A 57,671-nucleotide genomic window follows, 5' to 3' on the forward strand; every position below is an offset into this window, starting at 1 on the left:
AGTTCGCCAGGCGGGCGCTTGCCCAGGGGCTTGTCCTCAGCTAAATTCAACTCAGCCTGGAGCTTCGTTGAATTGGATCTTCAGCCTTAACCCCTCGGGCGTCGCCGCCTTATGTCCTTCAATAAGAAAGCTGGGGATTTTAATATGTGGTAAAACTAAAAGTGACCCACGTTTCAAAATGTCTGGTAAAATTATTGTTCGTCTTTGACAAACTTGTTTTTAGTTTTGTCACGGCCTCTTTTAATTACCGTAAAGATAGAGTTGAAATAAAAGGCATGATAAAATAAGATTAATAAAAAGGTGTACAAGGAGGCTATGGACGATGATTTTAAGCGGCAAAACAATTTCAGAAAAACTCTCCAATGAAGAAATGGTCATCAAACCAATGACCTCTGAACAAATCCAGCCAGCCTCAGTCGATTTGCGGCTCGGACATCATTTTCTCGTGATTGACGATCATTTAAGCACTAAACTGTCTTTAACTGCTGAAGCGGCCTACCGCGAAATTGATGTGGGCGACCGGGGATCCATTGTTATTCCTCCGCAGTCATTTCTGCTGGCCACAACGAAAGAGTACATAGAAATCCCTTCATCTTTAACAGCGTTTGTCGAAGGGAGAAGCTCAATTGGCCGGCTCGGGTTGTTTATCCAGAATGCAGGCTGGGTTGATCCGGGTTTTCGCGGCCATATTACACTGGAACTGTTTAATGCGAACCGCCTGCCGATTGAACTGGATGTTAACCGGCGTATCTGCCAGCTCGTTCTGGCTGAAGTGGATCAGGAAGCGAAACCGTATGAAGGTAAATACCTTGACCAGAAACACGCTACTGCGAGCCGGGTTCAGCTCGACTATGAAAACAGAAACAGGCTGGATTAGAAAAAAGCTGTGAGACGACGGTCGTCTCGCAGCTTTTTTTGTTGGACCTGAAAGTGAGAAAGCCTTACCTCCACTCTCAAACTGTATTCTGCCAGGAAGTTAAAAGTCCCGGATTTGTCCCCCTTTTAGATGACCCTTCCTGTTTTTTTCGTGTCTCCTGTTTTTCCTGTCATTATAGGGTTCCATCATTTAATCTCGAAAATTTAAGAGGTGAAAAAGCCTTATTTTGTGCCGGCAGGTCCCACAACGTTATATCAAATTATCGTCCGTTCTTTGTACCCGCTTTTTCGACAGGCTCAATAGTTTTTAATGACCTTTTAGACTGCTTATCTTTTTAGTACCTATATACACTTAATTAAAATCTGGAGAGGAAGGTATTATGGATTAGGTCTTTACTCCTTCAAGCAAGTAAGAAAAAGTTAGTTGATTCGTCAATTATTTTAACGTGATATGCTAAATATTTTAATAATTAGTCTAATGGTATTATCGTAAATTTTTTATAGAAAATATTTCCAAACTAAAAGACTATAGTTTTGTTTTTTCAGAAAACTTAAGTCTTATTTCTTATTAAAAGTAGTGATTTTATGTCAATTGAACTATACACTTTTCATTAGCAGCAAGACTTCACTCAATAGAACAAATATTGAAGAAAGGAGGGCAGTAAAAATAGTCAGGAGGCTGCTTCCGATCCAAGAGAAAGCCTCACTCTGAAACCAGTGATCCTGCAACACGATTGGGAAGCTGACCCAAAGGCTCAGCAGCTTTCCGCCCCCTCAAACATAATTAGATGTTTTTAACTTCCTTCACCTCAAGAATTCTACTTAAAAGCGCAGTGACTTACCTTAAATTCTTCACCTGCACCCCAGATTTACTTCTCTCTGAATAAAAAACAACAGAATTTTATAAAGCTTCTATAACTTTTTCAGGTGCCGTACGGCCGGGAAGCAGCTGGAATTCCTAATTATTCAGCCGCGTCCAAACGATTTTAAGCAGGGGCAATAAAAGTGCCAAGGCTGCTGTGTTTACGTGGCATTTTTACCCTGGATAATTACAAGGTTTATAGTGCGGTGAGACCCTGGCGGGATGCTGCAAGGTCAGGTGGATGAATGGACTGCTGAAATCTTCACCCTTATTTTTAAACAAAAAAAGGAGTGGTTAGTTTGCCGGAAAAGCGAAAAATGCGCAAATGGATTGTGTGGCTGATGGTGATTGCGCTGATGGTGCCGTTGTTGCTGCCTTACCCTGCTGGTGCCCAGTCTTCCTCTGCTTCGACGTCCTATTTGAAGGACACGGAAAAGGATGCAGCTGTGGATGTAAGCGGGCGGTTAATGAAAGAGTTTGAGGAAGATGAGTATGTGACGTTTCTTATAAAAATGAAGGATCAGGTAGATACAGAGCAAGTGGCGGAGGATGTGGCGGCTAATAAAATTCAGGTCAATCATACTTCTGATTTAACGCTTGCTAAGCGGACTGCGATCGTTTCTGAATTGCGTTCAACTGCGATGGCTTCGCAAGTTGAGCTGAAAGAGTTTCTGTCCAGAGAGAAGGAAGCAGGAAATGTAAAGGAAGTTAAACCTTTTTACATTGTAAATGCTCTGGCGGTCACTGCTAAAAAAGAGACGGTAGAGTCTTTAAAGAAGTTTACTGAGATTGATAAAATTCTGCCGAATGAGACGAGGCAGCTGCATGAAACAAGCCGGACAAATGTAGAAGATGAAAACGCACCGGCGGATTTGCCTGAGACGGCGGATTCTGAAGTTGAGTGGAATATTGAAAGGGTTCAGGCCCCTCAGGTATGGGATTTGGGAATTGATGGATCAGGAATCGTAGTCGCATCCATTGATACCGGGGTAGAATGGGATCATCCGGCTTTAAAGCATCAGTATCGGGGCTACCATTCTGATACCGGTGAAGTCACCCATGAATTTAACTGGTTTGATGCGACTTCAGATGCGGACACACCTTACGATGATCTTGATCACGGAACCCACGTGACGGGGACGATGGTTGGTGTGGAGCAAGACGGCTCAAATAAAATCGGTGTCGCACCGGGAGCCCAGTGGATTGGAGTCAAGGCGTTTACGGCAGCTGGCGGGACAGATGTCGATCTTCTTGCTGCAGGTGAATGGATTATTGCTCCAACAGATGACGAGGGAAACCCTCATCCTGAGAAGGCCCCTGATGTGGTGAACAACTCATGGGGCGGCGGACCAGGAATGGATGAGTGGTACCGTCCAATGGTTCAAAACTGGCGGGCTGCCGGGATTTTCCCTGAGTTTTCTGCCGGTAATACGACGATGGCCAATCCGGGCGGGCCGGGGTCAGTAGCCACTCCGGCAAACTATCCTGAATCGTTTGCTACTGGTGCTACAAATGCAAATGATGAGCTTGCGAGCTTTTCATTGCAAGGACCTTCTCCATATGATGAAATTAAGCCGGAAGTGAGCGCACCGGGTGTTAATATCCGTTCTGCAGTTTCTGGCGGCGAATATGAAGGCGGATGGAACGGAACGTCTATGGCTGGTCCCCATGCATCTGCTCTTGCTGCTTTACTTCTTCAAGCGGATTCCTCACTGTCTGTAGACATGCTTGAAGAAATTATTATGAATACAGCAGAACCGCAGACAGACAGCCAGTTCTCTGAGTCGCCTAACAATGGATACGGGCACGGGATTATTAATGCCTATGATGCGGTCATGAGTGTGATGGATGGCATTGGCTCGATTTCAGGAAGTGTGCTTCAGGAAGGCGAGGACGATGAACCGCCAACTTATGAACATACGGCGCCTGATGAAACATATGAAGGTCTTAACCTTCCGCTGGAAGTTTACGCTTCAGACAATGTGAGTGTGACATCTGTGGAACTTTCCTACGAGCTTGATGGGGAGTGGGTAAAAGTTGACGGAGAGCGCAGCAGCGGAAATTACAGGGAGGGTACTTATACAGCATCCATTCCTGGAAATAACATCGATGCTCCGGCTGTCCGGTATTTCTGGACGATCGATGATTTTGGCGGTAACACGGTGGAGACAGAGGTGTATGAAGTGGCGGTAAAAGAAGCTGTTTCTTCTGGTTATCATGAGGATTTTGAAAATTACCCAGTCGGCTGGATGAGCTTCGGTGACGAAGACAGCTGGGAGTGGGGTGAACCAACTTCAGGGCCTGGATCAGCCTATGCAGGAGACAATGTGTACGCTACAAACCTTGCAGGTGATTATCCGAATAATATGAATGCGACGCTTGTTATGCCTCCGGTCCAAGTGCCGGATGACGGGGATTTCTACCTTGAGTATAAAGAATGGTTTAATTTCGAACAGAATTACGATTATGGTTATCTAGTTGTCTCGACAGATGGTATGGATTCCTGGGAAACCCTTCACACGGTCAATGGGCTGTCTGAGGAGTGGGTTGAAACGCAAGTTGATTTAAGCGAATATGCAGGCGAACGGATCGTAGTCGGTTTCAATGCGTATTCTGATTTTATTATTTCCCGCACTGGCTGGTATATTGACGATGTATCTTTAACTGATGAGGGAGCGGATACTGAAGGAACGAATATGCAGCTGGGAGTCATTGGCACTGGTACAAGTGCTGATGCGGAAGAAACCTCTCGCCCAGGCAGATCGGGAGCTGCAGCACAGAATAGGGGAAGGACAGATCCGGAAGAACATTCTTCGCCAAGCGGTAAAGGGGCATCATTTATGCCGCCTGGACATGGAGGAGATAACCCTGGTAAAGGCCGTGGCAGAGACCGTGGCGGCCAGGAAAAAGAGCCTGAAACTGACGGCGGTGGAGGACTTCCTCTATCAGCAACTGTATCTGTACTTGAATCTGAGCGGTCTGTGCAGACTAATCCGGCAGATGGAAGCTTCAGCATGATGCATCCTGCTGGTGATTTTACAGTTCGTGCCGAATCTTACGGTTTCCATGCTGCTGAAGAGACAGTCTCTCTTGGTGCTGATGAGGCGGCAGAAGTTCACTTTATACTGGAAGAACTTGATTCCGGAACCGTTAGCGGTACCGTTTGGAATGAAGCGACAGAAGAGCCGATTGAAGGTGCTGCATTACTGTTAAAAGAGGATCCGCGTGTAGCTCCGGTTTACACAGACGAGGATGGAACATTTACCCTTGAAGCTTATGAAGGCACTTATACGCTTCAAGCTTTCGCTCCTTCTTTTTACAGCAGTGAAACAGAAGTGACGATTACTGGAGACGAAGTGACGTCTGCAGACTTTACGTTAACTCCGTTCATCGGCTTCCCGGGTGAAATCGCCTATGATGACGGCACAGCTGAAAACGCGCGGGCGTTCTTCGATGCCGGAAATGGCTGGGCTGTAAGAATGTCACTTGAAGAAGGTCAGGAACGGGCCCTCGTTACCGGCGGTTTATTCCGCTTCTGGGATACAGAGTGGCCAGACCCGGGTGGAACTGACTTCCAGGTAGCCGTATATGACGCGTCTGGTTCGGACGGAGCCCCTGGAAATATGATTGCCGGCCCGTTTGACGGGGAAGCCATGCGTGACGGTTCGTGGACCCATGTAGATTTAGAAGCAGAGGGGATTATTGTAGAAGGAGACTTCTATTTAATGTATATCCAGACAGAGCCAAACCCTTATGCGCCGGGTCTGGGAACAGACGAAGACGGTCCATATTCCGGACGTAACTGGCAGTATGTTGGAGGGGCGTTCTCCAAAACCCCTGAAGATGAAGGGAACTACATGATCAGGGCCTTAGTCAATTATGAAGTGTCAGTCCCTGTGATTACTTCTCCTGAAGAGAATGAGTATACAAACGAAGAGGTTATTTTGGTTGAAGGCAAGGCTTCTCCGGAAGTCAACGTGCACCTTTCCAATAACGGGGAGGAAAGAGCTGAGACCACTGCGGACGAGAACGGCCAGTTTGCAGTTGAATTGCCGCTCGAAGAAGGCGAAAATGTATTGACAGCTTCCGCCAGTACTGACGCTGGCCGGACAGGCGAATCTGAGCCTGTGACAGTGATCCTGGACCAGGATGCTCCAGAGCTGGTCATTACAAGCCCTGCGGACGGTGATCAAATTAACCGTGAAGCTATACGTGTAGAAGGCACGGCAACTGACGAAAGTCTCCGCCGGGTAAACGTAAACGGTGAGCGTGCAGACCTGGATGAAGATGGAAACTTCTCACACCGTATTCTTCTTGATGAAGGAGAAAATACGATCCGCGTCGCTGCAGTAGACCGGGCAGGCAACCGCACAGTAGAGAGGCTGACTGTGTACGCCAATTTCGGAGACTACGAGCTTACAAATGTGACGCCTGAAGAAGACACTGAGCTTACAGCAGGCGAAACCGTTCTCGTAAGCTTCCATGCAGAAGAAGGACTGGATGCTTCATTTGTTATCAGAATGCCTCTTACGAACCTGCCTTCCGGAGGGCGTCAGCAAAACGTTAATGAACTTCCGATGCAGGAACAGGAGCCAGGCTACTATGTCGGCTATTACACAGCCACCTCAAATGTAGTCGCACCGGGAGCTGAAGTGGAAGTCATCGCACGCGACAGCTTCGGGAATGAATCAAGAGCTCTTGCGGAAGGAAAGTTATTTATTAATGCAGATTAAAACGTGAGATCTTAAAAAGTAAGTTAAAAGAGCAGGGGCTGTCTCAAAAGTGAATCTTTTGAGTGCGGCCCCTTCTTTGTCTGGAAAGCTGGTCTGTCGGAAAATTGTGAGCGGCAGGAGCATTCGGGGGGAGAGAGGGTAAGCGGGGTGACTCTTTTTTTTGATGAAAGTTAGTTAGTCAGGATGGATGGGAACAAGGTAAAATTATAGAATTAAAAGTAAGGTTTAATTTGAAGGGCTGGCCGGCAAATAAGGTTACTGCGGGAACGGCTATAATGGTCCTTGGCGCCGAACCTTTGAAATCGGCTTTCTGGTACAGAAAAAGAAGGAGGGGCTCATGTGAAAGATGAGATAAAACGGATAGGGATAGATATTGGCGGCACGTCGATTAAAGCGGGGCTGATTAATGACCGTGGGGACGTGGTTGACCACCGGGAAATAGAGACGCCAAACACGCCGGAAGAAGGCATTAATACAATCAGTGAAATGACAGCTGATTGGCAAGAGGAGGCTGAAGAAGCAGTCGGAGTAGCGGCTCCGGGACCGATGGATTTAGCCCGCGGGCTGTTTTTGGATCCGCCTAACTTGCCGGGCTGGCACGACTTTCCGTTTGTGGATGCTTTCGAAAAAAAGACAGAGATGAAATGCCTTTTTGAAAATGACGCCAATGCTGCAGCAGTCGGGGAGTATATTGCAGGAGCAGGCCGTGATGCCAAAAGTCTTGTCTACATAACGATCAGTACAGGAATCGGAGCTGGTATTGTGCTAAACGGACAGCTCCTTTCAGGTGCCCAGTTCAGTGCGGGTGAGGTGGGCAACATGATTATTTCCGAGGAAGGAGCCGCCCAGGCAGGACTGAATCAGGGAGCCTGGGAGTCGCTTGCTTCCGGTACGGCGGTGAAGAAAAAAGTGAAAGAAGTGTTTGGACTGGAGGAAGGCGCAAAAGATCTGTTACAGCTCGTTGAAAAGAAAGATGCCGAGGCTCTAAGGATTTTTGACAGGTGGATCGGGCATTTAGCTTCGGGGATCGCAAATATTGTCCATGTTATCAATCCTGAAATGATCGTACTGGGCGGAGGTGTCATGCAAGGAAAAGAAATTATCCTGCCGCACCTGAAGCCGGCGGTAAAAAGAAAAGTGTACGCCAGTTTAGAAAACTCCGTCATGATTGAGCCTGCCCGCTTAGGGACGAAAACAGGCGTCATCGGCGCCTCATTCCTCCCGCTCATCCAGCGATTGTAAATAAATGGGGGTCTGACCCCAAATGTGTGTGCCTGTAAAATACTGGGGGGTCTGACCCCGAATGTTAAAAAGTCCTATGAAATTTTGCATGATTTATGGATGTTTACTGGCTTTTTCCTGTCTAAAATAATACTTTGGATGTATTATTTTGGAATTAAAAGGCGGGGTGGAATGATTGTTTAGGAACATGAAAATACTTACAAAGTTTCAATTGCTTATGTTTGGAACAGTTATAGGGTTGTCGGCCATATTGATTGCGGTGACCTTTTCTGAAGTAAGGAGCGGAATAGAAAGTTTTGCTGCTGAAAAAGCGGGGTCTGATCTGAATCTTGCGTATCATTATTTAGATGAAAGGTTTGACGGCCAATGGCAGATTCAAAATGGCGAGCTGTATAAAGGGGACCACAGGATTAACGAAGATTACGAACTGGCTGATGAAATAGCTGATATGACAGGCGGCCTGGTGACCATTTTTCAAGGCCGGCAGCCGGTCACAACAAATTTAATTATTAATGACGAACGGGCGGTGACGGTTGAAGCAGAAGGGGAAGTGACAGAGCTCGTTCTTGGTGAAGGGGAAATGTATTACGGTGACGCAGATATTCTCGGCACCGAGCTTCAAACTGCCTACCGGCCGGTTTTTTCGGCCGACGGGGAGATCGTCGGGATGCTCTTCACAGCCGCTTCCCAGGAAGTCATTAATTCGATCATGTCTGAAATTATTACTATGATTACTATTATCCTTGCGGTCATACTTGGATTGATTGCTGTTCTGCTGATCTTTTTCACTAGAAAAATCAAGTCGCGGATTCAGATGCTTCAGGACAGCCTCCACCGTGCAGGTCAGGGAGATTTCCGTGCTGACAGCCGTGAGGAAACCCGAAATGACGAAATAGGGCAGATCTCAGCCAGTTTTTCAAAGATGAAAGATAATTTAAGCGGGCTGCTGCAAAATGTCACCTCTGCTTCTGAACAGTTAGCATCTTCTTCAGAGGAACTGACCGCGACGAGCGACCAGTCTGCGAAAGCTGCCGAGGAAGTAGCGCAAACAATTGAAGATATTTCTAAAGGCGCTTCTGACCAGGCGGCTGATACGGAAAAAGGGGCTGAGGAAGTGAATGATCTCGGCGCCATTATCGAACAGGATCAGGCGTATGTTGAAAGTTTAAACGGCATTGCTGCTGAGATGGCGGCGTTAAAAGATAAAGGGATGGCTCTGGCTGCGGAGCTGGTGGAAAAAACAACAGCCAATAACAACGTGACAGAAGATGTACATCGCATCATTTCCGAAACAAACGAAAATACAGAGAAAATCGACAGCGCAAGTGGCATGATCAAGAGCATTTCTGAACAGACTAACCTGCTCGCACTGAATGCGTCTATTGAAGCCGCAAGAGCGGGCGAAGCTGGAAAGGGTTTCTCTGTAGTGGCTGAAGAAATCAGGAAGCTGGCGGAGCAGTCAAATAAATTTTCCGAAGAGATTTCCGGGATCATTCATACACTCGGGGAAAAAACAGATAAAGCCGCGGATAAAATGGAAGAGTCGAAAGAAATGGCACGCATCCAGTCAGAAAGTGTGAGTCACACAACGAGCACTTTTGAAGGCGTCGCGGAAGCGATCGAGCGGATGAGAGCCACTTTAAAGCAACTAAGCGATTCGGGAGTTCATTTAAATGGTAAAAAAGAAGAGATCATCCGTGTCATGGAAAATCTCTCTGCCATATCAGAAGAAAACGCCGCAAGTACACAAGAAATCTCTGCGGCAGTCGAAGAGCAGACAGCCTCAATGGAAGAAATCGCAAGTTCAAGCGAAACCCTGGCTAAGCTCGCAGAAGACCTCCAGGAAAACGCCGGCAAATTTCAGTATTAAAAAAGGAAATAAATGGGGGGGCTGACCCCTTTGTGAAATTAAAACCGCAGTCCCTGTCGTCACAGGGGCTGCGGTTTTGCATTTTCAAATTTAGTTGTCGGCGACTCCTAAAGCGATTTTCGCATAACGTGACATCATTTTTTTGTCCCAAGGCGGGCTCCATACAATTTCAACGTCCACTTCGCCAATTTCGCCAATTTCCTGAAGTTCTTTTAACGCGTTTTTAATTTCACTTACAATCGTTCCGGCAAGCGGGCATCCCATTGACGTCAAGGTCATTTCGATAAAAACGTTTTGGTCGTCGTCCAAATCGACTTTATACACGAGTCCCAGGTTAACAATGTCCACTCCAAGTTCCGGGTCAATCACCTTTTCCAGTTCTGCATAGACGCGATCGACCATTTCCTGTTTCTCATCGGACATGTTTATCGCCTCCTTTACCCTTAGTGTACCCATAGCCCCAATAAAATGAAAATAAACTGCATACTGGGAATAGCTGGGGGGTCTGTCCCCCCTTATTTTTCCATCCACTCGGTTAGTGTGCTGACTTGATGGAAGTTATCATGGGACATCGAAAGGGGATGCTCGGAAATGTAGACTGCTTTCATACCGAGCAGCAGCGCTGGAGCAATTTCATTTAAAAAATTGTCGCCTACGGAAACTATGCGGTGAAGAGGTATATTGTACATTTTATGCAATTCCATAAAGATATCTTTCGTGAAAGATGGTTTTTGTGCCGAGGAAATGATATGGCTGAACACCCCTGCTAAATCCAGTTCCTTTAAAAGGCGCTGGACATCTTCTTTGTCACTGTTAGTCATAAGGACGATTTGGTTTTCTTTTTTCAATTGCAATAAAAATTCGCGCAGATGAGGGATCTTTTCTAATGTGAATGCTTCACTGACCATATACTCTTTCGTTTGCAAGTACCTGGGGTAGCAGTCTTTCACTCCATAATGTTTTGCACAGGCAAACGGGAGCCACCACCCGTCCCCTATCGCAACCAGGTTCTCGAAATCAAATTCGACTGGCTCATTGCCGTAAATGGATTCAAGGTTTTCCACCAGCGTGCCGTCCCACCTGTGTGCTTCTGCAGCTTTAAGGGTCATCGGGTCCACAGTCACGGCAAGATCGTGACGGACATCGTAAGCTTTTCCAATTTTCACTGGATGCTCGCCGTTTTTCATTTTCTCATAGTCTTTCTGAAACTGAGCCCGCATCGAATCATCGACATCCTTCATAAGGAGCGATGCATAGTAATCAAAATGATCTGTCCCCTCATACAACGTCCCGTCTAAATCAAATATGTATAACTGGTCCATGTGATCCTCCTTTCCTTTAAACCGTCTTTTAAAAAATCAACCCTGGCCGAAGCAGGTTTAATTATACTTTTTAGTATGAGTAAAATTTTACGGTCTCATTAATGAAAAGGGCAATTTAAGAAATATAGGGTTACTTTAAAAACGCCAATCTTACCATTCCATCATTTTAAAGGAGTCCTCTGTTCAGCCTCTCCATCAGCCTCAGCATCTTATTTTCCGCAGCTTAAGCAATATCCATTAATGACCGGCTCCCAAACCATATTTTTTCATATAAGCAGCCTCATTACACTAATTTCTTTCTAATTTTTCCGCTGAAAAGGTCGATAATGCTTACAAATACTACGACAACAATTAAAATCATCCCGACGTCTTCCCAGGCACGCTGGTATGTTGCTAAGATGAGCGGTGCGCCGATACCGCCGGCGCCAACAATTCCTAACACTGTGGAGGCCCGGACGTCAATTTCAAATCTGTAAATAGAGTAGGAGGAAAACTCAGGCAAAACCTGCGGCAGTACGCCATACCACATGGCCTGAATACGGTTGCCTCCGCTTGCTTTAATCGCGTCAACGTTACTTGAATCAATCGACTCAATGACTTCAGCATAGAGTTTTCCAAGCATGCCTATTGAATTGATGCTGATGGCTAACACGCCGGCATATGGACCGATACCTACAGCTGCAACAAAGATGATAGCAAAAATTAATTCAGGGATCGCTCTGATCGCGTTAAGAATAGATTTGCCAACGTAGGAAAAACGTTTTGCTGTATTACGGGCCGCCAGAAAAGCTACGGGAACGGCAAGAATAGTAGCTACCGCCACGCCCGCATAAGCTATGGCAATGGTCTCCAGCATGTAGCCGATATATTCAGGGAACTGAACGATGTAGTCCATATTTGTTATTGGAACGATAAAAATTCGCCTCAAGGTGTCAAGCGGAGAGGCAGCTGAACCGGAAACTGAGAAAGGTGTCGTAGCGAATGCTGTCATATACAGGATACTCAGGATCAGCAGAACCACATAAAACGTATATTTACCCTTTTTGGTCATCCCTTTCCTCAGGGATATTTTTTCATTACTGTTCATTATTCTAATCGCTCCCTTACGCGATTACTGACTAAATCGATGATTGTAATCGTTAAGAATGTCATAAAAATAATTGTGGCCACGTTATCATAGTTAAACATGTTTAACTGCTGGCGGAGTATAATCCCGATTCCGCCTGCGCCTACGAACCCAAGCACGACCGAAGCTTTTACATTAATCTCCAGCACATACAGGGTATAAGAGGCAAACTGCGGCAGGATTTGCGGCATCACTCCATAAGTAATTACCTGAAACACGTTTCCTCCGGAAGCCCTCACTGCTTCCAGGGGCCCGGGATCAATTGCCTCGATTGTCTCGCTGATAAGCTTGGCTAAAATCCCGAGTGAAAACACCGTTAAGGCAAGAATTCCGGAGACGGCGCCAATACCGACTAACGCGACAAATACTACGGCCAGAATAATTTCAGGAATAGTCCTGAGCAGGTTGAAAGCATTTCGGACTGCCTGGTAAAAAAGCGGATTTTTATTAATATTACTTGCAGCGAGGAAGCTTAAAGGCAATGCGGCGACAGCAGCCAGCGTGGTGCTGAATAACGCCATATTCCACGTTTCCAGAAGGCTCATAGCAACGCGGGGAAGATACCCCCAGTTTGGCGGCCATAAATCTTCGACGACGAAGTAAAACATAATGGGCAACCCTTCAATTACACGGTCAGGAAACGCTTGAGTCTGGTAGGCTGACAACACATACAACCCTAAAACCGCCAGTAAAACTGAACCTATGTACCACTTAAACCCTTTTGGAGTGAGCGGGTAGCGTGTTGGGGCGGAATCATGATTTTTCTCCAAATTCGGCATCAGCTCTCATCTCCTCCAAGAAGATCGTCTTCCTTAATAGGACGTCCGTAAATTTCCTCGAATGTCTTCTCAGACACCTGGTCGATCGGTCCGTCAAATACCACTTCACCGTCACGCAAGCCGATAATCCGGTCGGCGTATTCCTGTGCCATATCAATAAAGTGCAAATTAACAAGAGTCGTTAAATTATCTTCTTTACTTACTCGCCTTAAGTCTTTCATAACTTTATGGGAAGTAGGGGGATCAAGGCTGGCCACCGGTTCATCGGCTAAAATGACTTTAGGCTGCTGTGTTAAAACCCGGGCAATGCTCACACGCTGCTGCTGTCCACCGCTTAACTGGTCGGCACGCACATAGGCTTTTTCCTGGATTCCCACACGATTAAGGTTGCCCATAGCCATCTGCAAGTCTTCCTGAGGAAATAAGCCGAGCATGCTTCTAAGAGTGCCGGTATGCCCAAGACGCCCTGCCATCACATTCCGGAGCACTGACATGCGTTTTACGAGATTATAATTCTGAAAAATCATTCCTACTTCTGTCCGCAGTTTTCTAAGGTGTTTTTCCTTATAGGAAAGAATATTCTCATTATCTATCAGCAGTTCACCTTCAGTCGGAGTGACCATCCGGTTAATGCTTCGAATTAATGTCGATTTGCCTGCTCCCGACATTCCGACTACCACCACAAATTCCCCATCATTAATCTTAAGGTTGATATTTTTTAACCCCTGGTGGCCGTTAGGGTAAACTAACGACACATTTTTAAACTCTATCACTCTAGTCACCATCCCAATCCATCACTTTTACTATTAAACAGAAAAAAAGAAGGGGACTGCCGGCAGCTGTGAAAAGCACTCCCAGTGACGACAGACACCTTCTCCATAAACCGTTAAAGGCTTAAACTAGTTTGCTAGATCGTCTTCGAACTCTGCAAATACATCACGGACAATGTCATAATCTGAAGACTCGGCGATTGCTACACCGTCCCAAGTATAGATTTCATGCATCACTTCAAGCATTTCCTCGTTGTCATTTAAGCTCATGAAAGCGTCTTGAATCTGTTCTTTAAGGTTATCTGACAGTTCACTTCTCACAGAGATAGTGTCATTAGGAATTTCATCTGTGTAACCGATCACGCGGAGGTCCTCATGGATGTCAGGGAACTCATCAGCCAGTGTATCCCTTGCGTCATCGAAAGTAGTTGCAAAGTCAGCCTGCTCGTCAATTAACTGCATAATCGCATTATCATGTCCGCCAACGCTTAAACGCTGGAATTGGTTATCGAGGTTTTCAACACCCATATCCATCAGCTGTTTGGCAGGGAATAAAAACCCGGATGTTGACAAGTCATCTGGATAAGCCCATACAAGCCCTTCTTCTTCAAGCAAGTCATCAAGGTCCTCAATATGGGAATCAGCCGGCACTGTGTATTGTGCTACGTAGGAATCGCTGCCGTGACGAATGGATTTCAGAATCACTTCAACACCTGCACGGTCTTCAGCTTGTACAAAACCGAATGGGTTCAGGAAGCCGATATCAACTTGCTGGGTTCTCATCGCTTCAATAAGGCCGCTGTAATCGACCATTACTTCCGCCCGAACGTCGATGCCAAGCTCTTCTGATAAAAATTCTTCTAATGGCTCAGCAGTCGTGGCGATTTCAGCAGCATCCTGGGAAGGAATAAAGCCCATCACGAGTTCGTCTACGTCTTCTTCAACTGCCTCGTTCGAATTGTTATCTGTATTGCTATTATTATTGTTTTCGTTGTTTGCATTATTTTCATTGTTTGAATTGTTATTTTCCTCCACATTATTATCAGCGCCATTATTAGTATTTCCGTTGTTGTCCATACTCGCCTCGTTATTCTCACCACAGCCTGCTAATACTGTCATGACCCCGCCTAATGCTAAAACGTACCCTAATCGTTTAATCACTCGTAAACCCTCCACTTTGATATGTATTTTTTGTTAGGCCTGTTTTTATTTAACTTCGGCCTCACAAGGCAAATTATTGTCTAACTGAAATAGCAAGTCAACGAGATTTACCAAAACTTTACACCATATTTACAAGACTATTATCCTGATTAATAATATTCATAAAATTTTAACCTGGGAATAAATGGGGGGTCTGACCCCTATGTGTGGAAATAACTGGGGGGTCAGACCCCATAAGGAGACGTCTTGACATTTACGTTAACGTCAATGGTAAATTGGTAGAGTGAGAATTTTCCAAAAATTAAAAAGGGCAGGGACTTAGGATGAGTATGACAATCAGGGAAGTGGCTCAGAAATTTGAAGTGAGCCCGCGGACCCTCCGCTATTACGAGGAGATCGGTATACTGTCTCCGGAGCGGACGGACAACCTTCAACGGCATTACTATAAGAAAGATATCGCAAGGCTCCGGTTAATCTTACGGGGGAAGAAGTTCGGTTTCACACTTGATGAAATTAAAGAAATGGTGACGCTCTTTGACAGCGACAGAACGGGCGAGAAGCAGCTCGAACGGACGATTGCTTACGGCGAAGCTAAAATTAAGGAGGTTGATGACCAGATTGATGAACTGAAAGCGCTGAAAGCCGATATGGAAATGTTCAAGTCACTGTTTGAAGATGAACTGAAGAAAATCAGGCATAGCAGGTGACTCTTAAAGGGGCGCCTCTAACCGCAAACAAAAATGATAATGAGGAGGGGTTTTATGAATCTATCAGAACTTCTAGCCAGAAATGGACGCAAATACTCAGGGAAAACAGCCGTTCAGGAAAAGAATAAAGACATGTCATACGGCGAGCTCGACCGGCAGGTGACGAAGTTTGCGAATGCGCTAACAAGCCTGGGGGTGTCTCAAGGTGACAAAGTCATGCTCTTTATGCCGAATACCTCTTCTTTTCTAATTACTTATTTTGCAACTCTGAGGCTTGGCGGGATCATTGTCCCTGTAAGCGCAAGGTTAACGGGGGAAGAATTGGCCTATATGCTCAGGCACAGCGAGGCTAAAGTGATGGTCATCGACCATATGCTTTACAACTCCTGCGCTTCACTGCCGGTCAAGTTTGAAAATGTGGTATTCGTCAAAACAGGTGAAAAAGTGGAAGGGTGGGGTTCATTTGAATCACTTCTTAATGAAGGCGGTAACACGCCGATCGAATGCGGGACAAAAGAAGATGATCTTGCGACAATGCTTTATACGTCAGGAACGACAGGTAAGCCAAAAGGGGTTCTTTTTTCAAACAGAAACATTCTGAGTGTGGCAGCGATGATGGCTGTTGAAATGGAAATGAAGCCGGAGAGCAAAATGCTTCATATAATGCCGCTCAGCCATTCAGCGCCGTTACATTTATTTTTGGCAGCCGGGACATACGTCGGCGCCACGCATTGCCTGTCGCCAACATTTACACCGGAACTGCTGCTCGAGTCTGTAGAAAAGTGGCGGACAACCCACTTTTTTGGTGCGCCTGTTGCCTACCTTCTTTCAGCGAAAGACCCGTCTATAAACGAGAGGGATCTTTCATCCATGACCCACTGGGTGTATGGCGGAGCACCTTTAGGAAAAAAAGAAGTGACCTTCATGCAGCAAGCCTTTAAATCAGACCGTTTTTATTGTGTTTACGGACTTACCGAAGCGGGTCCAAACGGCACGCTGCTCCTGCCTGAGGAACATGAGGAGAAAGCCGGCAGCATCGGCAGGCGGGCTGCCCTGAATGCTGAAATAAAACTCGTGAACGAACAGGGAGAGGAAGTAAATACGGGTGAACCGGGAGAAATTGTTCTCCGCGGTGAAGGTAATATGGTGAGGTATGATAAAGAGCCTGAAAAAACAGCTGAAACTCTAAAAGATGGCTGGCTCTTTACCGGAGATATGGCTAAAAGAGACGAGGACGGTTATTACTGGGTCATTGACCGTAAGAAAGACATGATCATTTCAGGCGGGGTCAATATTTTTCCAAAAGAAATTGAAGAAGTGTTAAGCACCCATCCGGCTGTGGCTGAATGTGCTGTAATCGGTGCCCCACACGAGGACTGGGGAGAAACAGTTACGGCTTATATTGCTGTAAAAGACGGAGAGTCTGCCGATGAAAGTGAGTGGAAATCATTCCTGCAGGAAAAAGTGGCCGACTATAAAATCCCTAAACACTTTCATGTGATTGACCAGCTGCCGCGGAACCCGACTGGAAAAATATTAAAACACCATTTAAGAAAAAATCATTTATAAGAGGTGACGGAAAATGAATTTTTACACAAATGATTCATTGCTTAAAGAGATCTTAAAAGAAAAGCTGGACGATGAATTTTTCCACTGGGCAGAAAGGCAACTGGAGCGGTTCGGGCACCGCTGCGCCACTGAGATTGATGAGCGGGCGAGACATACAGACAGAGAAGGGCAGCCGCAGCTGATTAAATACGATAAATACGGGAAGGACCAGTCAAAAGTATGGGTGAATGAAGGGTACCGGCAAACCGTTGAAGAAACGTACGGTGAAGGAATAGTCGCCCATGTCCACCGGGAAATACCGGCTCTGAACAGAAAAGGCAATTATTTGTACTCGTTCGCGCAAGGCTACCTTTTGTCCCAGTCAGAGCCAGGCTTTTACTGCCCGGTCACGTTAACGATGGCTACAGCTTATTTGCTTGACCGTTACGGCGATGACGAATTGAAACAGAGGTTTTTGCCGCATGTGCTGTCCACCGGTGAGACGGAATTATACGAAGGAGCCACGTTTCTCACTGAGCGCCAGGGAGGATCAGACGTAGGCGCCAACGAGACGGAAGCTCTGTATGTGAACGAAGACGGGGGCGGGCACTACAGGCTTTACGGCGAAAAATATTTTGCCAGTAATGCGGGGATGTGCGGGGTGGCGATGGTGCTAGCCCGAATTGCGGATGCCCAGGAAGGAACGAAGGGGCTGTCCCTGTTTCTGGTGCCGTGGCGCACGGAAAACGGAGAACTGAACAGACTTTCCATCAGACGTTTAAAAGACAAGTTAGGGGTAAAAGCAGTCCCGTCCGGTGAAGTGGAATTTGATGGAGCGAAAGCGTACCTCGTCGGGGACCCGGCAAGAGGCTTTTACTATATGATGGAGGCGCTCAACTTATCGCGAATCTGCAATGCCGTGGCATCGGTGGGGATTATGAGGAGAGCCTATACAGAGGCGAAGACGTACGCGGAAGAGCGCTCTGCGTTTGGCCGGGCGTTAACCGATTACCCGATGGTCCAGGATTCGCTTGTGAGGCTCAAAGTAAAGCTCGATGCGGAACTGATCACAACGTTTGAACTCATCGGCTCTTATGACCAGTGGTACAACGGTAATTCCACACCTGAAAAGGATGGGCTTCTGCGTCTGTTGATCGCCCTTATAAAAGCTGAAACGGCAGACCAGGCCATTCATTTTTCCCATGAAACGATTGAAATGTTAGGCGGGAACGGGTATATTGAGGATTTTGTGACGCCAAGGCTGCTGCGTGATGCTCAGGTTCTGACCGTCTGGGAAGGTACCCGTAATATACTCGGGCTTGAAGTCCTCCGTCTCATGGATAAATTTCAAGTCCACACGGTTTTTACTGCCTATCTGAAAGAACAGACGGCAGATCTGGTCAAACTGGAAAATGAGACTGCTGTGAAGGACGTGAAAGACGCAATCAGCTCCCTTGAAGAGGAGATGGCGGAGCTTGCAGGGCTGGATGCTATGGAAAAAACACGGTATATCAAACCTCTGTCGAAAAAAATGGTAACTGTGCTTGAGTCAGTCATGCTTCTAAAGAGGGCATCAGCTAAGCCGGAAGACGATACAGCTTTATTAACGGCACACGTGTACGTGCAAGATCAGCTGCTCCCGTTATTTAATAAAAAAAGCAGCGGCTGGACGCAGGAAGAAGGAAAACAAGTTCTGACCGGCACCAGCATGGAAGTCAGTAAAAGGTAAAAACTGGGGGATCTGTCCCCCCAGTTTTTGTTATTTCACAAAGGGGTCAGACCCCCCAGTTTTTGTCATTTATATTCAGGAAGCCAGCTGCCGTGAGCCTCAATTAAGTCATCGCATAAGGCAATGATGTGATCCATGGACAGTTCTGCACTTGTATGCGGGTCCAGGAGTGCAGCCTGGTAGATGTGTTCTTTTTTCTTCGTAATAGCAGCTTCCACAGTTAACAGCTGGGTATTGATATTCGTTCGGTTTAGAGCAGCCAGCTGTTCCGGCAAGTGGCCAATTCGGCAAGGGAGAATTCCATTTCTGTCAACTACACAAGGAACCTCCACCACGGCTTTTTCAGGCAGGTTGGAAATAAGTCCGCCCGTATTTAAAACATTTCCTCCAAATTTAAACGGCACATTCGTTTCCATTGCTTCGATAATTCGTGATCCGTACTCGTTTGAGCGCTCATGAGAGAGCTTGCTGTTGCCTACTATTTCTTCTCTCATTTCCTCCCACTCATTAATCTGGTTTACACAGCGACGCGGGTATTCATCAAGTGGAATATTAAACCGTTCAATCAGCTCAGGGTATTGGTTCTTTATAAAATAAGGATGGTACTCAGCATTATGTTCTGATGACTCAGTAATGTAATAGCCGAATTTGTCCATCAGTTCAAACCGGACCATGTCATCGTGCTTTTCGGCCTGCTTCTCCCTGGCGCGCTTTTTAATCTCAGGGTATAAGTCTTTTCCGTCTCTTTTAATCTCCAGCAGCCAGGCCATATGGTTAATTCCTGCAATCCGCTCTTCGACACCCTCATGTTCCATCCCCAGGGCTTCAAACAATTCTTTCGTACATACTTGAACACTGTGGCAAAGGCCTATTGTTTTAACATTTGTATAATGAAGCATCGCTCCAGTCAAAGCCGCCATTGGATTCGTGTAATTTAACAGCCAGGCGTCCGGGCAGACATCTTCTATATCCCGCGCAATGTCAAGCATGACAGGAATCGTGCGTAAAGAACGGAACAGGCCGCCGATCCCGATCGTATCTCCAATCGTTTGCCTTAACCCGTGCTTTTTCGGAATCTCAAAATCAATCACTGTGGAAGGTTCATATCCCCCAACTTGAATCGCATTGATGACATACTTTGCACCTGTTAACGCCTCTTTCCTGTCGAGATAAGAAACGATCTTAATCGTTTGGTTATATCTTTCCGAAAGATTTTTCAGCATTTGTTCTGATTCTTTTAAACGTTTTTCGTCGATATCATACAAGGCAAATTCGAACTCGTTCAGTGCGGGGACAAACATGCAGTCTCCGAGAATATTTTTTGCAAAAATAGTGCTTCCTGCTCCGATAAAAGTTATTTTTGACATATACTTTTTCCTCCTCTTTATTTTATGGCTGAGTCCACTTGTTTAAGTGTAAACTGGCTTTTACAGGTGTAACTCAGACAGACATAGGATCACTTGGAGATTTAACACTTGTACATGATTCCCGTATTTGGATATGGCAAGGGTGGATCACTTTTGCAGGAACCTGTCTTCCTTCAAATCTCTCTATTAAAAGTTTAACCGCCGTTTTTCCCATTTCTTCAGCATACACTTTAGCGGTAGTAAGCGGTGGATTCATGTATTTAGCAATTTCGATATCATTAAAACTCACTATGGATAAATCTTCTGGAACCCTTAGCCCTGCTTCGTGCAGTGCGCGGATTGCCCCTATGGCAAGAGGATCACTGGCAATCATAAAGGCAGACGGGAGAGTCTTTTTTTCAATAGCTTGTTTCATTATGTTATAGCCTGCTTCGGTTGACCATTCACCGAGGTATATATGATCTTCATTAAAGCTGCCATGCCTGTTTATAAAATTTTTATAAGGAAGGAATCTTAATTTTTCTATATTATCGATTTCCTGTAAATCCGGGTCGGCTGAAGGCGTATGGATAATTTCGTGCCCTCCTATATATCCGATCTGCTTATGGCCGTGTGAGAATAAGTGTTCCATTAACTGATTAGTAGCCTTAAAGAAATTAGAAGTCACACTATCAAATTTTTCAGTTTCAGGAGATTCATCTATAAAAATTACCCGGTCGTTTTTTGCATAAAGCTCACTGACTAAATCCGGGGAGATGTTACCTACTACGAATAATCCGTCAAAGCTGTTTAAATTTGCATTTTCTATTAAATCTTCACCTTGGCGGACGATTGCTGAGATGGTCATATTGAATTGATTGCAGGCCGTCTCGATCCCTCGGCGAATACTCATAAAATACTCGTCTTCATATTCCTGGTCCTTCGAACAGAACATAATCAGCCCCAGCTCTTGTTTTGGCTGCCCGGGGTTATTTTTCTTACGTTTCTTTGCAGCCGGCAAGTAATTTAACTTTTTAGCTGCCTGGATCACTCTCTCTTTTGTAGACGTAGCGGCGGATAAGGTAAGATCATTATTCAAAACCCTTGAAGCTGTAGCGATTGAAACTTCAGCCTCCCGTGCAACATCTTTAAGACTGGCCATGACGCACCTTCTTTCTTTAACTAAAATTTTACTTAAAATAAACTTACCATAACTTTAACAGGCCTTCAATGTAGATTAGTGATAAAAATACAAATGCTGGTATTTTAAAGGGTGGTAGAGCTTAAGGGTCAAGTAAACCGACTAAAAAAAGATTATGGAAAGTTTTAAAAAATCATTGAAAGCGATTACTTATCATGTTATATTTTCAGTAACAAAGTTAAAATTTTAGTAAAAAGAGAAGGCGGTGTTTACCGGCATCTTATAATTGAAGCTAATATTTGGCAAGGGAGTCAATCAGAAAAATGCTCATTTATTTTTTTACTAAAACAAGGAGGTAGACGATGACTAATTCATTTATTAAAACAATCGCTGGTGTGGGGGTTGTATCTCTGCTTGCGGCATGTGGTGGAAATGATGGAGGTAACAATGGTGGGGATGGCAATGAGCAGGCGGCTGCGGATGCTGATGTCAATCTCGTTTTATATTCTTCTATGAGTTCTGAAGGGGAGAGAAATGCATTTGAAGGGCTGATAGATGATTTCCATGAGGAAAACCCTGACATTCATATTGAAGCGAATTTTCCAGGCGGAAGTTACGAAGATCAGCTAAGAGTTATGATGGCAGCTAATGACTTGCCGGATTTGTTTGATACCCACGGATGGTCGCAGCTCCGATACGGAGAGTACGTGCATGATTTGAGAGATATGGACTGGGTGGATGACCTTGACCCGGCAATGGATGAAATCATTAAAGATGAAGACGGCAAGGTATATACGTATCCAATGAATCAGGCGCAAGATGGAGTTATTTATAATGTGGATGTTTTAGAAGAGCACGGAATTGAACCGCCGACTACGTGGGATGATTTTGTTGCAGCCCTTGAAACAATAAGGGATGAGACCGGCGGACAAGTGGCGCCGCTTTGGATACCTGGAGGGGATGACTGGACGCTGGCTCAAATGGTCGACCAGCTGTTAACTCCTCTGTTTGTAACAGATGAAAACAATGATTACACAGAAGAGTTTGAAGACGGCACGTTTGACTGGACGAACTATGAGTGGCTGGCAGAACAGATGCTTATGCTTAAAGAAAATGACCTTCTTAACCAGGATGTTTTAACTGCCCAATTTGCCCAGGCTCCTGAAATAATGGCAGCTGACCAGGCGGCGTTTATGTTCCTGGTAGGTTCTATCGGTCCGGATGCGACTGAAATGAATCCTGATACTGAAGTCGGCCTTCTTCCGACGCCGGCGATTCATGAGGGGGACGATCCGTCATGGATTGGGGGCGAACGTTTTACTCTTTCAGTTTCAGAAAACTCCGAGCATAAAGAAGAAGCAAAACGTTTTATCGAATTTATGACTGAAGAAGAGAATGCCCAGCTAATGGCAGAAGCAACCAACCTGTCATCAGCATTGGAACACGTGGAAGCCGACACGTATTTCTCCGAGTACTATGAAGAGTATTCTCACCTTGAAATTCAGCCTTACTTTGACCGTGTGTACCTGCCGAGCGGCATGTGGGACGTGATGGCAACGACAACTGCTGAATTGTTAGCAGACGGAAACGTGGATAATGCCGTGAACACGATGGAAAGCGAGTTTAACAGATTGCAAGATGAAGATGATGAACTGGAAGAAATTGATGAAGAGGACATTGAGGACTTAGATAACAATTAATGCACTTAAAAAAGGATAGTGAAGGGCCATTAAATAGTGATGGATGGCTCATCTACACTTACCTTTAACAGAGCCAAACAAAAAAAGAGGGGCAGTAAAAGCTGTCCCCTTTTTATCTTAATCATCACGGCGCAAACGTAAGGAGCTGGAAGTAATAATGGCAGAATTGACAGAAAAAGGCCAAGTTGCCTCAACAAAAAAGCCTAAGAATTATACAGTGACGAAAGAAAAATCACTTTGGTGGATGTACCTGCCCGCAATTGCACTTGTTACTCTTTTTATCGTTTACCCTTTCTTTAACGGGTTAAGAATTTCATTTACGGACTGGGACGGTTTCTCCCAGACAAGCAACTTTGTAGGACTCGACCAGTATACGAGAATGTTTTCAGACCCGACGACCTGGACCGTTGTCCGTAACACCTTGCTTTACGGTATAGGCAGTACGATATTGCAAAACGTGATAGGTCTTGGATATGCCTTGCTGTTAAACAGCAAGATTAAAATGCGGACACTCACCCGGACAGTCATCTATTTGCCGGTGATTATAAGTCCTTTAATTATGGGTTATATCTTCTATTTGATTTTTGCCTTTCAAAATGGTGCGTTGAATGATGCCATCACTTTTTTCGGCTTCAATCCAGTCAATGCATTAGGGAATCCGAGTGTAAACCCGTATATCATTGTTCTCGTTAATACGTACCAGTTTGTCGGTATTGCAATGATTATCTATTTGGCCGGACTCCAAAGTATTTCGAGGGATTTCTATGAAGCAGCAGATATCGATGGGGCATCTCCTTGGCAGCAGTTTAAATCAATTACACTGCCGTTGCTCGCGCCATCCATTACGATTAACGTCGTTCTGAATATTATAGGCGGACTTAAGCTTTTTGATGTCATTATTGCTCTCACAGGCGGAGGACCGGGAAATGCTTCACAATCGAGTTCCACTTTTATGTATTCACTCTACTTTAGCAGGCAGGACGCTGGTTATGCCGCTACACAAGGTGTCTTAGTCGCCTTTATAATTTTGATCATCAGCCTGCTCGCTCTATGGTATTTCAAACGGAAGGAGATTGAAGCGTAATGAGAAACAAGACTGCAAAGTACCTGTTAACCGCCTTGGCTGTATTTATTACTCTTATACACGCGATCCCTTTTTATATTCTTATAACCACCTCATTAAAGGTGCGTGGAGATTTCAGTTCCAGGTGGGCCCTTCCGGATTACTTCACCTTGGAAAACTTCGCTATCGCCTGGGAAAGTGCCAACTTAGATAGGGCTCTAATGAATTCAACACTTATTACTGGAGGAGCAGCTGTCATATTAATTATACTCGGCTCAATGGCTGCCTACCCGCTCGCAAGGCGCAATACGAAACTGAATAAAGGTGTCTTAATTTTATTTGTGGCCATTATGGTTGTCCCGCCACTTACTGCACTTGTTCCTCTTTACCAGATGGTAGTTGGATTGGGGCTTATGAATACACGAACGATTGCCATTCTTGTTAATGCCGCGGCATTTATGCCATTGACAATTTTTCTTTATTCCGGTTTCATCCGGTCAACTATCCCGAAAGAGCTGGAGGAGGCGGCAAAGATTGACGGCTGCAGCACAATGGGAATATTCTTTAGAATCGTATTCCCGCTTCTTAAGCCGGTTACCGCGTCAGTATTAATTATTGCCTGTGTGTTTATCTGGAATGACTACCAGTTTGCGATCTTTTTCCTTCAAAGCAGTGATGTTCATACATTAACTGTCACAATGGACAGCTATTTCACTGAAAACCAAAATAACCTCGGACTTGTCGCTTCCGCGGCGTTTATGGCTATGATTCCTATGGCGATCTTATTCCTGTTCCTGCAAAAATACTTTATTGCCGGATTATCTTCAGGAGCTGTGAAAGGGTAATTAGTAGGTTGTATGAGAATTTGTTGTAACGGAGGATTTAAACATGCCAATTCATTTTAATGAAGAAACGAAAGAGTTCCATCTGCAAAATAATGGACTCAGCTATATTTTTACCGTGATGAAAAATAACCAGTTGGGACATTTATATTATGGAAAAAGGATCCGCCATCGTGATTCCTTTCAGCATTTACTGAGGACACAGCCTAGAGCGGCCATGTCTTGTGTATATGAGGGAGACTTGACGTTTTCTCTCGATATTATAAAACAGGAATACCCGTCTTATGGCACAACCGATTACCGTGAACCTGCCTTCCAGATCACCCAGCAGAACGGGAGCCGGATCACACATTTTGAGTACGTATCCCATGAGATTTACAGCGGTAAGCCAAAGCTTGATGGCCTGCCTGCCACGTATACGGAAGAAGAGTCTGAAGCTTCAACCATTGAAGTGGTGCTGGAGGACAAACTGATTGAAACGGCTGTTAAACTTTATTATACGGTGTACGAGAACCGAAACGTTATAACCCGGTCGGCCAGATTTATTAATAAGGGCAGCCAGAAGCTTGAACTGAACCGTGCACTCAGTTCGAGTGTGGATCTGTTCGATGCCGATTTTGAAATGGTCCAGCTTTCAGGATCGTGGTCAAGGGAACGCCATGTGAAAACGAGAGCACTGGCACCAGGCATCCAGAGTATCTCAAGTACGAGAGGGACGAGCAGTTCCCAGCAGAATCCGTTTATTGCTTTGAAACGTCCCGGAACTGATGAACATCAGGGTGAAGTGTACGGATTTAATTTTGTCTACAGCGGTAACTTTCTTGCTCAGGTTGAAGTCGACCACTATGATGTAGCGAGAGTCACTATGGGGATCAATCCGTTTGATTTCCGCTGGCTTTTGGAGCCGGGAGAAGACTTTCAGACTCCTGAAGTCGTGATGGTTTACTCTGAAGATGGCCTGAACGGGATGAGCCAGACGTATCATGATCTTTACAGTCAGCGCCTTGTGCGCGGCAAATGGAAAAACAGCGAGCGGCCTGTCCTGATTAATAACTGGGAAGCCACTTACTTCAATTTTAACGAAGAAAAACTGTTATCTATTGCAAAAGAATCCAAGGATCTGGGCATTGAACTGTTTGTACTGGATGACGGCTGGTTCGGTAAACGGGATGACGATACGTCTTCTCTCGGAGACTGGTTTACCGATAAAGAAAAACTGCCGAACGGGATTGAAGGAATTGCTGAAAAAGTGACAGATTTAGGTTTGTCGTTCGGTCTATGGTTCGAGCCTGAAATGGTCAATAAAAACAGTGAACTGTATAAAGCGCATCCTGAATGGATCATCCAGGTAGATGGAAGAAAAGCTTCCCACGGCCGTAACCAGTATGTGCTTGACTTTTCAAGAAAAGATGTCGTTGACAACTTATATGGGCAAATGTCCGATGTGCTGCGAAAGGCACCGATCTCTTATGTGAAGTGGGATATGAACCGCTACATGACTGAAATCGGCTCTGCTTCTCTTCCGTCAGAGCGTCAAAGTGAGTTAGCCCACCGCTATATTTTAGGGGTATACGATTTATACGAGAGGCTGACGTCTGAATTCCCTGATGTGCTTTTCGAGTCGTGCGCAAGCGGCGGCTGCAGGTTCGATCCAGGGATGCTCTATTACGCGCCCCAGACGTGGACGAGCGATGACACGGATGCGGTGGAACGTCTGAAAATCCAATACGGGACCACAATGGCTTATCCTTTGAGCACGCTCGGAGCCCATGTTTCTGATGTGCCAAACCACCAGGTTCACCGCTATACGAGCTTGAGTATGCGGGGAAATGTGTCTTTCTTTGGAATGTTCGGCTACGAACTGGATATTACAGCGATGTCAGAACAAGAAAAAGAAGAAGTGAAACAACAGGTAAGCTTTTACAAAAAGCATCGCCAGCTCATTCAGAACGGAGTCTTCCACCGCCTGTTAAGTCCGTTTGAAGGCCTTGGAAACAGGGTGGCATGGATGGCTGTTTCCCGTGATAAAAAAGAAGCGCTGGCCGGTTACTATAAAGTACTGGCTGAACCGAATCCCGGCTTTAAGCGCCTCATTCTTAAAGGTCTTGATGAAAACCTGGAATATAAGATTGAGGGGATGGAGGGCACCTATTTCGGAGATGAGCTCATGAGCGCGGGGCTTATGCTGGAAAACGAATATTCGGGCTCTGTGCCTCCGGAGAGCGATCGTATCGGCGATTTTCAATCATCATTATACAAACTGACTGCAGTAGAATAATAAAAAAGAAGCCAATGTCCCGGCAGACGGCCGCCGGGGCAAGGCTCTTTTTTTATTTGGCAGAGTTGTTCAGTTAACTTTGCCGGTGCTTTCCCTTTTAATAAATTCAGTAGGAATAACTACTTTTTTAGGGATTTTTCGCCTCGTTTTTAACCGTTCAACCATAAGTTCAACGGCCGTTTCTCCCATAAACTCTGTATACACTTTAACGGTCGAAAGGGAAGGCTGCAGGAATTTTGATGCCGCAATGTCGTTAAAACCGACGATAGAAACCTCATCCGGCACAGTTATATTGTGCTCGTGAAGCGCTCTTAAAGCACCGATTGCCATCGAGTCACTGGCGACAAAAAAAGCGGTAGGAAGCTTTGGTTTCTTGAGGGCCTCTTTCATAAGCTGGTAGCCGTCTTCTGAGGTGAACTGGCCTGTAAACATATACTCTTCATTAAAGAGCCCTTTTAATGTAAGGTATTCTTTAAATGCTTTTTCACGTTCATCAATCACATAATGATCAGGTGAGGTACGCTGAGTACCGCCGATAAAACCAATTTCCCGGTGGTTGAGTGAAATAAGATAATCAAGGACGTTTACTAACGATTTGTTAAAATCAATAACTACGGAATCACATGTGGCTTCAAGTGGTGAATCGTCTACGAAGGTGAGGGAATCGGTGATCTCTCTCAATTTCTTAATCTCTTCCGGGAGAAATTTGCCGACCACAATAAACCCGTCAACTTTGTCTACTGAATTTAAATTCAGATCCTCACTCTGGCGGATGACCTTAACCAGCTCAATATTTTCAGCCCGGCATATTTTTTCAATACCCAGGCGGATGGCCAAATAGTAAGGATCGTTAATTTCTTCTATATCAGATTTTAACTGTACCATTCCGACCTTATATGTTTTACTTTCCTGCTTGGCTGCACGCTCTTTCAGCGTCCTGTAATTTAAATCTTCTGCTGCTTTAAAAATACGTTCTTTAGTAGCGGCAGACACAGATAAGGATGTATCATAATTCAGCACACGGGACACTGTAGCAATAGAAAACCCCGTTTTGTTAGCGATGTCGCGGATCGTTGCCATAAAGTTCTCTCCTTCCGCGTTTCAATTAATGTGACGAATCATGGCAGCTGAAAATTTTAGTAAATTTAATATGTCTTTTTAATATAACACAAATTCACAAAGGGGTCAGACCCCCCATTGATTTCCAAAGCTGTCTTTTTTAAATAATTTTACAATGTTTGGTTTGTTTGCGTATAATATAGTTAAGTTTAAATGTTCACATTGTTTTTTTAATATTAAAACTTTAGGTGATGAGGGACATACAGGGAGTGTGAAAGATATGGTACAGAACATCACAGGTAGTTTTCAACTGATGAAATCATTAAACAGGTCGCTGGTTTTAAATATTATCCGCAAGGAAGAGGCGATCTCAAGGACGGATATTGCCAAGAAAGCGAACCTGACACCGCCCACCGTCTCGACGATAGTCAGTGAACTCCTCGAAACGGGAATTATCCGGGAATTTAAAATCGGGGAATCAAAAGGCGGCCGTAAACCGATTCTATTATCAATCAACTATAATAATTATTTTGTAATTGGAGTCGATGTAGGAACAGAGGAAGTTCGTGCAGGTTTAACTAACCTGAATGCCGAAATTCTTGCTACTAAAAAACAAAAACTCGCTACGGGCATGACCAAAAGTGAGTTCGTAACGATTCTGGAACATCTCATACGTTGGCTTCTTGAGAACGAAAAAGTGGATAAGGCAAAAGTGATCGGGATTGGCATCGGTATGCACGGAATTGTAGATCACGAAAAGGGAATTAGCATTTATGCCCCTCATTTCGGGTTTGAAAATATCCCTCTTAAAGATAAAATTGAAAACGTTTTCGATATTCCGGTCACTGTCGAGAATGATGCCCGTTCGCTCGCATTAGCGGAATTGTGGTTCGGGAATGGGCGGGGCGCCCAAAACCTTGTATGCATTAATGTTGGCGACGGAATCGGGGCAGGTATTATTCTTAATGGCCAGCTGTTTCACGGGAAACATAATATCGCAGGCGAGTTCGGCCATATGATTGTCGACTTAAACGGCCGCCAGTGCACGTGCGGAAGCTACGGCTGCCTGCATACTGTCGCAAGCGGTATCCGTATCAAAGAGAGGGTCACCCAGGAGATCACTATAGGAAGAAGAACGATTATTCCTGACCTTGTTGACGGGAAAAAAGAAGAGATTACAGGTGCTACGGTTCATGAAGCGGCAAAAAGAGGCGATGCTTTTGCTGTAGAGGTGCTCGATGAAGCAGGCAGGTTTCTCGGAATCGGCATAACTAATTTAATTAATTTTATGAACCCGGACAAAATTATTGTCGGTGGAGGCGTTTCAAAAGCAGGAAATTTTATTATGGATCCGCTAAAAGAGACGGTAAAGAAGCGGGCGATGACGACAGATGCCAAATCGACGGAGATAACCGTATCAGAGCTTGCCGCCCAAGGGACGATGATCGGCGCCGTGACCCTTGTTCTTAAACAATTATATGACCGGTCATAACAACAGCAGAAACTCCAGTAAATACCAGTCACTAAATATTCAAAAAATACTTTTCATTTTTGAAAAGGTATGATACATTATCTTTAATTACTAATTTAATTTAAAAAAGTTTTGTTGACGCTTTTTGGCCACACTGGAAAAACTACAGACGTCTCGTTCTAAGAGAAGACACCTATTTTTTTCAAAACGAATGAAAGCGGATACAAAACTAAATCAAGGGGGAATTAACAAAATGAAACCATGGAAAACAATGTTGGCTGGTGCTTTGTCTGTTTCTATGCTTGCGGCATGCGGAGGAAATGATGATGCTGAAGGAGGCGCTGACGGTGAAACAGATCCGGACGAGGTTTCCGGTGAGATTACTGTCTGGGGCTGGAATGTGGCAGCTTCTTCTATGGAAATTGCAATCGAAGGCTTTCAGGAGGAATATCCTGATGTGGAAGTGACAGTGGAAGATATCGGCCGTGAAGATTTATATGACCGGTTAACGGTTGGTTTGGCGGCAGGCGGATCAGGGCTACCGGATGTCACCATGGTTGAGACAGACCGTCTTGATAATTATATCGCAGAATTTCCGGATGGTTTCGTAAACCTCAGTGAGTATGGATTCGATGATCATGAAGATAAATTCGCCGAGTCAAAAATAGAAACAATGAAAAACAATGACGGAGACTTTGTAGCGGCTCCATGGGATATCGGGCCGGCAGGTGTTTTTTACAACATCCCTTTATTTGAGGAAGCGGGCGTAGACCCGGATGATATCGAAACTTGGGATGACTTTATCGCAGCCGGTGAAACAATCCTTGATGAAACCGGCGCTCAAATGGTCCCTATCGATATTTCTGCAGATGATGCCTTATTCCGTATGATGATGAACCTTCAAGGCACCTATTATTTTGACGAAGATGGAAACATCGATCTTCACAACGAAGAAGGACAGCAAGCATTAGCGACAATTAAAGAAATGCGGGAAAAAGACCTTGTTGCGAATGCTGACGGCTGGGACGGTACTGTTACAGCGACAGTCAACAACCAGGTAGCCACTGTGCCGTTCGGCGTCTGGTACGCTGGAACGATTATGGATCAGGCACCTGAACAGGAAGGCGAGTGGGGTGTATTTAAACTTCCTGCTTTTGAAGAAGGCGGCAACCGTGATGCTAACCTTGGAGGCTCAGACTTAACTGTCATCAACGGGTCTGATAACGAGCAGGCAGCTTATGCTTTCGTTGAATACTTTACAACTGACTCTGACGCCCAGGTTAATGCGTTAAGTGAGTACGGTATCTTCCCTTCACTCCTTGAAGCATATGATGATCCATTCTTCGAGGAAGAAGATGAGTACTTTAACAATGAGCCGATTTGGAGCTTGTTTGCAGATATTTCTGAAGGCGTCCTTCCGGCAAACTATACAAGCGACTATGCAAGAGCCCTCCGCTATTCTTCTGATGCACAGGCTAACGCACTGCTTCAGGATGCGGATCCGGCAGAAGCTTTAAGAGAAGCGGCCGACATGATTGCAAATGAAACGCAAAGAGACATTAACGAATAATAAATTAAAAGAGAGAAGAGCGTCCCGATGCTCTTCTTTCTTTCCTAACTGATAGTTAAACAATTTAATTAAGTATTGGGAGTCTGCTCCAGTTGCAGGCGGCGGGACTTCTTAAAAAGGATTTTTTAAGAAAGAGAGGGTTTTCATGATGAATCAGTCAACAGCTGAATCTAAGAAAAAACCGAAACGAAAATTTATAACACCAAAAACAGCACCATATCTATTTATCGCCCCTGCAGTTATTTTATTTATTATATTTACTGTTTATCCGGTGATTCAGTCATTGATTTTAAGCTTCCAGACATCGAGTGGCGGAGTCAGTACATTTGCAGGGCTCGATAATTACCGGCGTCTGTTTAACGACCCGCTGTTTTACCGGGCATTAGGGAACACGTTCACCATTCTGATTATTCAGGTTCCGATTATGCTTACCATCGCGGTGCTGTTAGCAGTACTCATGAACTCAGCTCTGTTAAAAATGAGAGCATTTTTCCGGATTGCTTTTTTCATGCCGGCTATTACAGCATTGGTTGCCTACGCGATCGTTTTCATGATTATGCTTGATGAAAACTATGGTCTAGTAAACTATGCTTTAAGTTTAGTAGGGATTGACCCTATCGCCTGGCTGAATGATCCATTCTGGGCCAAAGTGTCACTTATTGTGGCGGTTACGTGGCGCTGGACGGGTTATAACATGGTTATTTTCCTGGCCGGTCTGCAAAATATCTCAAACGATTTGTACGAAGCAGCGAGTATCGACGGGGCGGGAAAAATACGGCAGTTCTTTTCCATTACGCTTCCGCAATTGAAACCGATCTTCCTGTTTACGTTCGTGCTGTCCACCATCGGTACATTACAGCTTTTTGATGAGCCGTTTATTTTAACCGGCGGGGGCCCGAACAACTCGACACTTACTATTTCTTTGTATTTATACATTAACGGTTTCCGTTATTTTGACTTTAACTATGCATCCGCTATTGCATATATACTCGTTATTATAATTGCTCTCTTATCCTGGTTCCAAATGAAAGTGGTAGGTGATAAAGATGACTAACAACAAGAATAAGACAACGACCATTTTAAAAAAGACAGGCTTGTATACGTTATTGGGAATCGGTGTCTTCTTATCTATGTTTCCTTTCTACTGGATGTTCATTGGAGCCACGAACCCTTCCGGGGCTATTTTCAGCATGCCCCCAAACTTAGTACCGGGAGACCACTTTTTTGAAAACTTAAGAAACTTGAACGAAAACGTAGGGATCTGGCGGGTCATTATGAACTCGTTAATTATTACGCTGACTTTTACCGTTGTCAGTGTGATGATTTGTTCAGCTGCCGGTTTTGCCTTTGCCAAGTATCAGTTTAAAGGCCGCGATCCGATCTTTTTCATGCTGCTGCTGGCCATTATGATTCCTTATCATGTAACGCTGATTCCGTTATTCGAACTGATGGCTAATGTCGGCTGGCTCAATACGTACCAGGCGGTAATCCTGCCTCACCTGGCGTACCCTTTTGCAATTTTTCTAATGAGACAGAACATGAGGTCCATCCCTGACTCGCTATTAGAGGCTGCCCGTGTGGACGGAGCCGGCGAGATGCGTATTTTCTTCACCGTCGTATTGCCGACGATGAGACCGGCACTTGCGGCAGTTGCTATCTTCCTGTTTATGTTCCAGTGGAACAACTTCCTCTGGCCGTTAGTCGTCTTAGGAGACAGCTCCATGTACACACTTCCTGTCGCGTTATCCAGCCTTGTAGGGATGTCGCGGATCGACTACGGGCAGATCATGCTTGGTACAACCTTATCTACCCTGCCAATTATGGTATTCTTCCTGCTTCTGCAGCGCCAGTTTATTTCCGGTATCCTCGGAGGTTCGGTGAAAGAGTAAGCTAGGCAGGCTTCTTCTGTCAGGAAAAAAGCGGTGGCGGCGGTGCCAAAGGATTTTAACGCATAGCAAGTGTATCTGAAAAAATTAATACAACCTTTAACAGCAATGAAAAAAGAAAAACAGATGGTTTTAAAAGGAGTTTTTGATATGTATATTGGAGTGGATTATTATCCGGAACAATGGCCGCGTGAGCGGTGGGAAACTGATTTAAAGCTGATGAAAGAGCTGGGCATTAATGTCGTCAGAATTGCTGAATTCGGATGGAGTGTCATGGAACCTGAAGAAGGAACGTACGATTTTTCCTTAATTGATGACGCCATTGCGGCTATTGAATCATACGGGTTTGACGTCGTGCTCGGTACACCGACCGCTACCCCTCCCGCCTGGCTGATCGAAAAATACCCGGACGTCCTTCCGGCTGATGACCACGGGAATGTAATTGGTTTTGGAGCACGCAGACATTACACGGTGAACAGTGAGATTTACCAGCAGCTTACGAAACAGATTGTAGAAGAGATGGCTAAGCGGTACGGGAGCCATCCTGCGGTCATCGGCTGGCAGGTGGATAATGAATACGGCCATGAAAAATCCGACCGGAGTTACAGTGAAACAGACCGGAAAGCTTTCCAGTCCTGGCTCCAGGAAAAGTACGAAAGTCTTGATGAACTTAATGAAAGGTGGGGGACGGTTTTCTGGAGCCAGACGTATACGAACTGGACGCAGATTCCTGTTCCTAAAAAAGTGTACCAGGAGCATAACCCGAGCTTGCTTTTGGACTTCGACCGCTTCTGTGCGGAAGCTTATAACCGTTATAACCGTCTTCAGGTTGAGACGTTAAGAAAGTATATTGCCGACAGGCAGTTTATTACCCATAACTTTGTGTATTCGGGGCTTGCCCAGGATCAGAAAGAAATGGCTAAAGATTTGGATTTCATTTCATTTGATAATTATCCCGTCTGGGGCGGTCTGGCAGATCCGATCTCGCCTGCCGCTATTGCGAGGCAGCATGACTTGTGTCGCGGGACGAAAAACGGCAAAGGTTACTGGGTAATGGAAGAATTATCAGGTGCACAGGGATGGAGCCAGATCGGCTACCTGCCGCGGCCGGGCCATTTAAAATTGTGGACGTACCAGGCGATTTCACGTGGTGCAGAAGCGATTGTCTATTTTCGCTGGCGGGCGGCCAGGTATGGAACAGAGCAGTTCTGCCATGGCATCCTTGATCACGACGGCAAGCCGCGAAGAAAATATAATGAAGTGAAAGACGTAATCACGTCTCTTGAAGGTTTTGGAGATCAATGGATTGAGTCTGACATTCCGGCTGACGTCGGTTTTTACCATGACCCTGAGAATGACTGGGCGTGGCAGATCCAGCCTCAGTCCGACCAGTTTAACTATATCGGGGAGTTTCTAAGGTTTTACGAGCCTGCCCATTCGTTGAACGCCCAGGGGAATATCATCCGGGATGATGAAGATTTAAGCCGGTACAAAGTAGTTGTCGTCCCCGTGTACTTTTTAACGAAAAAGACGTTTAACGATAAGCTGAAAGACTATGTCGCTAACGGTGGAACGGTGGTATTCAGTTACCGTACCGGTGTAAAAGACGAGGATAATATTGTGACCGACCAGACGTTGCCTGGCGATCTGGCAGGGCTTGCAGGAATACAAGTGAAGGAATATGAATCACTCAGAGGCGGCAAGTCCGGACGTGTGAAAGGTGTAGCAGGCGCAGTGGAAGGCCTGTCGTCGTCCGCAAGCGTCTGGTGTGATTATATTGAGCCGGAAACAGCAGAGGTGCTCGCCACTTATGAGGATTCCTGGTTCCAGGACCTTGCAGCTGTGACGAAAAATAAATATGGTGAAGGAACCGTCTATTATGTAGGGGCCGGAATTGAATCGCCGATGCTTAAAAAGCTGTATGCGTCTATTTTTGAAGATGCGAACGTGATATATACGGAAACAGCGGAGAATGTCGAGCTCGTGAGAAGAGAGAGTGAAGAGGCGTCGTACTTATCCGTCTTAAACCACGACGTGGAGGCAGGCCATGAAGTGGCCCTTCCTGAAGGGGAGTGGACCGATGCCGCTTCTGGCGAAAAGCATACAGGAGTTTTAGAGATTCCCCGCCTTGGCAGCCTCGTCCTCAAGAAAAGAAAGCAGCAATAAAATGGGACGGGAGAGGCTCAGCCTCTCCCGTTTTGTCAGAAACTGGGGGGTCTGTCCCCCCAGTTTTTTCAAGCATATTGGTGGCTTTTAATCAAAAGGGTTCTGTAAAATATAGTTTAGAAAGCGTTATCATTTTGAAGGAGGAGTGGTAGAAGTGTACGATATTATCATTGTAGGAGCCGGTCCGGCGGGAGCGAGTGCTGCTTTGTTTACGTCTAAAGCCGGAAAGAAAACGTTAATGATTGACAGCGGGCAGAGTATTACTAAGAAAGCGTGGCTTGAGAACCATTACGGGTTAATGGAAGCAACAGGGCCTGATCTCGTCGATACCGGGATTAAACAGGCTGAGAAATTCGGTACCGAGGTGATCGAAACGAAAGTATCGAAGGTGACGAAAGCCGGAGATGGAGTTAAAGTTGAAACAGACATCGGTGCTTATGACGGGAAGCATGTCATTCTGGCCACCGGTGTGATGGCGAATGTCGCTGAGGATTCCGGTATCACTACGAAAGAGGGGACAGAGCCTAAGATTAAAAAAATTGTGGCCGTTGACCGCGAAGGAAAAACAAACGTCAACGGAGTCTGGGCGGCAGGCACGTGTGCAGGCGAAAGTGTCCATACAATTATCACGGCAGGCCACGGAGCCGCAGTAGCGATCAACGTCATCAGCGAACTGAACGGCGAGCGCTATGTAGACCACGATATTTTAAAATAATTTATTTTTTTTCACACATATGAGTACCTGACCCGGCGGGCTGCCGGGTTTTTCTTATGATGAAAATGGAAATGAATGGGGGGTCTGACCCCAAACATCCATGTTTTTTCTGTATACTGGAAGTAGTGCTCATTTCTCAGTGAGGAAAGGAGGGGACGGGATGATATTATGGTTCCGCAGGTTGAAACGTTATTTCAAAGCCGGTACTCCGGCCGAACCGGCGCAGTCTTCAGCTGATCCGGTGGCTATGGCCGATGAACTTTTAAGCGATATGGAGCAGGAGCTTAGTGATATGAGGCAGTCTTTAAATAAGCAGATTGCTGCTGAAAAACGGCTTGAACGGCGGCTGGAAACTGCCCGGGAAGAGTCAGAGGAACGGGAAAAGGATGCGGTCGGCTTTCTCGAAAAAAATGATGACTATTCGGCCAGGCTGGCGCTAATAAAAAAAGAAGAAACGGACCGGCACGTGGAAGAAATCAAATCGCTCTGTCAGGCAGCTCGCAGCCATAAGGAAGAACTTCACCGCCACATCGAGGAACATATGGCTGATTATGAACGCCTGCAAAGAAAAAAGAATGAATTAAAGGCAAAGCGAAACTTCTATCCGTCTTCCGCCGTAAATGAGATTGAGCTGGCAAAGAAGCAAGGGAGCGAAACGGCTGTTAATCACACCGAGGCGATTCCCCAGGAAGGCGACCAGGCCTTCACGGAAAAGAACCGCACGGGGAATTTTTCCGCACCAGCTGACGAAGCCGGGGTGGACGCCAAACTGGAAGCACTGAAAAAATCACTCAAAAGAAGGAATTAGGTGAGAGGCATGGAGATAGCGGGGTACACGATTGAATCGATTTACCTGTTTTTGTTAATTGCAGGAGTGATTCTAACCTTTCTCTACATATTTGTGGGAGAACTGATCGAAGGCATGATGGACATCAGCGGAGACGGGATCATTAATCCGATTACTGTGATTGGATATATCACTTTAATCGGCGGACTGGGATACATCCTAGAAACAATGGCTTTCTTTATGGGAAGCGGGCTGATCCTTCTCGTCAATCTCGTCGTTTCAGCGGTTCTCATCGTCCTCGTTAACTATTTCATCATCCTTCCTGTCAAACGGTCGGAGAAAAACACGTCTTATTCAATTAATGAGCTGAAAGGAACGGTTGGGGAAGTATTTACGACTATTCCTGCGGAAGGATTCGGAGAAGTGGTCATTTCACGGACTCACGGAACAGTCAGCAAGGCTGCAAAGAGTTTTGATAATGAGGATCTTCCTGAAGGAACGAAAGTGCTCGTGATTGATATCGATGATGAAGGTGTTTTCCACGTGTCGAAGCATTACGACTGATTTTTTGAAAAAATGAGTGAAGAATGTCTTCCAGCCGGTTAAAACACAACACTTGTTTCTGTAAGTCTGTTTCTTTGTCGTAAAGGTGTGGGAGCGTGCTTTTTCCACAGACAATAAAATGAGGAGTTGGGAGAATGGAAACGATTATTATCGTAGCGGTGGTCATCGCCTTTGTATTCCTTGTTCTGCTCGGCGTGTATTTCACGCGGTACCAGACATCAGGGCCAAACGAAGCGCTGATCGTGACGGGGAGTTACTTAGGAAAAGGCAGAAATATTTCGGATGATTCTGAAGGAAAGAAGATGAAAATTATCCGCGGGGGCGGGGCATTTGTCGTCCCGGTATTCCAGCAGTATGCGAAATTCAGCCTGTCGAACTACAGCCTGGACGTGCGGACGACCGGCGCTTATACGGAACAGGGTGTGCCGGTTTCCGTGGACGGTGTAGCGATCGTCAAAGTCGGTTCAACGATGGAAGAGATCGCAACAGCTGCGGAACAATACTTAGGAAAAAGCACGGACGAGTTTGAGGAAGAAGTGCAGGATGTTCTCCGAGGACATTTACGGTCCATTTTAGGGTCGATGAGTGTGGAAGATATCAACAATAACCGGGAGCGTTTCAACCAGGAAGTCCAAGCGGTTGCTTCCCGTGATTTTAACAAAATGGGTCTTGAAATTAAGTCATTTACGCTTCAGGAAGTCACGGACGCCCAGGGCTACCTCGATTCACTCGGTAAGCCGCGAATCGCAGAAGTGAAACGGAACGCGGCGGTAGCGGAAGCCGAGCGTAAAAAAGAAGCGCGGATTGAAAACGCCCGTGCGGAGCAGGAAGCTAAGGCTAAGGAGCTTATCCGGGACACTGAAATTGCGAATTCCGAGAAGGAAAAGCAGCTGAAGGTTGCCCAGTATACACGTGAGCAGGATCAGGCGCGTGCCGAAGCTGACCAGGCGTATGACTTGCAGACAGCAAAGTCTAAGCAGCAGGTAACCCAGGAACAAATGCAGATCCAGATTATTGAGCGGGATAAGCAGATTGAACTGGAAGAGCGTGAGATTCTGCGCCGTGAGAAGCAGTATGACGCCGAAGTGCGCAAGAAAGCGGACGCCGACCGTTACGAGCAGGAGCAGCGGGCGGAAGCGGCGAAAGTCCAGCAAATGCGTGCGGCAGAAGCGTCCCAGTATCAAATTGAAGCTGAAGCGAAAGCGAACGCGGATGCTGAGCGTTTCCGCGGGGAAGCAGAAGCCAGCGTAGCGCTTAAGAAAGGTGAAGCTGAAGCGACGGTCATCCAGAGGAAGGGTGAAGCAGAAGCCGAAGCGAAGAAGAAACTGGCAGAAGCATACGAATATTATGGCGAAGCAGCGAAGCTCAGCATGATCCTCGACATGCTTCCAGCTTATGCGAAAGAAGTATCCGCTCCACTTAGCGCGATCGACAAAGTAACAGTGGTTGATACGGGCGGAAGCGGTAAAGACGGCAGTGCCGGGGGCGCGGCGAAAATGTCAGGGTATGTAACTGACTTAATGGCCACCTTGCCTGAAAACTTGAAAGCCGCCTCAGGGCTTGATGTCAATGAACTGCTCGAAAACTTTTCCGGAAAAGGAAACATGGCCAAATCGGGAAATGAACAGCAGCCGAGTGAAAACACTTCAAACACCGGCGGCGGAGAAGAACAAGGGCAGCAGCCCACCCCGCCTGAAGATAACCAGGCTGGATAAAACTGGGGGGTCTGTCCCCTCGCGCTTTAAAGCAAAAAAGGTTGTGCGGGAAAGGTGATTGCCTTTCCGCACAACCTTTTGTATTAGCGGCGGGGAGCGGGAGTTTCTTCTTTAAAGTGCATCGTTTCCTTCATTTCTGCTATAAGGGCTGTTTTTGACTTGCCTCCATCGTAATTATCCCAGCTTGGCAGATCGGCAGTTGCGTATCTGGAAAGATAATGGAGGTACAGGTTATAAAACTCGAGGTGGTCGTCGAGTGCTGCCTCTTCTCGCATATCGAGCTCGACAAATTGCTTGTACAATACAGGGTCCCGGGACGGAAAATAGGAAAGAACTCTGTCAGTGGTGAGAAGAGGAGAGGGTGAGTGCGAGAGATATTCCTTATAGCTGCTCCACCAGTAATCTTCCGGCTCGGCAACGATGGAAGCCATGTACGGGTTTAAATGAATGTATTTACTTACTTCAAGAAAATAGGTCGTGTTTTTAACCACACGCGCCCCGTACCGCCCTTGGAACAAGTGCCCGCACAAGTCATGGCGGTGGTTAAAATAGATCGCATATAAAGAATGGAGCCGTTTCATGATCTTCTTAATATGCGCCTTCTCAGTTTCGATCAGTAAATGAATGTGGTTAGTCATCAGGCAGTAAGCATGGAGCTTAAAAGGAAATTCATATTTCGTCTCTTCCAGTAAATCCAAATACATCATCCGGTCCTCGCTGTCAAAAAACACAGCTGAACGACGGTTGCCCCGGCTTGTGACATGATACGTGGCACCGGGATACCAGACTCTCGGCTGTCTTCCCATAAACATCATACCTTTCATATTCAATTTTAAAAACTGGGTAACTATGAAAAGAGAGGGTAACAGGTACGTTCATCCGGTTGGGTGTGTTACGATGGCAAAAGAGGAAATAGCGGGTGGCTCAGACAGGGGTCTCACGGCTCGCTGCGTCATCGTTATAAAAGGGAAAGCGCCTTTAATCGTTGGCTGCTGCTAAAATAATCTATTAAACTGGCCTACATAAGCCTCTCTTTCTTGTAAGTGACTCTATTCGACATAAACTTCTAAAATCCTTTTTTTATTTAACAAAAAATGGGGGGACTGACCCCCTGACCGGGAAGCGATACATATGACAATTTTTATTTCAGTAGTTTTACCTGTTTTACTCGTTTTTTTAATAGGATACGTTGTTCAGATTTGGCGCCGGGTCGATATTAAACCCGTCTCAACGGTGGCCATTTATATTTTGACGCCGGCCCTTGTCTTTGAAACTTTTTATAAAGCAGAAATGAACATGCAGTACGTCTATATGGTCGTTTTTGCGCTGATCCTTCTTTTTGCCCTAATCATCATCAATAAGCTCTACGCCTGGAAAATGAAGTACAATTCCAGTACGGAAGGCGGGCTGATTTTATCGACCGCCTTTATGAATTCAGGAAACTACGGAGCGCCGATTATCCTTTTTGCCTACGGACAGGAAGGATTTGCTTACGCCGTATCGTTTATGGTTCTCCAGTCAGTCATCATGAACTTTTTTGGCGTCTACTATGCGGCCCGGGGCGTCTCAGGTGTCAAAACCGCGCTCCAGGTGCTGCTTCGTATGCCCGTGACATACGCAGTCATTTTAGCTGTTATCTTAAAACTGTTAAACGTCACGGTGCCTGACAATCTGATGCAGCCTGTCGAATTAATATCGCAGGCAGCCATCCCGACCGTCATGCTAATTCTCGGCATGCAGCTCGCCCAAATTAAATGGACAGGATTTGAATGGGGAAAGGTCTCATACGGAGTAGTCGTAAGGCTCTTGCTGTCGCCGCTGATCGCCTGGGGAATCACACTCATTCTCCCGCTTGATCCGCTGCTCGCAAAAGTCCTGATCGTCGCATCGGCAATGCCGTCAGCAGCCACCATCGTCATGTACGCCGTTGAATTTGACGCCAAACCCAAACTCGTGTCGAGCATCACACTCATCACCACCTTGCTAAGCGTCCTCACCCTGACCCTGCTTCTAGTCATATTAGGTTAAGAGTAGTTGTGGCTCTGGATCACACATCTTTTGGGTGAAAATCTTGGGAGAAAGGTTCGCATCGAGGCTGAAACCCTCAGAAATCAGACAGGCATGCCGAAAAGGGTATTCTAATAGGTGTTTTGATAGTAGAGGCTTTAAGCTGCTTCTTCTGGGGCAGGGAATTTGAGAGTTTGGTTTCAAGTATGAGCCGCTCGGCAGCCGAGGACGCAGGTGAGCGGCTCATAAAACAAAAATATGACCCGCTCGGCCAGTGTCAAAACTGGTGAGTGGGTCATAAACTTATAAAAGGCGCAATTAGGAGGCGAGACAGCAGGATGCTCGTAACATAAGGCTATGAGCTGTTGAGCGGGGCCCAAACCACGCCCCTCTTGGATAAAAAATTGGCCACCAAAAAGGGCATTAATGATCTCCTAATAACTGGGGGGACAGACCCCCCAGTTATTGGTATAATAGTCGTTGAGTTTAAGAGAGTGGAGGGTAAGTGATGTTTAAGAAACTAGTGGTGCTGGCTCTTTTTATGCTGGCGTTATGGAAAGTTGTTTTGCCGTTTATGAACAGGAAAGCAATTGAAGCGGAGCTGGATGACTATAAAAGTGACAAAGACACCGGTGATCAACTGTCTGCTGGGGATCCCAAGGGAACAGGCAGTCTTGAAAACCCCTCTGCCGAGGCACATGAAACACCGCTCGACCTAGCTGGAAAAACCACACGAAAAGAAACTGCTGAAGCCACGCATTTGGCTGAAACTGAATCAACGGGAGCAGACGCACCAGCTACCAAATCACCAGCTGCAAAATTAACAGACACAAAATCATCAGATACAAAATTACCTGAAATGGAACCGCCGTCAAAAGAAGCGCAAACTAAAGACACACACCAGCCGGTTCAAGATGCAAACGCTTCTGAAACCCAAGGCGCAGCCCCTGAAACTAATCAATCCTATCCGGAGACTGCACCTACAGACACTCCTGCGACCCAGGAATCTGAGGCCCAGACTGCCGACTCATCCGCACCAGCTGATCCTGGCAAAATAGATGTTAATACGGCCGGTCCTGCCGACTTACTGACCATCCCGGGAGTAGGCGCTGACCTCTCTCAAAAGATCCTTAACGAGCGGGAGAAAAACGGTCCGTTCAACCAGACGGAAGACTTGCTGCGTGTCCCGGGAATCGGAGAGAAAAAGCTGGAGCAAATGAAATCTTCCCTATTAAATTAACAAAAAAAAGCTGGCATTTGGGCCGTTCACCTTTCCAAAATGCCAGCTTTTTAATTTACCTCAGAGCCGCCATTGCTCTCAAAGGCCCGGCTCCCCCGTCTTGCCAAAACGTAAAACTCCAAATTCCCAGACATCCCCCATGAACCTCAACGCTCACTCCACTAAAATTCACCCAAAAAAACGAGCCCCGCCTCTGCCACTTCCTGCTTACTTCGCAGGCACGTCTTCTTCCAAATACTCCTGGCCGGTCTGTTCAATAAGGGCTTTTCCGTTCGTTAAGTTTGTCATCCATTCTTCAAAGGCGTCTTCCGCACCGGCCGCCACGTAAATCTCAAGCTTGACCTGATCTAAATACTCGATGTGTTTAAGCGGGTAGTCTGATGAACGGACGGCGTTTTCCACTTTGCCAAGCAGCGTGTATTCAAAGCTGACGGCATAGATTGTCATCAGCTGCCGTTTGACTACCCCGACGGCGCTGATTCCTTCGCTTGTTGCTGAGCTGTACGCGCGGATCAATCCGCCCGCCCCAAGCTTTATGCCTCCGAAATAGCGGGTGACCACGACTGCTGTATCTTTCAGACCGCGCTTTTTTAATACTTCGAGCATCGGTACGCCGGCGGTTCCGGAAGGTTCGCCGTCATCATTCGCTTTTTGAATCAGGTCCTGCTCACCGATCATATAGCATGAGCAATTATGTGACGCGTTCCAATGCTGCTTTTTAATCGAATCAATAAATTCCTGGGCTTCTTCTTCAGATGTGACACGCCTCACATGAGCAATAAAACGTGACTTTTGAATGGCGATCTCGTGTTCTCCCGTTCCTTTTACAGTATAGTAAGTCGAAAGCATGGATTAACCTCTCCTGACATGATCCTAAAAGGCTTATTTATGATTGTAAAAAAATATATAAAAGTTGTGAAAGCTGATGGACAGCTGTAAATTTAGGGTATGATGGTTGAAGGGAGCTGTCAAGTTACCCGTATGACTAAGCACAATTTAATAAAACCCCTTCACCATTTTCTGCTTAAAAAAATATGGATGGAAGGTCCTTCTTAACTGGCTTAAAGTGCCAAAAGAGTTATTTTCGACAAAACCGCAATTTTTTTATATGATAATAATGGAGCACAAAAATTAATGTTCCCGTCTTTTCAGGAAAAAAAGTTCTATATAAATGAATCAAATGGCGGACCACCCCCATAAATCAAAAGTTGCGTACGATTATTCTTTACAGCACTGCAATTAAGTTACGCAGGCAGCTTAAAAGGCCAGCCATCTGACAGGCGTAAACGCTGTCACCAACAAAGCACATACAGCAACGGTGGGATTTATCGGACATGTTCCCTTCAGGGGAGGCCGGGCTTTTGGTTCCCTTCCAAAAACAGGAATATTTTTCTAGTCAGAAAGTGAGGGGTTGGATGAGTTCCGTTCGTTCAATTGAAGCCATCTTGGAAAAAATGATGGAGATGGTTGGCAGAAGTAAAGAAGAAATTTTTGAAATTGGTGAAGAGTCGAGAAACGAATATGACACCTTGAAAAGTGAACTATCTGAAATCCAGGAAAAAGTTGTATTGATGATTGAGCAGTCTGAGCGTACCGAACTTCATTCGCGGTTTGCGAGAAACCGCCTTGCGGAAGTGAGCAAGCATTTTTCCAAATACAGCGATGAAGAAGTCAGGGAAGCTTATGAAAAGGCAAATGATTATCAGGTTAAACTGGCGCTGCTGCACCAGGAAGAAAAGCAGCTTCGTGACAGGCGGGATCACATCGAGCGCCGGCTCATGAAACTCGGTGAAACGATGGAACGGGCAGATCAGCTGATCAACCAGATTAATGTGGTCATTAATTATTTGACCGGTGATTTGCAGCAAGTTTCCCATATTGTGGCGAACGCTGAAGAAATGCAGCAGTTCGGTCTGAAAATTATTCAGGCTCAGGAAGAAGAACGCAAGAAACTTTCCCGGGAAATTCATGACGGACCGGCTCAGACGATGGCGAATGTGATGCTCCGCTCAGAGCTCGTTGAAAAGGTGCTTGACCACGACGGCGTGGACAAAGCCCGGGAAGAAATTCGTGATTTAAGGAAAATGGTGAAAGACTCCTTAAGCGAAGTCAGGAGAATTATTTATGACCTCCGTCCAATGACTCTGGATGATCTGGGTCTTCTACCGACACTCTCTAAGTATCTGCGGAATGCCGAAGAACGTACGGGCATTTCCATTAGATTTAAAAACATCGGCAGAGAACGCCGTTTTCCGACGCATATGGAGGTGGCGATCTTCCGTTTTATACAGGAAGCTGTCCAAAACGCCGTCAAGCATGCCGATGCTGCTGAAATACAAGTGAAAATGGAAATGAAAGATGACCTTGTGACGGCAGTCATTAAAGATGACGGCAAGGGATTTGACCCTGCCCAGAAAAAAGAAGGCAGATTCGGCCTGGTAGGAATGAAAGAGCGCATCAATATGCTTGATGGAAGCATCAGCATAGATTCCAAACCTGGCCGGGGGACTTTAATTATGGTTCAAATTCCTGTGAAGATGAATACAGCAGAGACAATGGATGTACAATAGGATAAAAGAACTATACACTTCCGTTCTTTGTCGGATGTACAAATGTTGCTATATACAGGATGCTGTTACAGAGAGAAATTTCGTGTGAAAACCGTATAAATATATTTTAGGAGGAGAAAAAATGGAAAGAGACGATAAACTACGAATTGTACTCATTGATGATCATCAATTGTTCCGAGAAGGCGTCAAACGTATTTTAAGCATGGAGCAAAACTTCGATGTCGTGGCAGAAGGCAACGACGGGGAAGAAGTTCTGGATCTTGTGCGCCAAAACCGTCCAGACGTCGTCCTCATGGACATTAATATGCCGAATGTAAACGGAATGGAAGCGACGAAAACGCTCGTTGAAACGTTCCCGGACGTGAAAGTCCTCATTCTTTCCATCCATGATGACGAAACGTATGTCACTCATGTACTGAAAACAGGAGCCTCAGGCTACCTCCTGAAAGAAATGGACACAGAAGCACTGATTGAAGCGGTGAAAGTCGTCGGTGACGGCGGAGCGTATATTCACCCGAAAGTCACGCACAATTTAATTAATGAGTACCGCCGCCTGGCCAGTGACACTGGCACGGAAACGGAAATCGGCTTCCGAGAAGTGGAATACCGCCGCCCGCTTCACCTTTTGACACGCCGTGAATGTGAAGTGCTTCAGCTGATGACAGACGGAAAGAGCAACCGGGCGATCGGCGAAGCGCTCTATATCAGTGAAAAGACGGTTAAAAACCACGTGAGTAATATCCTGCAGAAAATGAGCATGAACGACCGGACGCAGGCTGTAGTTGAAGCGATTAAAAATGGCTGGGTAAAAGTGAATTAAGAAGGTTTTCCCAACAAGTTGATGATATGCATCTGCACGTTTTGCAGATGCATCTTTTTTTACTGTGTGGACAGGCCGGCTCGTCAGTTGGTATTATAAGGTTATTGATAGGTGCAGAGAGTAAGTGCGGGCTTAGACTTGGCCAGCGCTCTGTTTTAAGGCAGGACGCATACCCTTTGTAAAACACCTAAATACATACGGAAGAAGTGAGCGTTCATTATGAGTAAAACTGCCATTGTCACGGACAGCACGGCATACATACCAAAAGACATGCGGGAACAGCATCATATAACAATGGTTCCTCTTAATGTTGCTTTCGGCAACGAATCATATAAAGAAGAGTGGGAAATTACCACTGATGATTTTTATAAAAAAATGAAAGAAACAGAGGAACTCCCGACCACTTCCCAGCCGTCTATCGGTTTATTTGAAGAAACATTCCAGAAGCTCGCAGACACTCACGATGAAATTATTGTCGTTACCCTTTCAAGCGGGATCAGCGGGACCCATCAGACCGCGGTCGCTGCAGGGAACATGACAGGGGACGTCGACGTGCATGTTTTCGATTCAGAAATCAGCTGTCTGATTCAGGGATTTTACGCACTTCATGCGGCAAAGATGGCTAACGAAGGTGAGAATGCGAGGAAGATTTTAGATCATTTATACGACTTGAAAAAATCGACGAGAGCCTACTTTATGGCAGACGATTTAAATCACCTCCACCGGGGCGGCCGCCTGAACGGCGCGCAGCTTTTAGTCGGAAGTCTCCTGCAGATTAAACCGGTGCTTCATTTTGAAAACAAAGTGATTGTCCCTTACGAAAAAGTCCGCACAGAGAAGAAAGCGCTGGCCAGGATCTGCAAATTGCTTCATGAAGACGCTCAGGACGGAACCCCGCTCGACATCGCAGTCATCCACGCCAACCGGCCGGATAAGGCCGAAAAAATAGCGGCAGACCTGCGTGAAAAATACCCGAACTCCACCGTTTACATCAGCTACTTCGGACCTGTCATCGGTACCCACCTCGGCGAAGGCAGCCTCGGCATCGGCTGGGTCAAATCCCACCTCACCTAATATGGAAGTAAATGGGGGGTCTGACCCCAACTGACACGGTTTGGCAGTGTTAGCCCGAGGATTCAAGGGTCGGGCAGGCTGCCACTCACCGCCATGCCATGTCTCTTGCTTTCCTATGCTTTTACCCGAAATAATGCCTCAGGGTAATTCTTCATTTTATAAACTTCTCCTCCCGCTCTAAACCATCCAAACCATCCAAACCATCCAAACCATCCAAACCATACAAATAAATATAAAGGAGGCGCACCTCATGCGTTTTTATGATTTTCCTCTTCCTGCCCTTTTTGAGAAGTCCTCTTCTCTGTCACTGCTTTTCCCGTCACATTCTGATTTACCTGTAAACCTGAATCGACGGTGGCTCATTCCTGAACCCCTCATCCGGCCATTCAAAAGAGCAACAGGCTCCCAGTTTTCGCAAGAGCCCTTTCAGTCAATTCAACCGCCTCTTGAATCAGCTCTCCTCACCCGATTAAGCGACATCCCACAAGACCAATTATACTTTCCTGAACCGAGCCCCCATTTTATTCCGAACGAAACAATAGCCGATATGCTTACCGGCAGACGCTTATTAATTGATGAAGTGCTTGGCACCGGTGCTTGTTCCCTGGAAAATATTCATGAACACGTGAGCAACGGTTACATACGTTACGAAGCCGGCATCCTCACGAAACCGCGTCCGGCTTGTCAGCGCTGCGGAAACGAGGATCCGTTTCTGTTTGGCGAGGTAACTTGCGGGAGATGCCTTGAAGCGTGCCTCTACTGCCGGGCCTGCCTGATGATGGGACGGGTCACCCAATGTTCGCCGTTGTTAACCTGGCATGGCTCTTTTTCCAAAAAAGAAAAAGGTCACCGGTTAGGCTGGGAAGGCCAGTTATCCCAAGCACAGGAAAGAGCATCACGGAAACTGACGGAGAAGGTTAAAAACATCTCCGGCCGGACCGAATTTCTAATTTGGGCCGTCTGCGGAGCAGGTAAAACGGAAATGCTGTTCCCGGCTATTTATCATGCGTTAAACCTCGGAACCCCTGTGCTGATTGCGACCCCAAGAACAGATGTCGTCCGCGAACTGCTGCCGAGGCTCGAAAAGGCTTTTCCAAACTCCGCAGTTAAAGCATTTCACGGAGAGGTCGAGGCAGAAAACAGATATACAAGCGCCGAATTGGTTATAGCTACCACCCACCAGGTGCTCCGCTTTCACAGGCATTTTCCTGTCGTAATCATAGATGAGGTTGATGCGTTCCCATATACATACGATGAGAAGCTTCGTTTTGCGGTGAAAAACGCCCGGGCAGAAGAGAGCCTCACCGTTTACCTGACAGCCACTCCGCCAAACGATCTGAAACGTCTGGCAGAAAAGGGCGCGCTCAGCCATGTGAAAGTGCCAAGACGTTTTCACGGCCATGATCTCCCTGTGCCAAAAATGAGGTGGACGGGAAACTGGAAAAAGAGTCTGGCGAAAAAGAGGCTGCCATACCCGGTTATTCAGTGGCTTCGGCAGCATACAGCACATGGAAAACAGATTTTTTTATTCGTGCCGCGAATTGATGTGATGGAAACGATCGTCCAAAGCCTTATCGCAATCCTGAATGAGACGAAAATAGATTCCGTTCATTCGGCTGATCCTGAACGGAGCGAAAAAGTCAGCAAGTTCAGGCAAGGGGCGATCAGGATCCTTGTGACAACCACTATTTTAGAGCGCGGGGTAACCGTGAAAGGCGTACAAGTTGGCGTTCTCGGAGCGGAAGACGGCATCTTCACCGAATCGGCGCTCGTCCAAATTGCCGGCAGGGCAGGAAGAAGCCCTGATGAGCCGGACGGTGACGTCATTTATTTTCATTACGGAAAAACGAAGGCGATGGTCGCAGCAGTCAGGCACATCCATGATATGAACAGAGAAGGAGGGGCGCTAAGTTGAACCGACAGGATATGAGAGAAGGATTATCACATACCAACCGCTGTCTTTATTGCGATACCCCCTTTTATGAAGAGATCAGCTGGCGCTGGGCCTTCGGTTTAACAGATAATCAGCTCCTCTGCCCCCCGTGCCAAAATAAACTGGAAAGCATCACCACTATCGGCTGCAGCATGTGCGGGCGCCCCTCTGTGGAAAAAACTATGGGAAAAACTGGGGGGTCTGACCCCTCGGGGTCAGACCCCCCAGAAATTGGATATGTTGATCCGTCCGTGAGGCTCCCGAACACATTTATAAAACATCCGGACGTTCTCTGTCTGGACTGTGAGAGATGGAAAGATACTGGCATTTGGGCTGACCATCCGCTTCAGCACCGGGCCCTTTATGTGTATAATGCACACCTTCAGGAAGTGATCGCCCGCTATAAATACAGAGGGGACGCCAAACTCTCCGAATTATTTTCCGGAAAGCTTAAAAAGCTCACGCGGTCCTTGGGAAAGATCGATACGGTAACAGTCATTCCTCTACAAGAAGAAAGGTTATGGGAACGCGGATTCAATCAGGCAGAACTTCTGGCCGAGAGGTTTCCGGTCCAACACGTTCTTGAGAGGACAAGCTCTTCAGACAAACAAAGCAAGAGGGACCGCTCTGGAAGGATTGCTGCCCTGAAGGGGGCGTTCAGCCTCTCAACTGCCGCCCGTCAAACAGACTGGCAAGACAAACGGGTGCTGATTGTGGATGATATTTATACAACAGGCGCTACTTTAAGAGCAGCCGCGGAAGTTTTTTATACAGAGGGGGCCTCACACGTTTTTGCCGTCACCGTCGCCAGGGCGACAGGGAAGATGAAAAGGGAACCTTAACTTCCTCCAGGGTCTGCCGATATAAGGGGTAAACATTAAGCGAAACGTTAAGGAGGGGCGGCTATGGCCGAATTAGCAAATTGCCCAAACTGCGGGAAAGTCTTTGCAAAAGCCCTGCGGCCGACTTGTGACGCGTGTGCCCAGCAAGTCGAGGAAAAGTTTGAGCGGGTTTATAAATTTATCCGAAAACGCGAGAACAGACAGGCGACAATGGATGAAGTGACCGAAGCGACGGATGTAGAAAAATCATTAGTTTATCAGTTTATCCGGGAGGGGCGCCTCCAGCTGGCTCAATTCCCTAACCTGGGCTACCCTTGTGAAAAATGCGGAATGCAAATTCGTCAAAATCGTCTTTGCAGTACCTGTACAGATGAGATTAACAAAGGAATACGAACAAAGGACCGGCAGAAAGCTTTTGAACAACGGATGAAAAACCGGGAGAATCCCAAGACCGGAATTTATACCACTCTAGATGACAGGGTGAGACGGAACCGTTAAGGAAGCCGAGGGTCATCTTTGGGAATAAATGGGGGGACAGACCCGCCATTTATTCCCAGTAAAAAAACGGCCGTGATGCTAAAGGTTTTCACTGTATAACCGATATAATTGATAGAAAAGGGAATGAGCAGAGTAACACTGTGAATCCCGGGAGGTGCTATAAGATGAAGATTAATCCGATGCATTCGATCCAGGCTTACCGCAAGCTGCAGGAGACGCAGCAGAAACATAACGATAAATCCACGCGTTCGGATCAGGTGGAGATCTCTTCTGAGGCGAAGGAAATGGCGAAGTCAACTGATATTTCCGCTCAGCGTCAGCAGCGCGTTGACGAAGTGAAAGCCCAGATTGAAAAAGGAACGTACGAGATTAACCATAAAGCGGTGGCAAAAAAATTCTACGAGTTTTGGAACAAATAACCCAGCCCCGCCGAAGATACCAATAAAATACAATTTTTAACAATACGTACTACCAACATACAAGGTCAAACCATCAATATTCATTACCAAACAACCACTATCCAATACCAATCAGCCAGCATACGGCAGCCAACTAACATTCAAGCGAGGTGAACAGCGTGGTGGAACAGCTTATACAAATTTTTCAGGCCATGACCGTCGTCCATGAACGGTTCAATGAACAGGCGGCAAGAAAAGAAGAAGTCATCAAAAAAGGGGATATGCCAGGGCTTGAACAAGTGATGAAGGAAGAATCGCCTCTCATCCAGCAGCTGCGCAAGCTGGAAAACACACGCCAGCGCCTCATTCAGGAATGGCTCGAACAAAAAGGGATCATTAAAGAAGACGTCACGATGGACCAGCTGATTCCTCTTTTTCCGGAAAAAGAAAGAGAAGATCTGCAATATTGGCAGCAGCGTCTTATGACTGAAATCCACAAGCTCAAGGAGCAGAATGAACTGAACGAGCAACTGCTTGAAGATTCGCTGAGGTTTGTCAATCTCTCGCTGGATGCCATGAGCCCGCAGAATCAGTTTGCCGGCTACGGCGGTGATGGCAGCAATGATGACGGCGAAGATTTCGGCCCGGGCGGACGCTCCCTGTTTGATTCAAAAGCTTAGCGCCATCAAGGCTGGCTGTCTAAAAAGACAACCGTCTGCTTTGGATCAAACCCGCTTTTCAGACCGGGAGGGGGGAGCAGCCGTCATCCGTTCACGCTCCCCGGTGAGGCAACCGAAACCAGCTATAAGCACTACCCAACATGAGCCTCACCCAGCATAAACAGTACCGAACATAAGCACTACCCGGCACCAGCATCACCGGAGCCCCGTTTGCCCAAGCTCCGCCCCCCTTAAAGCAATTTACATAACGAAGGAGAGACGACCATGCTTTCAACGTTTCACGGACTAGAAACAAGCCGGCGCGCGCTGAGCACGCAGCAGGCAGCATTACATACAACAGGCCACAATATCGCCAACACCAACACAAAGGGCTATTCGCGCCAGCGCGTCAACTTCACACAGACCGAAGCGTTCCCGATCCCAGCGTTTAACAAGCCCGGCATTCCCGGCCAGATCGGAACAGGCGTGAAACCCGGCGAGATTCAGCGGGTCCGTGAATCATTTCTCGATATGCAGTACCGCGCCCAGAACACGAAGAACGGCTACTGGGACACCCGCCACACCGCCCTTCAAAAAATGGAAGACATTATGAATGAACCGACTGAGGACGGAATTGCCAATACGCTCGACCGCTTCTGGGAGTCGCTCCAGGATCTGTCCGTCAATCCGGAAGATTCAGGCGCCCGTTCAGTCGTCAGGCAGCGGGGCATCGCTGTCGCCGAAACGTTCAATTACACTTACAATTCGCTTGAAGCCATTCAGCGTGACTATAAAGAACAGCTGACCGTCCAGAACAACCAGATTGACTCGCTCACGAGGCAGATTAACGACCTGAATGGGCAAATCGCTTCCGTGGAACCGCACGGCATGCTGCCGAACGACCTTTACGACAAGCGCGATCAGCTGATTGATGAGCTGTCCCAGTTCGTCAACATTGAAGTCGAGCGTGTGCCTAGCGGCGGCCAGGCAAAAGACATGGCCGATGGAAAATATACGGTTCACCTGCTGGACAGTAAAGGCCAGCGCGTCACCCAAGGCGGGGACTCCGTGAAGCTTGTCAACGGGGAAAACCTCACCAGGAGTAACATGACTGTGAATACAGATGATGACACCGGACTTGTCACAGGCGTCACATTCGGTGACTACGATCCAATCAGTTTTGAAAATGAAGGCCAGTTCGACACATTTACGTCCGGCGCATTAAAAGCTGTCATCGAAACCCATGGCTACATGGAAGAGGGCAGCCAAAGAGGCGATTTCCCGCACATGATGCAGCAGCTCGATACAATGGCCGCCACGTTCGCCGCTGAATTCAATGAGGTCCATCAATCAGGCTGGAGCCTGTCCGAGATTGAAACAGCAAACGATCCTGACTCGGATTTTACTAAAACAGGGTTCGACTTTTTTACCTATTCCCAGGACTTGAACGACACGCCGCCGACCCAGGCCGCCAAGTTTCTTAAAGTGTCAGACGACGTTATAGCAAGCCTCGACAACATCGCGGCTTCTGGCGCCGCGGGCCGTGACGGGGACGGCAACCTTAATCCCCGTGACGAAGCCTTTGCGGGGGACGGCTCAAACGCTCTTGCCCTCGCGGATGTGAAAGACGCCCGCCTCAGCTTCGGGGAGAACACGACCAACGTTCAAAGCTTCTATCAGGGCATCATTGGGCAGATGGCCGTTGATACGAACGAAGCGGGACGGATGGAGCGTAACACTGCTTCCTTGAAAAATTCAGTCGACGAGAACCGCAAATCGGTGAGCAGTGTCTCTCTTGATGAAGAAATGACTAATATGATTCAGTTCCAGCACGCATACAACGCAGCGGCCCGAAACCTGACCGCGATTGATGAAATGCTTGACCGGATTATTAACGGAATGGGCGTCGTCGGCCGATAATGAACGAGCCTGACCATAATAGCTCAAGAAATGCTCTTTCCCGGTGGCCGGAATGAGCGGATTCATCTTCCTACTGGTAAAATAAAATCCGCCCTTTTCCAGGAAGACTTTAAATTCCCGTCATCCCGGCAAGCATTCAGGCGCTCTAAACCCGGCCGGCAAGCCGCAAAACTAACTAAAAAGCAGGTGAACGAACATGCGCGTCACACAATCCATGATTGCCAACAGCTCGCTCAACCATTTGAGCAACAGCTACCAGCAGCTGAAAAAATACCAGGACCAGCTGTCCACCGGCAAAAAAATCTCCCGGGCCTCTGAAGACCCGGTGATCGCCATGAACGGCATGCGCTACCGCACCCAGGCAGCCGAAACATCCCAGTTCAAACGCAACCTGTCCGAAGTGTACAACTGGATGGACACCGCCGATTCAGCGCTCGATAAAACAACCAACACGCTCCACCGCCTGCGCGAACTGACCGTCCAGGCCTCAAACGACACGTATGAAGCAGGCCAGCGCGCCAATATCGCCAACGAAGTCCGCCAGCTTAAAGAACACCTCGAATCGCTGGCCAACACACAGGCGAACAATAAATTCATTTTTAACGGCACGAACACAACGAACAAGCCGGTCAACCTCGAAGCCGGCGAATTCTCCACCAACACAGAAAACGTGGAGGTCGAGCTGCTGAAAGGCGTCAAAATCCCGGTGAACATCCGCCCGCAAAACGTCTTCTCTGAGGACCTGTTTAACGACATCCAGGCACTCGAAGACATGCTCGAAGACCCGAACACAACAGCCGCTGACCTTTCCGGTATGCTCAACACGATCGACACCCACATCAACAACTCCGTCGACGAACGCGCCGAACTTGGCGCCCGCGTGAACCGAATTGAAATGATCGACGACAGAATCCAGGAGCAGGAAGTCATCGCCAAACGCATCCTCTCCGACAACGAAGACGCCGACATCGAGAAAGTCATCACCGGCCTCATGATGCAGGAGAACGTCCACCGCGCCGCGCTCTCCTCAAGCGGCCGGATCATCCAGCCGACCCTGATGGACTTCTTAAGATAATTTTTTTGGAAAAATCACGGCAAAGCTGAGTCATCAAGGAGGCATGCTCATGGAATTACCCCGTATTCACATCTCGTCCGTACAGGCCCAGACAGGTATCCGGCAGCAGCGTCCTCCCATGTCGATTCATCAGCCGAACGCCGACCTGCAAATTAACCAGGACTTTTCAGGCACCCTGCACATCAGCTCAACAGCTTCCAGACTGTTTATCGACCAGACAGAAGCCTTTGCCGATGCCGATCTGAAAGGCCCGCTTCGCCGGGTGAAAGAATACGCAGCCCAGTCGCAGCAAAACGTACTCCAGTACGTGGCCAAAGTCACCCGTGAAGGCGACCAGCTGAAAAAGATTGAACACAGCACAAACGCCCTCGCTTCCATCGCTAAACAAAAGGGGGAGCGCCCGCCGAAGGACTATAATTATGGCGTTGTTCCTGAACATATGGGAAAAGTCACATTTAATTATCAGCCGTCCGAACTGTCCATCCAATCCGACTGGGCCGATCCTGATATCCGTATCATCCCTAATAAGCCTGAGATCAGCTTTCCACGCTGGGAAACCGATGTGTACCTCCGGCAGAAAAACGATGTCCAGTTCTCCGTTACGGGAGGATCAGTCAACCGACAGCTATAAGCATCCGCCATTCAACGATGGGGGATGCTTAAAGTTTTTCCGGGGGGAGCGACTAAAAGAAACAATTTCCAATTGTGCCCCACAACTTCGCCAATTTTCGATACAATAAAACAAAGAGTGAAAATGGAGTGATCAGTTTGATAATCGAGACGAAATATTCAGGACCAACAGAGATTAATCCGGATAATATTATCCAGTTCGACCAGGGGCTGCCAAGTTTTGAAGACGAAAAAGCCTTTGTTCTCCTTCCATTCAGTGACGAACCAGGCCCGTTTTATATTCTCCAGTCAACGGTGACGCCGGGGCTCGCTTTCGCCGTCATGACGCCTTTCTCGTTTTTCCCGGACTATGAAGTGAAACTGTCCGACCAGCTGCTGGAAACACTGGACATCACCAACGAACAGGACGTTGCTCTTTTCACGGTGCTGACTCTTAAGGAAACGATCGAGGAGTCAACGGCTAACTTAAGGGGCCCAATAGTGATTAATACCGCCCGCAAAAAAGGAAAGCAGATTGTGCTGAATGACTCCGGCTACGAGACGAAGCATTCGTTGAAACAGCCTGCGGCCTCTGGAAAGAAGGAGGGATAGCCGATGCTTGTGCTGACACGAAAACTCAATGAATCAATCAAAATCGGCGATGATATTGAGATCACAGTGATCGGGGTGGAAGGGGATCAGATTAAACTCGGGATCGACGCCCCGAAGCATATCGACATTCACCGGAAAGAAGTGTATCTCGCCATCAAGGAAGAAAACGAAGCGGCTGCCGGGGCATCTGTCGACATATTAAAACAATTTACAAAATCAATAAAAAAGTAACATTATATAAAAGTCTCATTGAACAGCAGATTTTGCTATTGTCAGTGAGACTTTTTAACTTTTATTTTTACAATTAACTAGATCTTTTGTTGTCACATCTTCCTTATAGAGGAAGATTTTATCCTTATTCTCAAAATTGAACAACAAAAGTCGCATATATGATCAGACAATCGAATCTTGTCGGAAAAGTTTTTAATAGGTATTGTTAAGAGTAGACATTAAAGAAAGGGGATCAACCTATGCACTCATTGTATTCTTCCAAAGATACAGTTACTACCGAAAAGGTCCTCTTTATCGATTTTGATCAGTGCCTGTCGGAAGAAACCGTGGGAAAACTTTCATCGATCGCCGGTGATAAAGAGGTCATCATCGATAAGGGTAATCCCGATGAGCTGAAACAGGTACAGTACATCTTCTTTTTAATAGAAGATTACAGAGTCGAGACCCTCCGCTTCATCGAAGACAGACTTGAAGAATTAAAGGAAACCAATACATACTCATTGATTATGACAGCAGCACAGCCGACTAAATCCCTTTTTCCTTATTTTATGCAGGACTTAAATGGGATCGTTTCCTTATCATTTTTCCTGGAAAACGGGCGCCGCGTTCTTAATTCTCTTGACGAGTTCGGCATCTTTCTGGAACAGAAGCTTCATTGCGACCTCGTTACCCTGATCCAGCATAAAAAATTAAAGGACCGGCCGATCAAACGGCTCAAACTGCGTTTTGAAGATGTTCAATACATATTAACAGACAACGAAAAGAAAGTCCTGCAGCACATACTCGATGGCCATAATAACCGGAAAATAGCCGAACTCATGTTTTTGGCGCCTTCAACCGTCAGTACGGTGATTAGCCACCTGCTTAAAAAACTCGGGGCTAACGACCGCACCGACGCGATGGTACAAATCATCCGTAAAGGATGGGTAGACGCTGTAAGGTAATAATAGATAAGCAGAACCACACGCTGCTTATCTATTATTTTCGTTCTGCCGGCCATACCAACTCTCACTCAACTTCGCACTCTCTATGTACTAACTGCTATTCCTTCTCACTCAGCAAATTACCTGGAAATACACCTAGTTCTTACCCCTCTAATTTTGTGGTCTTAATAGACTTTTTTAATGGAAATTAATAACAATTAAATAGAGATGAGTACCATTTTCGAGGTTTAAGTAAACGTTTTCTCACTTTTGCGAAAATTGTCGAGGTATAAGTAATATTGTAGATTCGCACTTAATTTGTTAATATTTACTATATATTAAATTCTAAAGAATCAGGTGATGTACAGATGATTAAGAATAAAGGATTAGTTGGGAAGTTGGTAATTGTCGATACTGGAGGGGTATCTGAAACTAATTTCACACGCCTTTTCTCACGAGTTAACAATGGGACCAGTGTTTTACAAGTCAGGGATCTGCCTGTTAATACTGAGTCGAATGACGTTGTTTTCTATCTGATTAATGGGAAAGAAGATGGTGAATTTGAGAGATTAACAGATATGAGAGAAAAGACCGGATGCAAAATTTATCTTATTAAGGCAGGGGAAGCTTGCCCTAAGTGTCTTCCTTACTTGTCGTTTCCTTTCGATGGCTTATTTTCAATTGCCTTTCTTGAAGAAAATACTCATCTAATCCTGGAAACCATTTATTCTAATCTGCCTGTACTTGAACCGTCGTTACATAAAAACCTGGCATTTGAGATCGACCAGAAAAAATCCAGGAAAACACCAATTAAGAAATTCCTGCTTAAGAGAGAGCTGGCGGGAAGTCTGTTAAAAGAAAACGAGCTGAATGTGCTGCAGCTCCTGTTAGAAGGAAAAACGACGAACGAGATTGCTGTCGAGTTGTATTTCTCACCCTCAACAGTGAGCGCTACGATCAGCGGCATTCTCAAAAAAATGCAGGTCAACGACCGCACACAGGCAACCGTCCAGGCAATCCGCAACGGATGGGTAGAAAGTCTGAGATAAAAATTCAATTTAGTGAATTTATTTCTAAAAAAACCTAAACATTCAAATGAACGATCCGATAATAAGAGTGTAACAGTGACCAGGACAGCGGCGGCCGACGCTTCCCTGCTCACTAAATAGATCAACCTTCCACTCACAAGGACGTGACAGGAAGCAAATTCAAGGAGGAATTTTATTATGATT

The 57,671-nt window shown here is 46.3% G+C and carries 49 protein-coding genes (1 of these 49 running past the window's edge); 38 read left to right on the plus strand and 11 right to left on the minus strand.

Annotated features, from left to right (window positions below; translation table 11 throughout):
- Positions 1 to 322 precede the first annotated feature (322 nt).
- The 4 genes from dcd (at position 323) to K8O68_RS09675 (ending at position 9,583) form a co-directional block, all read left to right on the plus strand.
- Positions 323 to 877: a dCTP deaminase gene (gene dcd, locus K8O68_RS09660; RefSeq protein WP_230896688.1), complete on the plus strand. Its 555-nt coding sequence runs from the start codon at positions 323 to 325 to the stop codon at positions 875 to 877.
- A 1,178-nt stretch (positions 878 to 2,055) separates the two neighbouring features.
- Positions 2,056 to 6,471, plus strand: a complete 4,416-nt coding sequence (locus tag K8O68_RS09665) for a S8 family serine peptidase (protein ID WP_370640514.1) — start codon at positions 2,056 to 2,058, stop codon at positions 6,469 to 6,471.
- A gap of 339 nt (positions 6,472 to 6,810) precedes the next feature.
- Complete coding sequence (locus K8O68_RS09670) at positions 6,811 to 7,713, plus strand: ROK family protein (RefSeq protein ID WP_230896690.1); 903 nt, start codon at positions 6,811 to 6,813, stop codon at positions 7,711 to 7,713.
- Positions 7,714 to 7,888: 175 nt separating this feature from the next.
- Positions 7,889 to 9,583 carry a methyl-accepting chemotaxis protein gene (locus K8O68_RS09675; RefSeq protein WP_230896691.1) on the plus strand — a complete coding sequence of 565 codons (1,695 nt, stop codon included), beginning with the start codon at positions 7,889 to 7,891 and terminating at the stop codon, positions 9,581 to 9,583.
- 90 nt (positions 9,584 to 9,673) lie between these two features.
- On the opposite strand, the gene K8O68_RS09680 is transcribed toward K8O68_RS09675, so the two are convergent.
- The 6 genes from K8O68_RS09680 to K8O68_RS09705 form a co-directional block, all read right to left on the minus strand.
- Positions 9,674 to 10,006 carry a metal-sulfur cluster assembly factor gene (locus K8O68_RS09680; RefSeq protein WP_093054420.1) on the minus strand — a complete coding sequence of 111 codons (333 nt, stop codon included), beginning with the start codon at positions 10,004 to 10,006 and terminating at the stop codon, positions 9,674 to 9,676.
- Positions 10,007 to 10,098: 92 nt separating this feature from the next.
- On the minus strand, positions 10,099 to 10,905 hold the full coding sequence (locus K8O68_RS09685) for an HAD family hydrolase (protein ID WP_230896692.1): 807 nt from the start codon (positions 10,903 to 10,905) through the stop codon (positions 10,099 to 10,101).
- 283 nt (positions 10,906 to 11,188) lie between these two features.
- Positions 11,189 to 11,992, minus strand: coding sequence for a phosphonate ABC transporter, permease protein PhnE (gene phnE, locus K8O68_RS09690; protein ID WP_230896693.1), 804 nt, complete (start codon positions 11,990 to 11,992; stop codon positions 11,189 to 11,191).
- The gene (gene phnE, locus K8O68_RS09695; protein WP_230896694.1) at positions 11,992 to 12,810 is read right to left on the minus strand and encodes a phosphonate ABC transporter, permease protein PhnE; all 819 of its coding nucleotides are present in this window, start codon (positions 12,808 to 12,810) and stop codon (positions 11,992 to 11,994) included. The genes phnE (K8O68_RS09690) and phnE (K8O68_RS09695) overlap by 1 nt, the downstream gene beginning before the upstream one ends.
- The gene (gene phnC / locus K8O68_RS09700) at positions 12,810 to 13,583 is read right to left on the minus strand and encodes a phosphonate ABC transporter ATP-binding protein (protein WP_093054412.1); all 774 of its coding nucleotides are present in this window, start codon (positions 13,581 to 13,583) and stop codon (positions 12,810 to 12,812) included. Before phnC ends, phnE (K8O68_RS09695) begins: the two co-directional genes overlap by 1 nt.
- A 126-nt stretch (positions 13,584 to 13,709) precedes the next feature.
- The gene (locus K8O68_RS09705) at positions 13,710 to 14,741 is read right to left on the minus strand and encodes a phosphate/phosphite/phosphonate ABC transporter substrate-binding protein (RefSeq protein ID WP_230896695.1); all 1,032 of its coding nucleotides are present in this window, start codon (positions 14,739 to 14,741) and stop codon (positions 13,710 to 13,712) included.
- A gap of 323 nt (positions 14,742 to 15,064) precedes the next feature.
- Here K8O68_RS09705 and K8O68_RS09710 point away from each other — a divergent pair, with 323 nt between their 5' ends.
- From K8O68_RS09710 to K8O68_RS09720, 3 genes are read left to right on the plus strand one after another with little or no spacing between them, the layout of a single operon-like run.
- On the plus strand, positions 15,065 to 15,448 hold the full coding sequence (locus tag K8O68_RS09710; protein ID WP_093054410.1) for a MerR family transcriptional regulator: 384 nt from the start codon (positions 15,065 to 15,067) through the stop codon (positions 15,446 to 15,448).
- Positions 15,449 to 15,487: 39 nt separating this feature from the next.
- Positions 15,488 to 17,017 carry a class I adenylate-forming enzyme family protein gene (locus K8O68_RS09715; RefSeq protein ID WP_255717127.1) on the plus strand — a complete coding sequence of 510 codons (1,530 nt, stop codon included), beginning with the start codon at positions 15,488 to 15,490 and terminating at the stop codon, positions 17,015 to 17,017.
- A gap of 13 nt (positions 17,018 to 17,030) precedes the next feature.
- Positions 17,031 to 18,725 carry an acyl-CoA dehydrogenase family protein gene (locus tag K8O68_RS09720; RefSeq protein WP_230896697.1) on the plus strand — a complete coding sequence of 565 codons (1,695 nt, stop codon included), beginning with the start codon at positions 17,031 to 17,033 and terminating at the stop codon, positions 18,723 to 18,725.
- A 65-nt stretch (positions 18,726 to 18,790) separates the two neighbouring features.
- Here the strand turns inward: K8O68_RS09720 and melA are convergent, their stop codons facing one another.
- Entirely contained in the window at positions 18,791 to 20,092 is a 1,302-nt protein-coding gene (gene melA, locus K8O68_RS09725) for an alpha-glucosidase/alpha-galactosidase (RefSeq protein WP_230896698.1), read from the minus strand.
- A 73-nt stretch (positions 20,093 to 20,165) separates the two neighbouring features.
- Entirely contained in the window at positions 20,166 to 21,233 is a 1,068-nt protein-coding gene (locus tag K8O68_RS09730) for a LacI family DNA-binding transcriptional regulator (protein ID WP_230896699.1), read from the minus strand.
- Positions 21,234 to 21,574: 341 nt separating this feature from the next.
- Between K8O68_RS09730 and K8O68_RS09735 the strand changes: the two genes are divergently transcribed.
- From K8O68_RS09735 to K8O68_RS09750, 4 genes are all read left to right on the plus strand, one after another.
- Positions 21,575 to 22,912 (plus strand): ABC transporter substrate-binding protein, encoded by a 1,338-nt coding sequence (locus K8O68_RS09735; protein ID WP_230896700.1) that lies wholly within the window; start codon positions 21,575 to 21,577, stop codon positions 22,910 to 22,912.
- Positions 22,913 to 23,069: 157 nt separating this feature from the next.
- Positions 23,070 to 23,996, plus strand: coding sequence for a carbohydrate ABC transporter permease (locus tag K8O68_RS09740; RefSeq protein WP_230896701.1), 927 nt, complete (start codon positions 23,070 to 23,072; stop codon positions 23,994 to 23,996).
- Positions 23,996 to 24,820, plus strand: a complete 825-nt coding sequence (locus tag K8O68_RS09745) for a carbohydrate ABC transporter permease (RefSeq protein WP_230896702.1) — start codon at positions 23,996 to 23,998, stop codon at positions 24,818 to 24,820. The genes K8O68_RS09740 and K8O68_RS09745 overlap by 1 nt, the downstream gene beginning before the upstream one ends.
- A gap of 43 nt (positions 24,821 to 24,863) precedes the next feature.
- Entirely contained in the window at positions 24,864 to 27,095 is a 2,232-nt protein-coding gene (locus K8O68_RS09750) for an alpha-galactosidase (RefSeq protein WP_230896703.1), read from the plus strand.
- 69 nt (positions 27,096 to 27,164) lie between these two features.
- Here K8O68_RS09750 and K8O68_RS09755 read toward each other — a convergent pair whose 3' ends face one another.
- Complete coding sequence (locus tag K8O68_RS09755; RefSeq protein WP_230896704.1) at positions 27,165 to 28,175, minus strand: LacI family DNA-binding transcriptional regulator; 1,011 nt, start codon at positions 28,173 to 28,175, stop codon at positions 27,165 to 27,167.
- Between the two features lie 259 nt (positions 28,176 to 28,434).
- Between K8O68_RS09755 and K8O68_RS09760 the strand changes: the two genes are divergently transcribed.
- The 9 genes from K8O68_RS09760 (at position 28,435) to K8O68_RS09800 (ending at position 39,028) form a co-directional block, all read left to right on the plus strand.
- Positions 28,435 to 29,646, plus strand: a complete 1,212-nt coding sequence (locus K8O68_RS09760; protein WP_230896705.1) for an ROK family transcriptional regulator — start codon at positions 28,435 to 28,437, stop codon at positions 29,644 to 29,646.
- 232 nt (positions 29,647 to 29,878) lie between these two features.
- Positions 29,879 to 31,195: an ABC transporter substrate-binding protein gene (locus K8O68_RS09765; protein ID WP_230896706.1), complete on the plus strand. Its 1,317-nt coding sequence runs from the start codon at positions 29,879 to 29,881 to the stop codon at positions 31,193 to 31,195.
- A 148-nt stretch (positions 31,196 to 31,343) separates the two neighbouring features.
- Positions 31,344 to 32,249: a carbohydrate ABC transporter permease gene (locus K8O68_RS09770; protein WP_230896734.1), complete on the plus strand. Its 906-nt coding sequence runs from the start codon at positions 31,344 to 31,346 to the stop codon at positions 32,247 to 32,249.
- The gene (locus K8O68_RS09775) at positions 32,242 to 33,084 is read left to right on the plus strand and encodes a carbohydrate ABC transporter permease (protein ID WP_230896707.1); all 843 of its coding nucleotides are present in this window, start codon (positions 32,242 to 32,244) and stop codon (positions 33,082 to 33,084) included. Before K8O68_RS09770 ends, K8O68_RS09775 begins: the two co-directional genes overlap by 8 nt.
- A 123-nt stretch (positions 33,085 to 33,207) precedes the next feature.
- A complete protein-coding gene (locus tag K8O68_RS09780; protein WP_255717129.1) occupies positions 33,208 to 35,247 on the plus strand; it encodes a beta-galactosidase in 2,040 nt (679 codons plus the stop codon).
- 154 nt (positions 35,248 to 35,401) lie between these two features.
- Positions 35,402 to 35,962 carry an FAD-dependent oxidoreductase gene (locus tag K8O68_RS09785; RefSeq protein ID WP_230896709.1) on the plus strand — a complete coding sequence of 187 codons (561 nt, stop codon included), beginning with the start codon at positions 35,402 to 35,404 and terminating at the stop codon, positions 35,960 to 35,962.
- A 160-nt stretch (positions 35,963 to 36,122) separates the two neighbouring features.
- Positions 36,123 to 36,770, plus strand: a complete 648-nt coding sequence (locus K8O68_RS09790; protein WP_230896710.1) for a PspA/IM30 family protein — start codon at positions 36,123 to 36,125, stop codon at positions 36,768 to 36,770.
- A gap of 9 nt (positions 36,771 to 36,779) precedes the next feature.
- Positions 36,780 to 37,313: an NfeD family membrane protein gene (locus K8O68_RS09795; protein WP_230896711.1), complete on the plus strand. Its 534-nt coding sequence runs from the start codon at positions 36,780 to 36,782 to the stop codon at positions 37,311 to 37,313.
- A gap of 134 nt (positions 37,314 to 37,447) precedes the next feature.
- Complete coding sequence (locus K8O68_RS09800) at positions 37,448 to 39,028, plus strand: flotillin lipid rafts scaffold protein FloT (protein ID WP_230896712.1); 1,581 nt, start codon at positions 37,448 to 37,450, stop codon at positions 39,026 to 39,028.
- 83 nt (positions 39,029 to 39,111) lie between these two features.
- On the opposite strand, the gene K8O68_RS09805 is transcribed toward K8O68_RS09800, so the two are convergent.
- Positions 39,112 to 39,834, minus strand: a complete 723-nt coding sequence (locus K8O68_RS09805; RefSeq protein ID WP_230896713.1) for a transposase — start codon at positions 39,832 to 39,834, stop codon at positions 39,112 to 39,114.
- A 325-nt stretch (positions 39,835 to 40,159) separates the two neighbouring features.
- On the opposite strand from K8O68_RS09805, the gene K8O68_RS09810 reads away from it, so the two are divergent.
- Both K8O68_RS09810 and K8O68_RS09815 read left to right on the plus strand, forming a co-directional pair.
- Positions 40,160 to 41,056, plus strand: coding sequence for an AEC family transporter (locus tag K8O68_RS09810; protein WP_230896714.1), 897 nt, complete (start codon positions 40,160 to 40,162; stop codon positions 41,054 to 41,056).
- Between the two features lie 487 nt (positions 41,057 to 41,543).
- On the plus strand, positions 41,544 to 42,275 hold the full coding sequence (locus tag K8O68_RS09815) for a ComEA family DNA-binding protein (RefSeq protein WP_230896715.1): 732 nt from the start codon (positions 41,544 to 41,546) through the stop codon (positions 42,273 to 42,275).
- A 207-nt stretch (positions 42,276 to 42,482) separates the two neighbouring features.
- Here the strand turns inward: K8O68_RS09815 and K8O68_RS09820 are convergent, their stop codons facing one another.
- On the minus strand, positions 42,483 to 43,124 hold the full coding sequence (locus tag K8O68_RS09820) for a YigZ family protein (RefSeq protein ID WP_230896716.1): 642 nt from the start codon (positions 43,122 to 43,124) through the stop codon (positions 42,483 to 42,485).
- Between the two features lie 566 nt (positions 43,125 to 43,690).
- Here K8O68_RS09820 and K8O68_RS09825 point away from each other — a divergent pair.
- The 16 genes from K8O68_RS09825 to K8O68_RS09900 form a co-directional block, all read left to right on the plus strand.
- Complete coding sequence (locus tag K8O68_RS09825) at positions 43,691 to 44,845, plus strand: sensor histidine kinase (protein ID WP_230896717.1); 1,155 nt, start codon at positions 43,691 to 43,693, stop codon at positions 44,843 to 44,845.
- Positions 44,846 to 44,966: 121 nt separating this feature from the next.
- Positions 44,967 to 45,665 carry a response regulator gene (locus K8O68_RS09830; RefSeq protein ID WP_093054376.1) on the plus strand — a complete coding sequence of 233 codons (699 nt, stop codon included), beginning with the start codon at positions 44,967 to 44,969 and terminating at the stop codon, positions 45,663 to 45,665.
- Between the two features lie 219 nt (positions 45,666 to 45,884).
- The gene (locus K8O68_RS09835; RefSeq protein ID WP_230896718.1) at positions 45,885 to 46,739 is read left to right on the plus strand and encodes a DegV family protein; all 855 of its coding nucleotides are present in this window, start codon (positions 45,885 to 45,887) and stop codon (positions 46,737 to 46,739) included.
- A 250-nt stretch (positions 46,740 to 46,989) separates the two neighbouring features.
- Positions 46,990 to 48,654 carry an ATP-dependent helicase ComFA gene (locus K8O68_RS09840; RefSeq protein ID WP_230896719.1) on the plus strand — a complete coding sequence of 555 codons (1,665 nt, stop codon included), beginning with the start codon at positions 46,990 to 46,992 and terminating at the stop codon, positions 48,652 to 48,654.
- Positions 48,651 to 49,514, plus strand: a complete 864-nt coding sequence (locus tag K8O68_RS09845; protein WP_230896720.1) for a ComF family protein — start codon at positions 48,651 to 48,653, stop codon at positions 49,512 to 49,514. The genes K8O68_RS09840 and K8O68_RS09845 overlap by 4 nt, the downstream gene beginning before the upstream one ends.
- 63 nt (positions 49,515 to 49,577) lie before the next feature.
- Positions 49,578 to 50,012, plus strand: a complete 435-nt coding sequence (locus K8O68_RS09850; protein WP_230896721.1) for a TIGR03826 family flagellar region protein — start codon at positions 49,578 to 49,580, stop codon at positions 50,010 to 50,012.
- A gap of 164 nt (positions 50,013 to 50,176) precedes the next feature.
- A complete protein-coding gene (gene flgM, locus K8O68_RS09855) occupies positions 50,177 to 50,431 on the plus strand; it encodes a flagellar biosynthesis anti-sigma factor FlgM (protein ID WP_230896722.1) in 255 nt (84 codons plus the stop codon).
- Positions 50,432 to 50,592: 161 nt separating this feature from the next.
- Complete coding sequence (locus K8O68_RS09860; protein WP_230896723.1) at positions 50,593 to 51,090, plus strand: flagellar protein FlgN; 498 nt, start codon at positions 50,593 to 50,595, stop codon at positions 51,088 to 51,090.
- 264 nt (positions 51,091 to 51,354) lie between these two features.
- A complete protein-coding gene (gene flgK / locus K8O68_RS09865; RefSeq protein ID WP_230896724.1) occupies positions 51,355 to 52,989 on the plus strand; it encodes a flagellar hook-associated protein FlgK in 1,635 nt (544 codons plus the stop codon).
- Between the two features lie 196 nt (positions 52,990 to 53,185).
- On the plus strand, positions 53,186 to 54,064 hold the full coding sequence (flgL, locus tag K8O68_RS09870) for a flagellar hook-associated protein FlgL (RefSeq protein WP_230896725.1): 879 nt from the start codon (positions 53,186 to 53,188) through the stop codon (positions 54,062 to 54,064).
- A 49-nt stretch (positions 54,065 to 54,113) separates the two neighbouring features.
- Positions 54,114 to 54,695: a DUF6470 family protein gene (locus K8O68_RS09875; protein WP_230896726.1), complete on the plus strand. Its 582-nt coding sequence runs from the start codon at positions 54,114 to 54,116 to the stop codon at positions 54,693 to 54,695.
- A 137-nt stretch (positions 54,696 to 54,832) separates the two neighbouring features.
- Positions 54,833 to 55,285 carry a flagellar assembly protein FliW gene (gene fliW / locus K8O68_RS09880; protein ID WP_230896735.1) on the plus strand — a complete coding sequence of 151 codons (453 nt, stop codon included), beginning with the start codon at positions 54,833 to 54,835 and terminating at the stop codon, positions 55,283 to 55,285.
- Positions 55,286 to 55,288: 3 nt separating this feature from the next.
- A complete protein-coding gene (csrA, locus tag K8O68_RS09885; protein ID WP_230896727.1) occupies positions 55,289 to 55,516 on the plus strand; it encodes a carbon storage regulator CsrA in 228 nt (75 codons plus the stop codon).
- Between the two features lie 239 nt (positions 55,517 to 55,755).
- Positions 55,756 to 56,460: a helix-turn-helix transcriptional regulator gene (locus K8O68_RS09890; RefSeq protein WP_230896728.1), complete on the plus strand. Its 705-nt coding sequence runs from the start codon at positions 55,756 to 55,758 to the stop codon at positions 56,458 to 56,460.
- A gap of 347 nt (positions 56,461 to 56,807) precedes the next feature.
- Positions 56,808 to 57,488, plus strand: coding sequence for a response regulator transcription factor (locus K8O68_RS09895; protein ID WP_230896729.1), 681 nt, complete (start codon positions 56,808 to 56,810; stop codon positions 57,486 to 57,488).
- Positions 57,489 to 57,665: 177 nt separating this feature from the next.
- Positions 57,666 to 57,671 carry the beginning of a flagellin N-terminal helical domain-containing protein gene (locus K8O68_RS09900; RefSeq protein WP_230896730.1) on the plus strand. Its footprint extends 1,077 nt past the window's final position, so only the first 6 of its 1,083 coding nucleotides appear in the window; it begins with the start codon at positions 57,666 to 57,668; the stop codon falls past the right edge of the window.

The organism is Salipaludibacillus sp. CUR1 (genome assembly GCF_021028955.1).
In the GTDB taxonomy this organism is placed as follows: Bacteria; Bacillota; Bacilli; order Bacillales; family Salisediminibacteriaceae; genus Salipaludibacillus.

What these genes read in the sequence shown, in the direction of transcription:
- flgL (WP_230896725.1), top strand. Translation starts at nt 53,186, where the DNA reads ATGCGCGTCACACAATCCATGATTGCCAACAGCTCGCTCAACCATTTG.
- K8O68_RS09820 (WP_230896716.1), bottom strand. Translation starts at nt 43,124, where the DNA reads ATGCTTTCGACTTACTATACTGTAAAAGGAACGGGAGAACACGAGATC.
- K8O68_RS09740 (WP_230896701.1), top strand. Translation starts at nt 23,070, where the DNA reads ATGGCAGAATTGACAGAAAAAGGCCAAGTTGCCTCAACAAAAAAGCCT.
- K8O68_RS09755 (WP_230896704.1), bottom strand. Translation starts at nt 28,175, where the DNA reads ATGGCAACGATCCGCGACATCGCTAACAAAACGGGGTTTTCTATTGCT.
- K8O68_RS09745 (WP_230896702.1), top strand. Translation starts at nt 23,996, where the DNA reads ATGAGAAACAAGACTGCAAAGTACCTGTTAACCGCCTTGGCTGTATTT.
- dcd (WP_230896688.1), top strand. Translation starts at nt 323, where the DNA reads ATGATTTTAAGCGGCAAAACAATTTCAGAAAAACTCTCCAATGAAGAA.
- K8O68_RS09680 (WP_093054420.1), bottom strand. Translation starts at nt 10,006, where the DNA reads ATGTCCGATGAGAAACAGGAAATGGTCGATCGCGTCTATGCAGAACTG.
- flgM (WP_230896722.1), top strand. Translation starts at nt 50,177, where the DNA reads ATGAAGATTAATCCGATGCATTCGATCCAGGCTTACCGCAAGCTGCAG.
- K8O68_RS09685 (WP_230896692.1), bottom strand. Translation starts at nt 10,905, where the DNA reads ATGGACCAGTTATACATATTTGATTTAGACGGGACGTTGTATGAGGGG.
- K8O68_RS09710 (WP_093054410.1), top strand. Translation starts at nt 15,065, where the DNA reads ATGAGTATGACAATCAGGGAAGTGGCTCAGAAATTTGAAGTGAGCCCG.
- K8O68_RS09850 (WP_230896721.1), top strand. Translation starts at nt 49,578, where the DNA reads ATGGCCGAATTAGCAAATTGCCCAAACTGCGGGAAAGTCTTTGCAAAA.
- K8O68_RS09825 (WP_230896717.1), top strand. Translation starts at nt 43,691, where the DNA reads ATGAGTTCCGTTCGTTCAATTGAAGCCATCTTGGAAAAAATGATGGAG.
- K8O68_RS09800 (WP_230896712.1), top strand. Translation starts at nt 37,448, where the DNA reads ATGGAAACGATTATTATCGTAGCGGTGGTCATCGCCTTTGTATTCCTT.
- K8O68_RS09875 (WP_230896726.1), top strand. Translation starts at nt 54,114, where the DNA reads ATGGAATTACCCCGTATTCACATCTCGTCCGTACAGGCCCAGACAGGT.
- flgK (WP_230896724.1), top strand. Translation starts at nt 51,355, where the DNA reads ATGCTTTCAACGTTTCACGGACTAGAAACAAGCCGGCGCGCGCTGAGC.
- phnE (WP_230896694.1), bottom strand. Translation starts at nt 12,810, where the DNA reads ATGCCGAATTTGGAGAAAAATCATGATTCCGCCCCAACACGCTACCCG.
- K8O68_RS09895 (WP_230896729.1), top strand. Translation starts at nt 56,808, where the DNA reads ATGATTAAGAATAAAGGATTAGTTGGGAAGTTGGTAATTGTCGATACT.
- K8O68_RS09840 (WP_230896719.1), top strand. Translation starts at nt 46,990, where the DNA reads ATGCGTTTTTATGATTTTCCTCTTCCTGCCCTTTTTGAGAAGTCCTCT.
- K8O68_RS09780 (WP_255717129.1), top strand. Translation starts at nt 33,208, where the DNA reads ATGGTTTTAAAAGGAGTTTTTGATATGTATATTGGAGTGGATTATTAT.
- K8O68_RS09830 (WP_093054376.1), top strand. Translation starts at nt 44,967, where the DNA reads ATGGAAAGAGACGATAAACTACGAATTGTACTCATTGATGATCATCAA.
- K8O68_RS09795 (WP_230896711.1), top strand. Translation starts at nt 36,780, where the DNA reads ATGGAGATAGCGGGGTACACGATTGAATCGATTTACCTGTTTTTGTTA.
- K8O68_RS09750 (WP_230896703.1), top strand. Translation starts at nt 24,864, where the DNA reads ATGCCAATTCATTTTAATGAAGAAACGAAAGAGTTCCATCTGCAAAAT.
- K8O68_RS09890 (WP_230896728.1), top strand. Translation starts at nt 55,756, where the DNA reads ATGCACTCATTGTATTCTTCCAAAGATACAGTTACTACCGAAAAGGTC.
- K8O68_RS09715 (WP_255717127.1), top strand. Translation starts at nt 15,488, where the DNA reads ATGAGGAGGGGTTTTATGAATCTATCAGAACTTCTAGCCAGAAATGGA.
- K8O68_RS09835 (WP_230896718.1), top strand. Translation starts at nt 45,885, where the DNA reads ATGAGTAAAACTGCCATTGTCACGGACAGCACGGCATACATACCAAAA.
- K8O68_RS09735 (WP_230896700.1), top strand. Translation starts at nt 21,575, where the DNA reads ATGACTAATTCATTTATTAAAACAATCGCTGGTGTGGGGGTTGTATCT.
- K8O68_RS09760 (WP_230896705.1), top strand. Translation starts at nt 28,435, where the DNA reads ATGGTACAGAACATCACAGGTAGTTTTCAACTGATGAAATCATTAAAC.
- phnE (WP_230896693.1), bottom strand. Translation starts at nt 11,992, where the DNA reads ATGAACAGTAATGAAAAAATATCCCTGAGGAAAGGGATGACCAAAAAG.
- melA (WP_230896698.1), bottom strand. Translation starts at nt 20,092, where the DNA reads ATGTCAAAAATAACTTTTATCGGAGCAGGAAGCACTATTTTTGCAAAA.
- K8O68_RS09665 (WP_370640514.1), top strand. Translation starts at nt 2,056, where the DNA reads ATGCGCAAATGGATTGTGTGGCTGATGGTGATTGCGCTGATGGTGCCG.
- K8O68_RS09775 (WP_230896707.1), top strand. Translation starts at nt 32,242, where the DNA reads ATGACTAACAACAAGAATAAGACAACGACCATTTTAAAAAAGACAGGC.
- K8O68_RS09720 (WP_230896697.1), top strand. Translation starts at nt 17,031, where the DNA reads ATGAATTTTTACACAAATGATTCATTGCTTAAAGAGATCTTAAAAGAA.
- K8O68_RS09765 (WP_230896706.1), top strand. Translation starts at nt 29,879, where the DNA reads ATGAAACCATGGAAAACAATGTTGGCTGGTGCTTTGTCTGTTTCTATG.
- K8O68_RS09815 (WP_230896715.1), top strand. Translation starts at nt 41,544, where the DNA reads ATGTTTAAGAAACTAGTGGTGCTGGCTCTTTTTATGCTGGCGTTATGG.
- K8O68_RS09790 (WP_230896710.1), top strand. Translation starts at nt 36,123, where the DNA reads ATGATATTATGGTTCCGCAGGTTGAAACGTTATTTCAAAGCCGGTACT.
- K8O68_RS09805 (WP_230896713.1), bottom strand. Translation starts at nt 39,834, where the DNA reads ATGGGAAGACAGCCGAGAGTCTGGTATCCCGGTGCCACGTATCATGTC.
- K8O68_RS09770 (WP_230896734.1), top strand. Translation starts at nt 31,344, where the DNA reads ATGAATCAGTCAACAGCTGAATCTAAGAAAAAACCGAAACGAAAATTT.
- K8O68_RS09730 (WP_230896699.1), bottom strand. Translation starts at nt 21,233, where the DNA reads ATGGCCAGTCTTAAAGATGTTGCACGGGAGGCTGAAGTTTCAATCGCT.
- K8O68_RS09810 (WP_230896714.1), top strand. Translation starts at nt 40,160, where the DNA reads ATGACAATTTTTATTTCAGTAGTTTTACCTGTTTTACTCGTTTTTTTA.
- csrA (WP_230896727.1), top strand. Translation starts at nt 55,289, where the DNA reads ATGCTTGTGCTGACACGAAAACTCAATGAATCAATCAAAATCGGCGAT.